Source organism: Psychrobacter sp. CMS30 (assembly GCF_904846565.1).
GTDB lineage: Bacteria > Pseudomonadota > Gammaproteobacteria > Pseudomonadales > Moraxellaceae > Psychrobacter > Psychrobacter maritimus.
On sequence record NZ_CAJHBF010000014.1, the window covers coordinates 1 to 57,671 of the forward strand.

The window sequence follows — 57,671 nt, forward strand, 5'->3', positions numbered from 1 at the left end:
ACATTGCTACCACCAGAAAGCACGAATAACGGCTTGGTAAGCTCTGCATCTTTCCCGTGATTTGCCATAAAGGCATCAAGTTGCGCCTCATCGGTGAGCGTCACGACCATATCCGCCACACATGCCAATGCCATGGTATTGCTATGGGACAAATCGACCGATTTAGTGAGTGGTACATTCACCTTAAGGTTAGTCGATGTCGTAGGTTGAGCGCTGGAATCATGGCGTAAAGCTGAGGTCATAACATAGCCTATCTGGCAAATAAACAAGAAATCATGCGGAGTTTATTATAAAGGATGCACGGCATAAAAGTAGTAGAAATATGGCGCTTTATTGCTAAGCACTATTTATCATTGCTAAGCAGTTTTCCAACTTTCAATCCAAGCTTGGGCACTTGATTCGATACGTTCGATGACTTCTTCAAAAGCGTCGCCATCACCTTGATAAGGGTCTGGTACATCGTCGCCGCCGTAGGTTGGATCTTCTTCACTAAATAGCGCCAGTTTGGCAAGTTTGCCATCTGTGTCGCTGATGCTATCTTTAATGGCTTGCAGGTCAGCTAAGTTTTGCGCATCCATCGCCAAAATCAAATCAAATTTGCGAAAGTCGTCAGCGCTTACTTGACGCGCGACCAGCTTATTAATGTTATAACCATGAGCTTTAGCATGGCGCTGTGCCCGTACATCAGGCGCATGACCAATATGCCAATCTCCAGTCCCTGCCGAATCCACTTTCATCGCTAGCCCTGCAATGGCTGCTTGCTGACGAAAAATTTCTTCGGCGGTCGGTGAACGGCAAATGTTTCCCAAACAAACCAATAGTACAGAGGAGGGAGTAGACGCTTTAATTAGCATATAATGACCTTTTATCACAACAAAAAAACATGCTATCAAGACCAGCATGATTAATGCGGTTTATTAGCATGTTATCGAGTAAATTAATTGGCTATCAGCGTAACGGTTAATACGTTGAATGGCAAGGGTAGAGGTAAAACAATAGGGTCACATTAGGCTATCAATAATAGCAAGCTGCCGACTTTAATAGCTTACATAAATAGTCTGTATGAACCCTCTTTATTTATCATCTTTATTATTAAAATAAGTTAAAGCGATAAATATTGAGTTAGCAATATGGATAACAACCTTAGTCTTGGTTGTGTTTGAAGCGTTGTAAATCACGCCGCTCTTTTTTATTGGGTTTATTATCTGGACGGGCAAGATTGGCAAGTTTGCGCTGCTCGGCATAAAAAGCGCGGCGCTCCTCGCTTTCCTCAGTTTCAGAATATAACGCTTGGGCAGCAATCGCATTACCACGTTGTGCGCTTAGTGCTTCAACCAACACAGTTTTCTCAGTCATGGCGGTTGCTGAGCCTTGGCGAATACTGAGCTCATCCCCGACGGCAATCTCTTTGCTGGTTTTGACGCGGCTCCCTGCATAATGGACGCGTCCGCTTTCGATGGCTTCTTTGGCAAGGGTGCGGGTGCGATAAAATCGGGCGGCCCATAACCATTTATCAAGACGCATACGCACGGCATCTGGTTGGCTATGTGCGGGCTGATTATGGTTTTTATTGTGTTTACTCATCAAAACCTCATGGATATCAATAACGTAAGATAATAATGGTGTTGTTTTTTCTGATTAAAAGAGCGGTGAGCGATTAAAGTATTTCAAAATAGTTTTTTATGGTGAATAAGGACAACTGAAATTAGCCATTGTTCTGATTGGTAACTTTAGCAGCCATTGCTACAGCACTGTTAGTATTTAACTGCTCTAAACCGTTTATCACACCATTAATGTTTTCGACGGTTTTATTCTGGCTCAATTTAAACTGAGCTTGTATCGAATAGATAGGCAATCTAAAGCCAATAATACCGCGACACATGGCCTCGATATAAGCAGCTGGCGCGTCATCTAATGACCAAGGGTTATCGGATATCACCTCTTGCTGCGCGGTCATGGTTGCTAATATCCATTTCAGCGTATCGGTATCTTCGAGCATCTCGATTTTAGATTGAATGTGGACGCTTTGATAGTTCCATGTCGGTACTTCTTTATGGGTTTTTGCTTTGCTCGGATACCAGTTGGGGCTAATGTAATGCCCCGAATCTTGAAAAATAATTAACCATGAACTGTCTGTTAAGGCATCTTGGTAAATAGGGTTTTTACGACCAAAATGACCATAAAGATAGCCGTGTGACTTATTGGAAGCAGAGTCATAACCAACATCTGCATTGAATTTAGGATGGTCGTTATGCCAAAACAGCGGTATATGGCAGGCTTCGATGCCATCTTTAGTTTGAGCAATCAAAGTCGCTAACGGATTGACGGCGATAAATTCAATGACATTATCAAAATTGTCTTCGGCAAAAACAGCAGGGATATGCATAGTACTCTCTATATGAGTAAGCGGCCAATCCTAGTAGAATAAGCCGCTCACAATACGTCATCATCGTTGCTTATAAAAACCTATTTTAAAAACAACTGATAACCAATGTTGTCATTGAGCATAGTGCAGTCATAGCCGATATCAAGAAGCGCATCTTGTAGTTGGCGAGAGTTGCCCTCAGAGGCTTGCAAGCCGACCAACACACGACCTTCAGCGGCACCGTGGTTGCGATAGTGGAACAAGGTAATATTAAAATCGTCACCCAGTTTTTCTAAGAAAGTCAGCAATGCGCCCGGACGTTCAGGGAACACTACCTTTAATAACTGCTCGTTTTCGACATGCGCATGACCACCAATCAGATGACGGATATGGGATTTGGCGATATCATCATCGGTTAAGTCGTGTGCTTCATAGCCATCAGCCGCCAATTGATTGCTAATCGTTTGACGCTCTTTGTCGCCCTCTTTTAGGGCAATACCGACAAAGATTGCTGCAGGTTCCATCGAATCTGGTGATTTTTTGCTATCGGCACGGTAGTTAAACTCGGTGATATTACGGCCATGTAGGCTACGGCAGAAGTTTAAGAAAGCGCCGGTTTGCTCAGGAATGGTCACGCCAAAGATGGCTTCTTTTTTCTCACCAATTTCAGTACGCTCAGCGATGTAACGCAAGCGGTCAAAGTTCATATTGGCACCGCAAATGATACCGACGCAGTTTTTACCTTGTAGGTTATGGGCTTCGATATATTTTTTCATGCCTGCAACGGGTAGAGCGCCCGCAGGTTCAACAATGCTACGATTCTCTTCAAAGATATCTTTCACCGCCGCGCAGACTTCATCGTTGGTACAAGTGACCACTTCAGGCTCGACGACAGGACCTGATTTATCACTTTTTTGCATACGCACGATATCAAAAGGTAGCTCGCCAATTTGAGCGACTGCAACACCATCGACAAACAGACCGACTTGCTTAAGCGTGACCCGCTCATTTGCTTCAAGAGCCGCTTTTAGTGAAGCTGATTGGTCTGCTTCTACAGCGATGACTTTGACGTGCGGCGCAACTTCACCCAAGAATGCTGCAACGCCAGAAATCAAACCGCCACCACCCACAGCAACGAATACATAATCCATGTTACGCCATTGCTGGGTTAATTCCAGACCAATGGTGCCTTGTCCTGCAATCACCAATTCATCATCATAAGGGGGAATAAAGGTTAAACCCTCAGTCTCAGCGCGATTGATTGCATAACGATTGGCTTCATCAAAGCTATCGCCATACAAATCGACATTACCGCCGAGTGCTCTAACGGCATCTACTTTGATGTCAGGGGTGGTGGTTGGCATCACGATGATGTTATTTAGGGCAAGCTTACGCGCTGAATAAGCAACGCCTTGGGCATGGTTGCCCGCTGAGGCACAAATGACGCCGCGCGCTTTTTGCTCATCGCTCAATTGGCTAATACGGTTATAAGCACCGCGCAGTTTAAAAGATTTTACTGGTTGCAGGTCTTCGCGCTTAAATCGAATATCATTAGCAAAACGTTGGGTCAGCTTGGGTGCAGCTTCAAGTGGTGTTTGAATGGCAACGTCATAGACGGTGGCTTGCAAGATGGCTCGTACCCAATGTGACAGCATAATAATTCCTAAACAGAGTGAAGATGAATAAAAGAAGTGCAAATGGCTATAAAGTCAGTGTTTATAAATTAGCCGCTATAAATAACTATAAACCAGTATAGATCAGCACAAAAACGAAATAGATTAGCCTATGCTGATTTTCACTATCTTGCAAGACACAATTGCAAATTTTATAGGGAGTTTTTTTGAAGGTTAAAGGTCAAGCCATCAATACATTAAAGTAAGTATGGGCTCTGAGAAGGGGCAATGAGTATTTAGAATGGGTTTTACGCTAACATCGCCTAAAGCCATCGGTTATAATAAGCGCGCATTTTACCTCTTTTATCATTTTAGCTCTTTTAGAGTGAGACGTTTTTATCATTTTAGCTCTTTTAGAGTGAGACGTTTATTTTTCCAAGGATTTATGATGAGTGATCAGCAAGCACAAAAGCAAGCTGCAGCCAAAGCTGCCCTAAGCTATATTGAAGATGACATGATACTTGGAGTGGGGACGGGCAGTACGGTTAACTGTTTGATTGAGTTGTTGCCGACATTAAGGCTTGCTGGCGCGGTTGCAAGCTCACAGGTCACCGAAGATAAGCTTCGTGCTCTTGGTATCGAAATTGTCGATTTAAACTTTGCCGGTCAGCTTGATGTCTATATCGATGGTGCTGATGAGGTAAATGAGCATTTGCAATTGATTAAAGGTGGCGGCGGCGCGCTCACACGTGAAAAAATTGTCGCTGCAGCATCTAATAAGTTTATCTGCATGGTTGATGAAAGCAAAAGCGTTGAATGGTTGGGACGCGAATTTCCTGTACCGATAGAGGTGTTACCACAAGCGCGCTCGTATGTGGCCAGACAATTAGCCCGTTTGGGCGCTGAGCCAGTATATCGTGAAGATTTCGTTACCGATTATGGCAATGTGATTTTAGATACTTATGACTTAGATGTCAGTAATCCACTAGCGCTTGAGCAGCAATTAAACAATATCGTTGGGGTGGTCTGTAATGGTATCTTTGCTGCCAATCAAGCCGATGTCTTATTAAGAGCGGGCAGTAATGGAGTGACGACTTTAACGCGCTAATGTATTATTGACAGAATTTAATGCTATAACTTATCGCTAAATAAAGCTGTAAACAATAAAAAGGCAGAGCACTATAAATATGCTCTGCCTTTTTTTGTACGTGCTGGTTTATCAATATTTCACGTTATGCTCTTTACCAGCCTGTTTTTAGGCAGGCAGCTTAATTTTGTCTTTTAATAAAAATTCCATCAAAGATTTTTGCGCATGTAAGCGGTTTTCGGCTTCATGCCACACCACAGAGCGCGGATCATCGAGCATATCATGAGAGATTTCTTCGCCGCGATGGGCTGGCAAGCAGTGCATAAATACCACTTCAGGGTCGGCTTTATCGAGTAGTGATGGCGTCACTTGATAAGAAGCAAAGCGGCGCGCACGGGTATTTTGTTCAGACTCTTGCCCCATACTTGCCCAGACATCGGTGACAATTAAGTTTGAATCTTTCGCCGCTTCTTGGACGTTTTCAACGATACTGACGCAATGTGAAAAGCGTTTCATCAGCTCAGGGTCAGGCTCAAAACCATACGGGGCTGCTACACGTAGCTCAAAGCCAAACTGATTGGCCGCTTGCATGTAGGAGGCGCACATATTGTTGCCATCACCAACCCACGTGACGATTTTATTTTCGATACTACCGCGATGCTCATAATACGTCTGCATATCAGCAAGCAGCTGGCAGGGATGGAATTCGTCAGTGAGTGCGTTGATAATCGGCACACTGGAATATTCCGCAAAGGTCTCAACTTTTTCGTGCCCAAAGGTGCGAATCATGATGATATCGACCATGCTCGAGATGACGCGAGCGGAATCTTCTAGCGGCTCACCACGGCCAAGTTGGGTATCATTTGGCGATAAAAAGATAGCATTACCGCCAAACTGACCCATGCCAGTCTCGAACGAGATACGCGTACGGGTGGATGATTTCTCAAATATCATGCCAAGCGTCCGACCAACAAAGGGCTGATATATCTCGCCAGCATGTTGCATCTTACGCAGTTCGCTCGCGCGTTTGATTAAGTTTTCTAGTTCTTGTTTGGTTAAATCAGATAGGGTCAAAAAATGGCGCAAACTCATAGTAATCCTAGCAGTCGATCGCAGTCGATGAAAAATGATACGTTGTCATTTTTTAATAGCATCGCGTCAGTGCGTATACTGGTGTGACAACAAACTTTTAGTATAGCGCAATTGGGCTTAATGTAAATGTCCAATTTGCCGTGATTCAGCAGTGCTGCAGTGATGCATTGCTTCATTCGTCTCTCAAACCATCACTACATTAAACTCTATCAATTATGATTTTGCTATGGTCCGATTTGGGCGAGCGCTTAGGCGGCATAGCAACTCATAGCTAATGGTCTCAGCATGGGCGGCGACTTCATCGACGTGCGGCGCATCACCCCAAAGTATCACTTTACTATCTAAAGCCACGCTTTCTGGAACAGTGCTGACATCAATGACGATCATATCCATCGCCACTCGTCCGACTACCGCGCATGGATAGCTTTGATAGTTGATAGCATCAATAACAGAAACATAAGCGTTGTCACTTACCACCCGTGGATAGCCATCACCATAACCGATACTAACCAAAGCCGTTTTGGTATCTTGCATCGCAGTCCAGCGGCTGCCATAACCAATACCATCACCGGCGTTGACCGTTTGTAGAGCGATAATCTGCGCGCTAAATTCCATCGCTGGCTGCAAGTCCAAATCACGCGCACTTTTATCAATGACTGGCGTACTGCCGTAGAGCATGATGCCCGGACGTACCCAATCGTGATGATGCTCGGGGAAATTGACGATACCCGCTGAGTTGCACAATGAGCCTTTTACATCGCTACTCACCGTTTCTTTTAGGGTCTGCAGCATGTCGTTAAAGCGCTGGATTTGAATGGCGTTTAGAGGATGAGCGCGGTCATCGGCATTGGCAAAGTGAGTGGTCAAAACCAACTGATAACCGGCTTCATGCAGACGTTTGGCTGCTGGAATAAGGGTTTGGTCATTAAACCCTAAGCGGTTCATGCCAGTATTGTATTTAAGCCAAACCACACGGGTGGCGCTGGTAGCCGGTGGGGTGTTTTCTAATGCCCATATTAATTGCGGCTCATGATGAATCACGCAGCTAATATCATGCTCTATCGCCAGCTGCCATTCATCTTTAGTAAATGCGCCTTCGATTAGACCAATGGTTTTATCCCAACCCAATTGACGAGCTTCCAAGGCTTCTATCAAGGTGGCGACGCCGATACCATCGGCCTGTGGTTTAGCTTGTTTTAATGCTGGCAGGATAGCGGCTACGCCATGACCATAGGCATTGGCTTTAACCATAGCAAGGACTTTAGCCGTCGGTGCCAGTTTTTTAACTTGAGCCAAATTATGGGTAATGGCAGCTGGTTTGATTGTGATGGTGCGCATAATTGCCTTCTTTATTAGCAAAGTTATTTTTATTAGTAAAACGGTTTCATTAAACAAATGGTGTTATTAGTAATGTGGTAAAGCAATAAAGCCAGTACGTCATCAACTGAGCTGATGACGCACTGGCTATTTTTTATGGATAATCGCTTATTAAGCGTATCGTTCGTTTTGTTTATTACTCATCAAGCTCATTACTCATCATTTTCAAAGCTGACGTTTTGATAATATTCTGGCGTCAGGTTGATAAAGCGGGTAAATTGCCCTTCAAAGCCCAAGCGTATGGTGCCGATAGGGCCATTACGCTGTTTACCAATGATGATTTCAGCCACGCCATTGTGGTCTGAGTTATCATTATAAACCTCATCGCGATAAATAAACATAATCAAATCGGCATCCTGCTCAATCGCACCCGATTCACGTAAATCCGACATGATAGGGCGCTTATTAGGACGGTTCTCTAGACTGCGGTTAAGCTGCGATAACGCAATAACTGGACATTCAAGCTCACGAGCCAAAGCTTTTAAGCTACGAGAAATCTCGGAGATTTCTCCAACACGGTTGCCATCAAGATTAGGAACTTTCATCAGCTGTAGATAATCGACAATGATAGCGCCAAGTTTGCCATCATGATTTTTGGCGATACGGCGGCAGCGCGAACGTAGCTCAGAGGGCGGCAGGGCAGTACTGTCATCAATGTATAAATGCTTAGATTGCAAATGCTGAATGGCGTTCATCATTTTTGCCCATTCATCTTCGTTCATTTGCCCAGAACGCAGGTGCGTCTGATTAATCGCGCCCCATGATGATAGCAAACGCATGACGATAGATTCGGCTGGCATCTCCATCGAAAACACTACCACGGGTAAATCTTCGTTAAATAAAATACCTTCTGCCAAGTTCATCGCAAAAGTAGTTTTACCCATAGAAGGACGTGCGGCGACGATAATTAAATCGCCTGCCTGCAAGCCTTGAGTCTTATTGTTTAGCTCGACGAATGGGGTTTGTAAGCCAATCATGCCGTCAGGATTGGATTTTAATTCTTGGATTTTATCAATAACATTGGTCAATACCGAGGTAATACCAACGGGGCCACGCTGTTCTGCGCGTTTGTTATGTTGCTCATTAATACTGAATATTTTTGCTTCGACATTGTCTAAGATATCACTTACCGTTTGGTCTTTGGGATTATAGGCAAGGGTCAGCATGTCATTGCCAGTAGTAATCAGCTGGCGTAAGGTCGATAGCTCGCGCACGCGCTGCGCATAAGCGGTGAGGTTAAACAAGGTGGCGGGACTTTGACTTAAAATATCGGCTAAGTAGCTGTCACCACCGGCACCTTTGAGTAGTTTTTGTGCTTCTAACCAGTCATGTACCATGACCGTATCATAAGGCTCGTTGACCGCCGCCAAATGCGCAATAGCATCAAAAATATACTGATGTCGCCCTGCATAAAAGTCGTCTTTGGTGACGATATCTGCAATCTTATCGTATGCCTCTTCGATACTCATCAAAGACGCTAGCAAGGCCTTTTCAATATCGATATTGTGTGGCGGTGTTTGATTGAGTAAGTCGTCGGTTTTTTCGTTGTCTGCCATGGATGCCTAATGTGTCAAAAGTCGGTATAAAATTAAGTATATAAGAGATTATAAATAGCGGTGTGCTATCAGTATTTATTTTAATAGTGATACAGCCAAGCAAGCGCGACATACCTCTACGAGAGAAGTACCAAAAGGTGGTCTCAGCGCTTGCTGGTAAATGCTACAATGAAAGGCGAAAGTTTAACACATTCTACCGTTTTTTCGGCTGCTATAAGTAACTATCTATAAAAATGCCATCTGCTATGACATAAAATTTGCGATGTCTTAGACCATCTTAAACGCTCGTTTTCATAATAATAAATACAATAAAATCATATTCTTAATATCAAACTAGGATATTTTACTATGCAAAAAAGACTACCATTATTAATCACAACCGGTGAGCCTGCTGGTATTGGGATGGATGTTGTGCTGCTATTAGCAGCTGAGGGTAAATTGCAAGATTTTAAACGCCCAATCTGGGTTACTGCCGATAGCACTGCGATGCAAAAGCGCGCTGATATGCTGGTAACAGCAGGCGTGCTCGAGAGCTGTCCATTTTGGCAAACTGTCGATTTAGACATCGCAGCCGATGACTTTTTAGAGCAGATGTCACAGCAAACTATTGATGACAATAATAATGACAATCATGCTTTTATCCTGCTGAATACCCCTTGTGCTGAACCAGTTGTCTGCGGAAAAATTAATACTCGTAATTCGGCCATGGTTGCCAAGCAATTGGACATCGCCCATCAGTTAGCAACCAACAAAACAGTTGCTGCTATCGTCACAGGGCCATTGCAAAAATCTGCACTGATAGATGCTGATATTAAACTGCTCGATGGCACCATGTTTAGTGGTCATACTGAGTTTTTTATGCAGCAAAGTGGCTGTGAGAAAGTCGTGATGATGCTCGCCAATCAAGCCATGAAAGTGGCGCTTGTTACCACACATTTAGCATTAAAAGACATACCTGCTGCTATCACCGCTGATAATGTACGCCAAACGGTGCAAATTGTCATTGACGATATGCGCGAGAAGTTTGGCTTAACGCAGCCGCGTATCTTGGTATGCGGTCTTAATCCGCATGCAGGCGAGGGCGGGCATCTAGGTGTCGAGGAAATTGAGATTATTAACCCCGTGCTACAAGAATTTATCGATGCAGGCGTCGATATATCAGAGGCGATGCCTGCAGATACGCTATTTACCCCAAGACATTTAGCGAATTGTGACGCTGTGATTGCTATGTATCATGACCAAGGTTTACCAGTGCTCAAATCACACGGTTTTGGCGATACGGTCAATCTTACTTTGGGGTTGCCGTATATCCGTACCTCCGTCGACCATGGGACGGCGCTTGATTTAGCAGGGCGCGACGGCGCAAGTGCGACCAGCTTATACCAAGCACTATTGATGGCCAATGAGATGGCGGATAAATCGCTTATTAATAGACCTCTTATATAAAACTGCTACACTCGAAGTGTGTTACGCAGTATTGGGTAACTTTGTTGTGAATGATGGCTATTTATGAATCATCAAACACGGTCTAATATAAGTGGTTCCACTATAGCAGTCTGTTTTAAGTGGTCTATTAATAGGTTTGAAGGGTGAAATAGCTGGTTCCGCTAGGGTATACCCAAAAAATAAACCCTCTAAACAATAACTTATCTGTAAGTAGTCAGGGCGATTCAGAAACCTGACTTTAAATCCATAGGTCGAGTCGTATGGCGTTTTGCCATATATTTGCCCAGTAAGGGTAAGCAAAACATTGGTAATTGAAAAGCACCCAGTAACGGTAGAAACACCGCACCCATAAAGGGTACAGTTATGGTGTAAGAAAGTAATACATTGCGTCCGCCACACACCAGCGCCGCGACAATAGCATTCTCATAGCCAAAACGCCGATATATTATATAAGCGGTAAAATAAAATACCAATGCCAATACCGAACTTAGCACTAGTAATAACAACGCTTGCCAGGGATTATGGTCAAAGGTGGTACGAAATCCTGCCATCAGTCCCAGTGGAAACAACATCAGCAGTAAAATATTAAACTGCCCAATTTTGGGATAATAACGTGACAAAATAGCAGGTGGAACAAACCGACGCACTCCCACAGCTAGCACCATTGGCATAAAAATATAAACTAACAAGCGTTTGACATAAAGACCAACGTCTAAATTTGAACTTTCATCGCCTAATAGCCATAATACGCCTAATAATGTGAATGGCATAATGAGCGTAGCAGCGATAGTTTTTGCCGTCGCCAGTTGTGCATCAAACCCCACCGCATTGACCAACGCACCACTACCAAACAATGGGGCAGTGGCGCCAAGACCTGCAATCGCCAATAGCCAATCGCCACGTACACCGAACGCATAAGCAATTAATACTAAAACTAGACACATGCCCCCGCTTTGTAACAAGGCAAAAACCCACACATAGCTTGTCGCTATACGCTTTAACAGCGCGTATTGGTCGATGCCCAGTAAAGTAAAGAACATCAAGAAGAACAGTATTTGGGGCAAATATACCAATACTGCATTGGATAAGTTTGGAAAAACAAAGCCCACAATTGCGCAAACTGGCATAATTAATGTGCTATGGCGCGCAATAAAACTAAGAAGCATGGCTTTTCCTAATAAAAAATGTTTTTTTTGATACATATGTTGAACCACGCTGGGATTGATTGATATTCAACAATCTTAGAGAGTATGAAAATTCCTAGGTGTCTCATATATCTACCACATCGATGCCTGTATAGGGAACCAAACCAGTGAAGGTACCTGAGTGGTTCGCCATAGGTATAACCTAAAAAAGGACGCTTCAAAAACTGTGAAGCGTCCTTTTTTTAAGTATCTAGACTACTATGAAGGTCTGTAATCAAAAGCAATTAGATAGCTCTAATGATTGAAAACGTTATTGACAACTTGCTTTGCCCGTACGATGATTAACCACACCTTTTGACGCAAGTAATTTTGTCATCTCTGCATGACCGCGAGTACAAGCATAGGAGTAAGCACTTTGATTATACGATGCCTGAGTTTCATCTTGAGTAGTCGCCACAAGGTTGGGATTAGCACCTTGAGCCAGTAAATATTTGACCGTCTCAATACGATTATTACTAGCGGCAACCATAATAAATGTTTCACCATCATCTTCTATTTCTTGGTCGTTTAAATCGACAGGCGCTTTGTCATTTAATAACTTATGTACTTTTTTAACAATAACGGTATTTCCCCCTAGTACAGCAGATTTCATGACGTTATAAACGTCACCATCATCTTTAGCATATATATCAGCGCCTTTATCAACTAAGTAATCTACAATATCTTCATAGCCAATAAATGCTGCCCAGCCGAGAGCGGTTTGATTAAGGCTACCTGTATCTTTAGCTTCTAAGTCTTGACCATTATTTACCATATATTTAACCGTTGCTAGGTCACCACGTTTTACCGCATCAAACCACTTAGCATCTGTTCCTGTAGAGGGTTTGTCATAAAATATACGCCAAGAAAGCTTGTCTTCATTAGCGAGATCAAAGTTTTCAGCATCACTATAGCGAAACCCTACTTGTGGAATAGGCGCAACTTGAGATGATTTTACGACCTCAGTTTTATCTACCGTATTATGAGTACTAAGACTTGAACAGCCAGTTAATAGCATCGTGCTCATTAAAACTGATGCGCTCATTTTGTAAAAAACATTCATAGCAAAACCTCAAATAAGTAACTTTTTATGTAAACCACATATAGTTTGAAGTAGTCTCTATAACAAGACAATAGTCACACAGCTTAAATTCATCTTCGAAAAACTCACTGCATGTACACAACGAAGTACACTGGAACTATCTCAGGGAGAAAACCCGTTGGTATCATGAGCCTAGAGCCAAAGGTTCAAGTCCTCACTAGGGTACCATGTTCATTCTCATAATCGTTGTTATAATAAATGATTTTAGAACAAAAATAAGGCACTGTGTCGGTTGTACTAAGGTATGGGTAGTTTGCTAATAAAATATCTCAAAAAGACAGTGCATTTATGAGCTGTGTTATAATTCATTGATATATAATCAGCATATTGCTGCCATAGCGCTATAGCCCATTTATCTTTTATCTTTTATCGATTAAGACCTTTTTATGTCCAAAACTACGTTTGATGCTCAATCTATTTCTAACAGCCTACGCGCTGCCAAACACCAACCGCGTAAGCGTTTTGGTCAAAACTTCTTGCACGATGGCAGTGTCATCCGCCAAATTGTTGACAGCATTCGCCTAGAGCGTGATGACAATTTAATCGAAATTGGGCCGGGCATGGGCGCTCTGACTGAGCCGCTATTGGCAGAAGTCGATGCGATGACCGTGGTAGAGCTGGATCGCGATTTGGCAGATAGTTTACGTATTCGTATCGGTGCCAATAGCCATCCGAATTTTACGATTATCAAAGACAATGCCATGCATGTCGATTATCGTGAACTGTATAGCCCTGAGCGCGGTAAGCTCCGCGTAGTCGGCAATCTACCTTATAATATTTCTACGCCGATACTCTTTCATTTGCTCAGTTATGCCGATGTGATTCAAGACATGCATTTTATGCTGCAAAAAGAAGTGGTCGAGCGTATCACTGCCGATGTCGGCAGTAAAACCTATGGTCGTCTATCGGTCATCATGCAATATCACTGTGATACCGATTATCTACTGACCGTACCGCGCGGTGCATTTAATCCGCCGCCAAAAGTCACCAGTGCCGTTTTTCGCCTGACGCCACATATCAACAAACCAATCGTGGCAGAAGACGAAGCGTACTTTGCGATTGTGGTGCGCGAAACCTTTAACCATCGCCGTAAGACGCTACGCGCTATTTTTAAGAAATCTACATTACTCCCAACGCTAAGCGAAGACGACTTTGCGGCTTGCGCCATCGACCCGCAAGCGCGCCCTGAAGTCTTAAGTGTGAAAGATTTTGTCAATCTGAGCAATCAGGCACGCAAAATAGAGGTCTAAATGAATCTACTGCCGCTTTATCATCAAAAGTTTTCGCATGATAAACATCACATAAAAGTATAGAGGGTTTATGATTTTTCGCCATCAGTATGTTATCGGTGACTTGCAAGGTTGCTATGCGGCATACCTGCATTTACTGGAAACCTTGGATTTTGATCCTGCGCAAGACAAGCTATGGTTTGCAGGTGACTTGGTGGCACGCGGTGAAGACTCGTTAAGTACCTTACGTCATGTGAAAGCGCTATGTGAACAAGGGGCTGCGGCAACGGTATTGGGCAATCACGATATCAATTTAATTGCGGTTTGGCGCGGTACGACGTCGATTAAGAAAAAAGACAAGACGGCAGCTATTTTTGCTGCCGATGATTGTGATGAATTGCTTGAATGGCTACGTCATCAGCCAATATTGGCTTTTCCTGATGAACAGACGGTATTGGTACATGCTGGCATTCCACCGCATTGGACGATTGAAGCGGCAGAAAACTATGCGCAGCAGTTAGAGGCGCAGCTACAAGGCAGTTTAAAACAGCTGGATCGTTTATTGCCAAATCTATATAGCAAAACAGCCGATGAGTGGCATGCGGGTATTAATGGTTTTACCAAAATGCGCGCAATTACCAATTATTTCACGCGTATGCGCTTATGCAAACAAGATGGCACGCTTGAATTTAGTTTTGCAGCAGGGTTGGAAGAGCCGATGCCAAAAGGGTTTTTACCTTGGTTTGAATGGCAAGTACCGCGCACGCGCAAGATTTTGTTTGGTCATTGGGCTGCGCTTAAAGCTGAGGTTGATTTGCCGTATGCGCGTGCACTTGATGGTGGCTGTGTTTGGGGCAATCATCTATTGGCTTATCGCTTGGGCGATGGCAAAACCATCACCTCAAGCGCGCATTGCTTACTGCCAGAATCATAATCTTAGTTATATAGCTTATATATAGGGTGTTCTTTTTAGATAGTTATCTCAAAAAAATACTCAGTTAACAATTCAAGTTTTCATTTAAAAGATTGTCTAAACCACCAAAACCGTCCCATTAACTGGGTAGGTTTGGTGGTTTTTTTGGTTTAGGCAGTGGCGTTTTGGCATCGCCCGCAGCTTTACTTTCAGGATTGCTATCATCGTTGGTATGCTGAGTGCTTGCCTGATGCTCTTCATTCAAGGCATTGTGCGCTTTATCGTATTGAATATCATTGCTATAAGGAACGCTATTAAGCTCCGCATCTAGCAGTCCATCATCGAGGTCAATGGTTTTTTTAGTGCTGATATGATTGGTGGTGCTGTGAGCTTCACGACTTGTGATCGCTGCGTCAAGGTCACCATTTGATATATTATTATCGTAATCTATATCGGTGACAGCCTGTTCATTTTGCATGCTTTTTTGCTTAGATTTAGGCAAGATTTTGACATCAGACAAACGGCGCACAACATAATTGTTATGGATGGGCTGTCCGCCTTTATGGGCACTGGTATCATCAAAAATCATATGTCCTTGACTGTCAATTCGAGCGTATTTCATAGGCTTATCGCGCGGCCAGATAAAGTCAGAAGGATGGGTAAGCAGGTGACTAAAGAGTTGCTTGGTTAAACGGCTCCACTCCATAAATTTGACTTCTTTAGAGCGTAGTGCCACAAAAATAAAGCCAGTGAAAAGCTTACCATTAAGTTGACCATACCGATAAGGGCAACGCCCAAGATGGAAATAAATACAATCTGCCAATCCCATTGGTTGGCGGATATATTAAACAATCCATGTGCTAGATTTGCCGAGGCAAAGGCAATATGGCGAATATCAATCGGTAAGCCAAATAAGAAGCCGATGGTTGCCGTACTGCCTAAGAATACCCCAAATAAGAAGTTACCCATAATAGCGCCGAGGTTGGCTTCTATAAAGCCGCCTAAACGCTGTAACCAAGCTTTCGGTAATAAGTATTGCAGTAGCCGATGGCGTTGAATACGGGCGCCAATTTGATTGTAGACCGCCAGATTATCATAGTATCCAGCGATTAGACCGGATAAAAATAAATACACGCCAGCGATAGCTGCATGGGGTAGTGCCAGTGAATGAAACGGGTCAAGATCATGCAATAAGTGCGCAGCCTTATCGGTATTGATCATCGGTGCGCCGGTATAATGTAACCAAGCAAAAGAGATAATCAGGGCAACGGGTATTGCTACCATGACGTTACCCATAATCGCGACAAACTGGGTACGTAAAATATCGACCACCAATTCTGATAACTTATTTAACTGGTGCGATTTTTTGCCAGAACCATCCGATATGGTAGAGGCGATTGCTGCTGCCGTCATAGCGGGCTGCTTGGTCGCGACCGTACCATGGACGATATGAATAAAAACAAAACCCAAACCATAAATCATGCTATTGATAAAGGCGCGTCCCATCGGTGCAAGCGCCAGATGGTACGCCAATATCTTAGTGGTCGCCATAAAAGCAATGATAAAGCCACCGATAGAGGCCTTTTTAAACATCTTCTGATAACCGGATTTATCGGTACTAATATAATGCTCACCAACGCGGCTCGCGTTTTCGGTGACTTTACGCGACAGCAGCTTGGTATTATTATCAATCAGATAGCCAATACTATAGCGGCGGCTGGCGGTGGTAATCAGCGCTTGAATCAGCTCAATGATGGCCTGATCGCGCTTATCATAATTGTCTGCTACCAGCTCAGTTAAGATGCGCATGCGCTGCAAACTTTGATCCAAACGGAGCATCATATTGGTTAGGCGGATAGAGATACCGGTTTTATAAATGCGCTTACGTATGGTGGCAACGATATCTTCGCATTGCTCAATCATGACCAATAGCGGCGCTGGATCCACGGCTTTTTCAGGAATGATATCGGTTAGGGTGTCAAGCTCATGCGCTTCGCGGTACTGATTGACATACAAGACCGCTTCTTGATTTTGTGCCACAAATGACGCTGAATAATTCAGCATTTGCGGATAAAACTCCATCAAATCTGGATGCAAGCCAATGCCGCTGATACGATACGATAAAATGATAATCGCGTTTAAGATGCTGTTTTTTGCCGTCGCGACTAAGTTTAAATGCTGCTCATTGACTTTGAGTAGCCCGACCAGCTCATCCCATTTGTCCTTGTCGATATGGGCAAGCCAGCGCTCATCAGAGCGTCTATCGAATAAATAACCAACCAATTCTACGACGGAGTCTTCTTGTGGCAACAGTGGTAAGAAACGATGACCGACAAGGCGGCGCAGACTATTAAAAAATCCCTGATCTGACATGATGCCAGTATCGGTATATAAAGCAATTTGACGATATTCAATAATAAGCTTTAAGACAAAACTTGATAGCCCGTCGCCATATTCTGGATGTTGACGTATGACCTCAATCAACTCTTGAATATTCTGATTGGCCAAAGCTGGCTCTTTATCACTCACTCGTAGCTCATCGATTAAGCGCTTGAGTACCGCAGGATCTGGCACATCACTTAAGGCAGTAATCTGTTGTAAAATGTGTTTTATCTCTGACACATCGCATCCCTTATGGTGGTTATTTCAATCATTGTTATTATTCAGTCTGTGCAACGATATATTTTATTTGAAACCTTTTCTTCTCATGCTTGTCGGAATTATCACTGTTGCGATATAGGCCTCTATGAATTGACCGCTTGTTAATTTGCAGGGTATAAAATTAGAGTGTATCGATTTTCAGATGTTGCTTTATAGGCATTGCTTTATAGGTATCAGGAATATTCTTATTAAGCGCAATACGTTTGGCGTTGCGTTATTTTAATCGTAACGACACGTGGGCGGTTAATTATTTTGTTAGCAGTTATTGTGCTGCAGATTGTGCCGCTCATGCTGTCGATTGTTGTGTAAGTGGCAGCTTCGATTATTACTTTGATTATTGCTTCGATGCTTTTGCTTACTGGGACGATATTTTTGGCAAAAAAAGGGACAGTAGCGTGACTGTCCCTTTTATCATAGTGCGGTAGGCTTACTTTATTATAAAAGTAAAAAATTAGCTAGCAGGTACATCAAAGTAATTTAGATCAAAGTTCATCATTGGATCACTACCGGCTTTAACCATCTGTGCATGAGCATCGATACGTGGCAAGATACGACCAACGAAATAATCGGCAAGCTTGGCTTTATTGGTGTAGAAATCACCTTCTTTACCGTTAGCGGCTTCGACCATCAAGGCAAACATATACGAGTAGGCAAGATAACCAAAGGCATGCATATAGTCAACCGCACAGCCGTTGATTTCGCTCTTGCGCTCACCGATGTTGTTTAACACAGTGGTGGTCAGCTCTTCGATGGTATCAGCAGCATTTAGCGTCGCTTGCTTAATACCATGATCCGCTTGCATATTATTGACAAAATCACGAATCTCACCTAAGAAATGAGTGACGTATTTGCCATTATTTTTCGCCACTTTACGACCTAATAGGTCAAGCGCTTGAATACCATTGGTGCCTTCATAAATCTGCGCGATACGCGTATCACGAACGATTTGCTCCATACCCCATTCGCGGATATAGCCGTGACCGCCAAATACTTGCTGGCAATCAATAGTCGCTTCTAGTGCTTTGTCGGTCAAGAACGCTTTAGCAACTGGCGTCAGTAGGGCAACGCGCGCTGCTGCTGCTTGAGCGGCTTCAGGATCGGTACTAAATTTCTCTTGATCAAGGTTTTTGGCAACATACATCGCAAAACAACGTGACGCTTCAGTATTGGCTTTAGCATTTAACAGCATGCGACGTACATCGGCATGATGAATGATGGCATCGGCTGGTTTTTCTGGGCTTTGAATTTGCGTGTCGCTACGGCCTTGACCTCGGTCATTAGCATATAAAGCAGCGTTTTGATAAGCAAGCTCAGAACCACCTAGGCCCTGTAGACCCATAGTCACACGCTCATAATTCATCATAATGAACATTGAAGACAGACCGGTATTTTCTGCACCAACCATCCAGCCTTTGGCGTTGTCAAAGTTCATCACACAAGTGGCTGAGGCTTTGATGCCCATTTTGTGCTCAATAGAGCCAACTGCTAAAGTGTTGCGCTCACCTAAGCTACCATCTTCATTAACCAAGAATTTTGGCACAACAAATAACGAGATGCCTTTTGAGCCTTCTGGCGCATTTGGGGTTTTTGCCAATACCAAATGAATGATGTTTTCGGTTAGGTCATGCTCACCGCCAGTGATAAAGATTTTGGTACCAGAGATATCATAGCTACCGTCATCGTTAGGCACCGCTTTGGTTTTGATGATACCCAAGTCAGTACCAGCATGCGGCTCGGTCAAGCACATGGTACCTGCCCATTCACCGTTGTACATTTTCTCTAAGTAAGTTTGCTTTTGCTCTTCAGACGCTGCCGCATTTAGGCAAAGTGTTGCGCCAACGGTAAGGTTTGGATAGAGGGCAAATGACTGGTTGGCCGTGAAGACCATCTCTTCAGTCAGCATGGTGACCATTTTTGGGAAACCTTGGCCGCCGTATTCAGAGTTACCGCTTAAGCCAACCCAACCTGATTCTGCATACTGCTTATACGCCTCTTTGAAACCAGTCGGGGTGGTCACAACACCATTACCTTCAAAGGTTGCGCCTTCTTCATCACCGCTACGGTTGATAGGCAATAACACGTTTTTTGACAGCTTTGCCATTTCTTCCAAAATCATATCGACGGTTTCCATGTCAACATGAGCAAGGTTTTCGTTATTTTGCCAAAATTCATGGGCTCTAAAAACGTCAGTTAAAATAAAGCGCATGTCGTTAAGAGGGGCATTATAAACAGCCATAAACATTCCTTTGGTTCAAATGAATAAAAGTAAGTGGGTCGAAAATATCGCGTTGTTCTTTTGGGTGGCACATAAGCATAGATAGCTAAAGTTTAGCAAATTAGCGTATCGAGAGGGGGTTTTCTTCGTGAATTGTGCGTACACCAAAAATAGTTTAATGGGCAGAGTCGCTGTTTTGTCTGCGTCAATTTTTAGTCAAAAAATCAGTTTGGTAGATTAGCTAAGAAAATCGGCAAAACACCTAAGTATGTTGCCGATAGGACCTACATATTAACATCTACATCAACGACGCTTTATTGTATAACACCTAAGCAATAAAAATAGCTTTAATCTATTTATTACTCATACAAGCATTATTAATTACAGCGTCGTCAATTTCCGCAAAAACTAGCCGTATTGATTACTAGCCGTTTTCATTAAAAAGCAAATTGATCAACATCCATCGTCATGTACGGCTCAACACCAGTGCTGATGCGCTGTACGTGTGTGGTGGTACGTGGCAACAACTTCGCAAAGTAGAATTGTGCGGTTTTTACTTTGGCATCGTAGAATGCTTGCTCGCTGCTACCATTAGCGATTTCAGTTTGTGCAACTAATGCCATACGAGCCCATAAGTAAGCTAGGGTCACATAACCGCTGAAGTATAAGTAATCAACAGCCGCGCCGCCAACTGCATCAGGGTTTTCAGTCGCTTGCATGCCGATACGGGCAGTCAAATCGCTCCACTCTTTAAGATGCTTGGCAAGTGGGCGGATAAACTGACCCATCGCGTCATTTTCTTTATTTTCTTCGCAGAATGTTTGGATAATTTTGATAAAGTTGGCAAGCAGTTTACCTTGTGAACCCAATACTTTACGACCTAGTAGGTCGAGCGCTTGGATTTCAGTGGTACCTTCGTATAAGCAAGCGATACGCGTATCACGGACGTTTTGTTCCATGCCCCATTCGCTGATAAAGCCATGACCACCATAAACTTGCACGCCATGGTTGGCGGCTTCTAGACCAGTCTCAGTCAAGAATGCTTTAGCAATCGGCGTCAATAGTGACAGCATTTGGTCAGCAAACTTCAGGTTATCGCCTTCGCCCTTTGCCACGGTATCCGCAAAATGTGAGAGATAATAAACCAAGGCGCGACCGCCTTCTGCAAAGGCTTTTTCGGTCAATAGCATGTTACGAACGGCTGGATGCACAATGATAGGGTCAGCGACTTTTTCTGGCGCTTTAGCACCTGATAGTGAGCGCATCGCTAGACGGTCTTTGGCATAAGTTAGCGAGCCTTGGAACGCATACTCTGCAGCCGTTAAGCCTTGAACTGCTGTACCAATACGGGCCACGTTCATAAAGGTAAACATGCACTGTAGACCACGGTTTTCTGGGCCAATGAGGTAACCTTTGGCGCCGTCGAAGTTCATTACACAAGTCGCTGAGGCCTTGATACCCATTTTGTGCTCGATAGAACCACAAACCACGCTATTCTTTTCGCCTAGGCTGTTGTCTTCGTTGACCAATATCTTAGGAACGATAAACAACGAGATGCCTTTGGTGCCAGCTGGTGCGCCTGGTAAGCGAGCCAAACAGATATGAATAATGTTGTCAGTTAAATCATGCTCACCGGCTGAGATAAAGATTTTCTGACCGGTAATGCTATAACTGCCATCATCGTTAGGTACGGCTTTGGTGCGGATAATACCCAAATCAGAACCTGCATGTGCTTCAGTCAAGCACATGGTACCTGACCATTCACCGGTGACCATTTTTTCTAGGTAGGTTTGTTTTTGCTCATCCGTACCATGGTGTTCGATAGTTTGGATAGCGCCATGCGATAGGCCGGGGTACATAGAGAATGACCAGTTCGCGGTACCAACCATCTCATTGATGACCGTTGATAATGAGAACGGCATGTTTTGACCACCGAATTCTTCTTCGGCAGACAAGGCTGGGAAGCCAAGCTCACAATAGGCTTTATACGCTTCTTTAAAACCTTTTGGCGTGGTAACAGTGCCGTTGTCAAATTTACAGCCTTCAGCATCACCGCTTTGGTTCAATGGTGACAGCTCATTTTCAGCAAAGCTTGCCGCCATCTCAAACAGACTGTCCATCAACTCACGATCCGCTTCTTGGAACGCCGGCAAGGTTTTATAGTGACTTTCGCTGTCAAGTAACTCATGCATCACGAATTGGATATCACGTAGGGGCGCTTTATATTGCATAACTTCCTGTCCTTTTTTAAGGTGCGACCGGCAGTAAGGCGGCGACTATCATTGACTGTGATTAGTTAAGTCTGAGTCGCCAGCCAATTACTGGTATGAAATCTGTCTGTATAAATAACAAACAATGACACCGATCATATGAAATAGATTGAGAAGAGTAAAAAGAATTATGACTGTATTCGTAAATTCTTGGTAAAAGATAGGCGTTCAGTGGCAAATATACAAGTTTGGTGACAATACTGATAAGTCATCAACCTGTCTTGCATCCTATATATCATCGACCTTACAGAATAAAACGACTCGCAATAACTCTATGAAAATGTTATCAATCTACTTTTATGGGACAGTATTAAGAAGGATTGTTTTTGGACAAATGTTGCTGCGTTAATAGCACGGTTGCTTGCTCAGCCGTCATAGGTTTACCAAACCAATAGCCTTGCCCGTACTGGCAACCCATGTCTAAGAGTAAATCACGCTGCTGCTCGGTTTCGATGCCTTCGGCGATAACCTGCATATCAAGCGCCTCCGCTAAATCCAAAATCGCTTTGACAATCGCGCGCTGTGTACGGTCATCTGTGATTTTGGAGATAAAGCTTTTATCAATTTTAATAAAGTCAAAAGGGTACTCTTGCAAGTAACTCAATGAGGCATAACCGGTGCCAAAGTCATCAAGCGCCAGACAGATGCCGAGCTCCTTGAGTAAGTTAAGCTGCTTTTTGACATTGGCATGGCGCTGTATTAAAGAAGATTCTGTCACTTCAATATGCAGTTGGTGGGCGGCAATATCATGCTCTACTAGTAAGTTACTGACCATGTCAAAAAAATCAGGATGGCTAAATTCAGCGGCATCAGCATTGATACAGATGTGTTGATCAAAGCCCAAACCTTGCCAAATTGTTAGCTGCTCGGCGATTTGAACCGCCATTTGCGAAAATAACTCAAGCGATAGTTTATGAGAAATGATGGCATCGATAAAATCAATGGGTTTTAATAAACCGCGGCTAGGGTGTTGCCAGCGTACTAACGCCTCAAAACCGGTAATCATGCCTGTGTCTAAGGCAAATTTAGGTTGATAGTAGGGTACAAATTGCCCTGCATTGGTGGCAGCTCTCAGCTCAGATTCTAGCTGTATATTATGCGCATTGACCTCATTTATGGCTTTATGATACCAACAGACATCATCGCCACCCTGCCGTTTGACATAATTCAAAGCTTTTTCGGCTTTGGTCAATAGGCCGATAAATTCATTACCATTTTCAGGAAAATAGCTTACCCCGACAGAGATATGGCAATAGACCTCGGTGCCTTTTGCCGTGTTGCCATTTAAGAAGAAAGGGTGCTCGCACATTTGCATTAAGCTGTCTAACTGATGGCGCACCATATTGGCATCATTACATTCAAACAATAAGGCAAAGTCATCACCGCCGAAATGAGAAAAACAGCGTAAATTATCAAGCTCCAGCTCAGTAATACGTAGGACGAAATTTTCTACTAGGGTATTGATTGCATCTGGTCCTAATAGACTGGCAAGGTCGCGATAACGGTCAATGTTAAAACGCACGACCACCACTTCTTGATAGCTGTCTAACAACAATTCACTGGTTTGACTTAAAAACACTTTACGGTTCGGTAGTCCGGTCAGCTGGTCATAATTCAGCAGGTGCACCACCTTTTTTCTGTTTTTAGCAAGCGTCGCCATATCACGAATGGTACCGACGTAATAAGGGGTATCTTCTAGATAAATTTTGCGATAGGTGATATGGCAGTCGATGACTTGCCCGTAGCGGTTTGCCATTGAAAAGTCAATTTCACAAAATCCTGTACTGTCCAAGCTGTTAATCAGATTTTTGAGCACTGCCTGTTCATCTTCTGACAAAAACTCAGCAGCATATATCCCAAGTGGACGCCCAAGCAAAAAATTTTCTGTATAGCCAAGCATCAGCTCATAGTTAGCATTGACGGATAAATAGCGTAATTTTTCGTCCAATATGAATATGGCGTCTTCAAATTGCTCGCACAATTTGACCAATAGTTGCTGTTTATCTGATATTGGCATAGGGGTGAATGCGCTCATAATGGACTCATAACATCGAAATTAAATAATAAATGGGCTTGGTAATGGTGAACAGTTTGTCCACTATTGATTTAAAGCATGCATAGTTGCCAATGCCGACAATGTCGCCAGTGCAACCACGGGCGCGGTTTCAGTGCGCAGAACCCGTGGGCCAATTTGCCAAGGTGCAAAACCCACATCCGCAGCTTTGGCGCATTCATCAGCGCTAAGCCCGCCTTCAGGTCCGATTAATAATTCGATATAAGGCGCATGTTTTTTTAAAACGACAGGCAGGGCTTCAGGCATCAGGGGTTGTCCTGCTGCTGGCACACTCAGTTGCAGGCGCAAATCTGCTGGCTGCTGTAATACTTTATAATAAGTATCTTTACTCAGCTCAGCCACCATAGGGCTGACGACCATTTCTTTTTCGCTAGCTGCTACATTTAATAGCCAGTCATCAATCGATAATGGCGCGATAATAAGCGGTGGACGGTTAAGACCGCATTGCTCACAGGCGGCGATGGCGACTTGCTGCCACTGTGCCAGTTTTTTCTCTACTTGGGCAGGTTTTAGATTGACCTCGCCATGATGGCTGCTCAGCAATTGAATGGCAGTCACACCAAGCTCAGTGGATTTTTGAATGGCGTAATCCATTCGCTCACCGCGACTTATGACCAGACCGATTTTCGTCAATACAGCGGCATTGCGGTCAGTATTTACATGAGCCAATAACGTTGCAGTGGCGTGCTTTTTGCTGATGGTTTGTAGCTGTACCTGATATTCACCGCCGAAACCGTCAAACAAAATCCCTTTATCGCCAATATTAGCGCGTAATACACGGCACCAATGATGGACGATGCTTTCGGTTAATTCGACGCTGGCACCGATAGGCAAGGTGCTAAGCTGAGGGTAGGTTGCAGCCTTTTCATTTTCATTGGTAACGTCATTACTAATGTTGCTATCGGTGGCATAAAAGAAACGTCGCAAAATACTTATTCCTATAATAGGTGTTATGATATTTTTCAATATCTTAGCAGAATATCATTTGAGTGGGTAAAGGGATTGTCACTAATGGAACTCGCATAACTGCAATTCCCATACCAAAAAAGACTGGCGCTCCTAGGAACGCCAGTCATTAAGCAATACATTCGATAAATATTTAAGCAATCAGGCCTAAGGCTTCGACTAAGCGCTTGTTTGGCTCAACCTTATTCATGCTATAAAAATGCATGGCAGGTACGCCCTCGCTAATTAATCGCTCGCATAAACGGTAGACGACATCAAAGCCGAACTCACGAATAGCAGTACGGTCATCACCGAAGTCAGCCAAGCGCTTACGTACATAACGTGGAATATCAGCGCCACAGCTATCGGCAAAGCGCACTAGATTACTAGAGTTAGTAATCGGCATAATACCAGCTACCAATGGCTGTGCAACCGTATCAATACCGCGTTTTTCTAAGGTATCACGCAGATACAAGTAGCTATCAGCATTATAGAAAAACTGGGTAATTGACGCATTGGCACCCGCTTGGTATTTATTCACCAAGTTGTCAACATCAAACTCAAAGCTACGCGCTTGTGGATGCATCTCAGGATAGGCTGCGACTTCGATACGGAAGTGATCGCCTGAGTATTCGCGGATAAACTTAACCAAGTCTAACGCAAATGGCAGCTCGCCCATACCAACCTGACCGGATGGCAAATCACCACGCAGGGCGACCAAGCGTGTGATGCCCAAACTCTTATAAAGATCGAGCAACTCAGCGATTTCCGCTTTGTCATCACCAATACAAGACATATGCGGCGCAATATCAGTCTCACCGCGCGCGCACAAAGCTTGAACGATATCTAAAGTACGGCTACGGGTTGAACCGCCCGCACCGTAAGTCACTGAAAAGTAAGCAGGTGATAGCTTATTTAACTCATCATAAGTGCTGAGGAGCTTTTCGTGTCCTTGCTCGGTTTTAGCTGGAAAAAACTCAAAGGAGAAAGCAGGCTTAGTCACAGTCTGGCTCCTATTAGTATTTATAAGCGTCAGGCTTAAATGGACCTTCGACAGGTACGCCTAAATACTCCGCTTGTTTTTCAGTCAGCTTAGTTAGCGTACCGTTAAAACCAGCAACCATCGCCGCAGCCACTTCTTCGTCTAGCTTTTTCGGTAAGACTTTGACGTATAAGTTATCAGTACGTGTGTCAGCTGGCAAGTCGGCGAATTTTTCTTCAAACAGATACATTTGCGCCAATACTTGGTTGGCAAATGAGCCGTCCATTACACGCGATGGGTGACCGGTTGCATTACCCAAGTTCACTAGACGACCTTCAGCAAGCAGAATCAAATAATCGTTTTCATCGTCTGAGCGGAAGATTTGATGCACTTGTGGCTTAATCTCAACCCAGCGCCAGTTATCACGCACAAACTGCGTGTCGATTTCGGTGTCAAAGTGACCGATATTACAAACGACAGCACCTGGTTTAAGAGCCGCTAGCATATGTCTGTCACAAACATGGTAGTTACCGGTAGTGGTGACAATCATGTCGGTATCTTCAAGCAGACGGGTGTTGATGTTTTCTGCGCCGCCAGTGTTATCGCCGTTGATGTAAGGAGATAATACTTCAAAGCCATCCATACAAGCCTGCATAGCACAGATAGGATCGACTTCTGAGACACGGACGATCATGCCTTCTTGACGTAAGCTTTGCGTAGAACCTTTACCAACATCGCCATAACCGATAACTAAGGCGCGGCGACCAGCAAGGAACATGTCAGTTGCACGCTTGATAGCGTCGTTTAAGCTATGACGGCAACCGTATTTGTTGTCATTTTTAGACTTAGTAACCGCGTCATTGACGTTGATCGCTGGTACTTTTAGCGTGCCTTTATTGAGCATCTCAACCAAGCGATGTACGCCTGTAGTAGTCTCTTCTGAGATACCATGGATGTTATCAAGCAGCTCTGCATAATCATTATGAATCAACGCGGTCAAATCACCGCCGTCATCTAAAATTAAGTTTGCATCCCAAAGCTGACCTGATTCTTCACCGCCAACGTGGATTTGTTGACGCAAGCACCATTCGTACTCTTCTTCAGTTTCGCCTTTCCAAGCATAAACAGAGATACCAGCAGCAGCAATCGCCGCAGCAGCATGGTCTTGGGTTGAGAAAATGTTACATGAAGTCCAGCGTACTTCAGCACCTAACGCGACTAATGTCTCGATAAGGACAGCAGTCTGAATGGTCATGTGGATACAGCCAGCGATTTTCGCGCCTTTAAGCGGTTGATCGGCTTCGTAGCGACGACGCAACCCCATTAGGGCAGGCATTTCGGCTTCAGCAAGTGAGATTTCACGGCGACCATAGTCAGCAAGGCTGATGTCGGCGACTTTATAGTCGGTGAAAGAGGGATCGATCGTATGGGCAGATGGGGTGTTAGACACTGCGTCCATAATATGCTCCTATCAGTTAATAGATAAAAAGAATAAAAACGCAGGTGCCGTTATTTGCGCTGTCAATAACCAAAAATTGGCAATCGACAGTTAACCGAGCCTAACATAACAAATAATTTGCAAAGCGATAAAGCTTCAATGCAATAAGCATTCATTATGGCGCAACACCTCTCGGAGGTCGTTATTGTAATAGATGAATCTGCGATTGTCACCTATTGGATAACATAAATATTAGGCAGCATCGGCATAAGTGATTTTGCCTTTTTGGCAGGCACAAAAAAAGGCCATCGTTGGATGACCTTTTATAATTAGACAAACACTAAATTTTACGCTATTAAAATCAGCTTAGAACCAGTTATAAGTTAAAGAGCCGAAATAGCTGGTGCCTTCTGTGGCGTACTCATTGCCGAATTGACTGGCAAGGGTATATTCCTCATCAGTAATATTATCTATACGCAAGTTAGCGCGAAGTTTAGGCGTAATATAGGCGCTGCCACTTAAATTAAGCAAGGTGTAGCTATCCAGTTTATTATTTTCGGCAGTACTTCTATCATCCGTATGTTTGGCTTCAAGACGAACATCGAAAGTAGGTTGTTGATAACCAACATAAATCATACCGCTATTTTTAGGACGGTAGGCAAGCTGTTGGTCATAGCTGGTGCTATTGGCAGTTTTGTCCTTTGCATCTAAGTAGTCGTAACCAAGACCAAATATAAAGGCATCCATATTCCAGTCTGAGGTTAAGCTTAAGCCTTTGATTTTCGCTTCACTGATGTTTGTAGCATTAGCAATGAGGTCCTCTGCATCTGTATGATAGCCTGTCAATCGAGACGTCTGCATGTCATTAGCATATTCAACGAATACTTCTGTGTTCTCTGTTCTTTCAGGTTTTAGGTTGGGGTTGCTGAAACCAGGCCAGTATAAGTCGTTAAACGTAGGGGCACGAAAACCTGTGGCATAATTTGCGCCAATGCGCATACCTGCCATTGGATGTATGGCAGCCCCTAGATTGTAAGTGCTCTCATTACCGTATTGAGAGTTGTCATCTACACGATAATTGGCTTGTAGGTCGTAATAAGACTCTGACAATTGATAGCCAACAAAAGCACTTTTAACGGTTCTGTCGTCAGGGTCATAAGCGGTTTGAACAGGAGGAGTGGTGTCAGGGTAAGGTGGATAGACTAAAACATCTGAGGCGTCTAATTTTTGTGATAACCATTCTGCGCCAACGATAATAGTACCAGGCTGCGCGTTAATACTGGTCTCTAAGCGTGCTTGCTCTTGCGTGTTATCGAACTGACTACCTTGTTGATAGTTAATAGAGTTGGCATCATGAGAAGTGGCTTTATCAACACTTTGTCCATAGCTAAGTTTGCTGACCGTTAAAGGCGTTTTGTATTGAAGATAAGCATTTGCACTGCCATTTTTTTGATCTGAATAGGCATTTGGAAACGCGTTTCCTGCTGAGTCAATGTCAGTAGTGGAGTCGGTATACAAGGCACTTATTCCCGCGCTTAGCGAGTCTGATAGCTTGTGCTGCAATGCCAAACTGGCATTGGTCGATTTGAAACCATCATCGTCCGCATTGTAATCGTAAGAATTGGCATTAGCAATCGCGTTAAAACCGTCTGTTTCATTGCGACTGACACCTAAGCTCAATGATGAGGTTTCATTTTTAAGCTGACCTGTTACGCCAACTTGGTAGTGATCATTACTGCCATAACCAACAGTCGTAAAAACATTGGATTGTTCTACATTATTGCCCTTGGTGAAAATTTGAATAACACCGCCCATAGCATCAGAACCGTAAATACTAGAACCTGAGGCACCATATAAAATTTCGATGCGATCAATTTGGTCGGCGGATAATAAGTTCAGAGATGGGCTGCCCAAAGAGATAGAACCATATCGTATACCATCGATAATCACTAATACTTGCTTACTATCAAAGCCGCGCATATAAAAATTACTGGCTGTACCCATGCCGCCACTTTGAATAATGTTTATACCAGGCTGATTCTTCAATATATCAGTAACTGTCTGACCCTGATAACGTTGTAGCTCTTCTTTATCAATCACCCGAGTCTGAGCAATGACATTGCTGGTCTTAGTCGGTGTACGTGTGGCCGTGACGACGATTTTATCAAGCTCAACTTGTGGCAGCTCGCTATCATCAATAGCGCTACTGTCAGCAGTCGCGGCTGTAGCACTCATGGCAAATACGCCTAAAGCACTTAAAATACACAACCGAAGATAGGTGGTCGAAGACGAACGGGATAAAGCCATATTTAATTCCAAATTGATCATGTCAGAAAGTTACAGATGCGAAAGCTGAGACGCTAATATTTACAAAAAGTATTACCTATATTACACGCGCTTATTATCTATAAAGTTCTCTTACTTATAAACCACTTTAACCTAATGTTTATTCATTATAAGCTGAGCAGCTTTCATGATAGATGGTTGTTTATGCACTTAAATGACTTAATTAAATAAAATACACTACAGTGGGTATATTCCTAAATTACATAGGTAGAGCGGCGATAAGAAGTGAATGCCTAAATATAAGAAGTTAAAATATAATTGCCTAATAAAGACTGCGATAAAAACACGCAATCAAAAGCATTGCCGTCATAAATAATTGCTATCATAGGGCAGGTTTTATCTATTTTTCTGTTGTGCCATTCATCAAGCTAAGAGGTTTGTTTTGTCTATTCAGCGTTATCTGAGTGCTCGTACCGCGCCATCTCTATCAATCTCATCTCCGAAAACGCCGCTTATGATGACGGCGTTTCTGTTTGCGATGATATTGAGCGTATTAAGCCTATTAAGCATCGTCTTTTCGCATAGTGCGACTGCCGCCGAAGCCAGCATACTCGGTGTGGGTGGTCAGAGTGAGGAGACGACCAAAACCTCGATACCAGATTCGTTTGGTCGCGATACGCCGCGCCATACAGTACAAGGGTTTATCGGAGCGTTAGGGGAAAACGACTATCTGCTGGCAAGCAATTATTTAAATTTGTCCAAATCTGATAATCCAACCACCATTGTGCGCCAGTTTAAGCAAGCGCTCGATGCCGGTGGACGTTTTCAGCCTGACTTACAGATTAACAATACCCCTGAGGGCAATTTAACCGATCAGCTACCACCTAGCCAAGAAAGCGTGGGCGTGATTAATGTTGGCGATAAAAGCGTGCCGCTGCTGCTCGAAAGGGTTGTGTCTAAGGAAGGGGAGCAGTATTGGCAGTTTTCGAGTGACACGCTTGATGCTGTACCAGAGGTGATAGAGAACTATGAGCCGACGTTGGTTTCTCGCTATACCATTGATTCATTAGAAGGCAAAAAGCTGTTTGGTTACCAGATGGCGGATTTATTTGCTGCCCTCACCATGATTGTCAGTAGCTTTATACTGACTTATATTTTGGTTTGGCTGCTCTATCACTTATTAAAACTGGCTTATCCGCGTATTCGTGGCGAGGCATTACCCTTACCTGATAATGTGATATTGCCACTGGCAGTAGTGGTTATGGCGCTGATATTGTCCGAGGTGATGGTTTATGCGGGTGTCTCAGTGACATTGCGTGAGCCGGTCAATCGCTTTACTGATATTGCCTCTTGGGTGGCGACCACTTGGTTGTTATTACGCGTTATCGATTCGATATTTACCCGCGCGGTCAATTTAAGCTATAAGAAAAACTATACCGAACGTGTTTCTATCTTGGGGCTGCTGCGTAAAGTGGTCAAAGCCCTATTATTGATATTTGCCGTTATCGTCATCTTTGGTAATTTGGGCTTTGACTTGACCACAGGTATTGCGGCATTGGGGGTCGGTGGTTTGGCCTTAGCCCTTGGTGCGCAAAAGACGATTGAGAACTTGGTTGGTAGTGTGGTGGTGGTAGCGGATTCGCCCGTGCGTATCGGTGATTATTGTAAATTTGGTACCTATGAAGGCACGGTTGTCGATATTGGCATTCGTTCATCACGGGTACGTACCTTGTCGCGCACCATCGTCACTGTGCCAAACGGTGATTTTTCATCGATGCAAATTGAAAATTTTACCTCGCGTGATATGTTCCGTTTTTTGCACCAGTTATATCTCAAGCGTACCGCTGATATTGAGGTGGTATTTAAAATGGTCAAAGACTTGGATGCGTTTTTAGATGAGCACTATCTAACCAACCAAGAATGGAATCAGGTCAATATTTTAGAGCTACGCCAAGATTGCTACGTTATCCAATTACAGGCTTACGTCAATGCCAATGGAATTACCGAGTTTTATGACAAACAAAACGTGTTATTTGTCGACATCTTAAACCAAGTAGCGAAATACAAGATCGAGCATGCCTTGCCAACCCAGCAGCTGATTGTCAATCAAGCTGAGCTTGAGCATCAAATGTTAAATGATATCGAGGATAATGGTAGTGAAGCGGTAGAAGACAATTTAAGCACTGATGAGAATAAGACTGAGGTTAATCATGACGTCAATCATGACGTTAATGACATCAGCAACAGTGATGATATAGACGGTGAGCAGAATGGGGTTGATTTAAGCAAAGAGGTGGACAAAACCAAGGATAATAAAGCAGCTGAAATCCAAGCAAACAAAGAAGCCAAGCATAAAAAAATTAACTTAGATAAAGAGCGTCAACAAAAAAGAAAGGCATTGGTAAAAAATAAATTTAAGCGTGCCAAAAGAAAATTTGGTTTTTCTATTTGGAATCAGCCTTAGGGTGTCATGTGATAGTTTTGCTTAATAACTTACGCCACGTTTTGTTCGTCAGAGAGCTATTTAGTTAGATGGCTATAAATGTACGTCTTATAAAAGTGCCGCTTATAAAGGTACGGCATTTTTTTGACGTAAGAAACCATAGTATTGCCATAGCAATAAGCTGGCAGCGCTACGATGCGGCGACCAATCTTGAGTCAGATTTTTTAATTGTTTTGGCGTTGGGCGTTCTGCTAGCCCTAACAAGTCCATTGCCGCCACTTTAATCGCCAAATCATCGACTGCCAGCACATCGGCTCGTTGTAATGAAAACAGCAGATACATCTCAGCCGTCCCGCGCCCAATACCGATAACGGCGGTCAAGGTTTTGATAACTTCGTCATCGGGCAGGGCTTCTAAGGCGGCAAAATCTATATTGTGCTCGACTAAAGAGCGCGTATAACGAATTTTTTGCTTGGATAGCCCCTGTGCTCGTAAGTCCTCATCTGTCGCTGCATGAATCGCTGACGGTGTCGTCAATCCTGTATCTACTAAGCGTTGCCAAATGCTTGCTGCCGCTGCTACAGACAGCTGTTGCCCAACCATTGCTCTCATTATTTGTGTAAAGCCGCCAGCATTATGGCGTAAATCAGGCACGCTAACTTGCTTATAAACAGGCGCAAATCTTGGTTCGATAGCAATCAAAGCGCTGATATGCGCTTTTAATTCTTTAATATCTTGGATAGTTTGTATGGTCATAATAATTCTGATTTCACTGTTTTTTAAACGGAAAAATAGAGATATAAAAATAATGGCGTATATAGTTAAAGCTTATGATTAAAAAATTTTATGATTTTCTTTATAAAAAAGGACTGCCAATTGCAGTCCTTTTTATTGCGATACTAAGCTAAAACTAAAAACTACTCGCCATCATTTTTAGGCTTTTTAAGTAAGACTAATACTGCGCCATTACCACCATCTTTAGGCGGGGCAGAGCAAAATGCCAATACTTCTGGTAGTTGACGCAACCAACCATTAACGCATGTTTTTAAAATCGCTTCAGAACCTTTACCATGGACAATTTTTACCATGGTTTCATTGTTTTGCTTTGCTTGGCTTAGTAGTTGGGTCATTGCCACGCGTGCTTCTTCGATGGTGCAGCCATGAATATCTACCGCATCATACCAACGTAGCTTGCCTTTTTTGAGTTGATCAAAGATTTTGTTTTGCAAGGTAGGCTGCTTATAAGACAAGTACGCTTCAGCAGCGACCGGATTGAGTAATGCTTGCATATCTGACAAGCCTGCGCCCAAATCACTTGCTTCACTACCTTGAGCTGCGGCACGTTTGGATAACGTTGCGGCGTCAAGCTTGCCGGCTTTTGAGGCATTGGCAGGCGAGCGTACATTTTTATCTTCTAATTGATTGACGCCATGCATCGCTTGCATAAATAGCACTTTATCGTCGTCGATATGTTCGCTATCTAATTGCTTGACCGTTTTTTTAACTTGTTTTTGCGTCAACAGTGACACAGGTTCGGTTGGCTTTTCATTGTCGCCATCCGCTGAGTTGGTATCACGACCTTTACTCAGTTGCCCTTTGAGCTCTTTTAATTGGTCTTGCATTTCTTTTGAAAACAGAGAGTTTGACATAATAGTTAACGTATCGTTGGTGAGTGAATGAGTGGCTTAATGGTTTATATAGTACATAAAAAATCGATTTAGCTTACTTTACGCCTGTGCTGCAACGCTCGCAAGTAAGGATTGTAACGCTTGCCCTGGATGATCGGTTTTCATAAATTGTTCACCGATTAAAAAGTGCTGAATATCGTTATTGAGCATCAAACGAATATCGTCGCTGCTATGGATACCGCTTTCGGTGACAATCAGTGGCGACGTCTTTGGTAACAGCATGCTGCTATCAACATCAGCTGCTAAGGCTTCGATTAATATATTTTTTAGCTCGAGCGTGGTTTGTAAGTCGACATCAAAGGTATTTAAGTCACGATTATTAATACCATAGATATTGTGCGCTGAGCGTGGCAGTTGTAGGGCGCGCTCAAGCTCAGCCTTGGTATGTACTTCAATCAATACATCCATACCAAGCTCGATGCTTAGCGCGTGCAATTCTTGTACTTGGGTATCGTCAAGGCAGGCCATAATTAGCAAGATGCAATCTGCACCCATCAAGTAAGATTGATAAATCTGATATACATCTACCATAAAATCTTTGCGCAATATCGGTAAGCTGCAAGATTCGCGTGCTTGGATTAAGTAGCTATCATCACCTTGGAAATAATCACGGTCGGTGAGTACTGATAAACAACTGGCACCGGCTTGCTCATATTGCTTAGCAAACAGCGCGGGCTCAAAGTTATGATTGATAATACCTTTAGATGGCGAGGCTTTTTTAATCTCAGCAATGATACCAATATCAGCGCCGCGTAAAGCACTGGCAAAACCGCGACGGGGCTGTGTATCAGCAGCAACTTGTGCTTTTAATGCCTCAAGCGATACTGCTGCACGAGCAGCAGCAACTTCCTCATGTTTGGTGGCGACGATACGCTGCAACACTGAAGGAATAGCGGTGTCTGATTTTAGATTGGCGGTCATGGCTATACTCCGTTATTTGGTAAAAAAATTAGGGTAACAATTAGGCAAATAAATTAAGGCTGCATAAATAGTTGCGATTAACAAGGTTATGAGTAACGTACTTTTTTATTAATGCTAAGCATTTAGCTTATTAAGCTTGGTCAGCTAATTGCTGCGTATATTTGGCTAGGTCATCAAGCTTAATTAAAGCATCACCATTTTGAATGACTTTTTGTGCGCGGCTCACGCCATTCGGATAGTTACTGGCAAGTCCTGCGGTATATATCGCGGCACCGGCATTTAAGGCAATCATATCACGAGCTTTTAGGACAGCGCGGTCGGTAGTATCTACTCCTGATAAAGCGGCACGAATCAGCTCAAGACTTTGTGCTGGAGAATCTACATCAAGGCCAATTAAGGTTTGTGATTCGACGCCGGCATCTTCTGGCATCATCTCATAAACAGATATTTCACCATCTTTTAACTCAGCCACCGTGGTCGAGGTCGCGAGACTGATTTCGTCCAAACCATCTTTTGCACCGACCACCATCACATGGCGCGCGCCCAAGTTTTTCATCACTTTTGCTAAAGGCTCACATAGCTGCGCGGTAAAGACGCCGATAACGAGATTTGGCGTGCCAGCAGGGTTGGTCAGTGGACCTAAGATATTAAAAATCGTCCGCGCTTTTAGCTCACGGCGTACCGGATTGGCGTAGCGCATCGCACTATGATGATTGGGCGCAAATAAGAAACCAATGCCTTGATTTTCAATACATTGCTGCGCTTGTTCGGGGGTCAGCGTAAGGCTAATACCTGCTTGTTCAAGTAAGTCTGAGCTACCAGATTTGGTCGAAACGCCGCGGTTGCCATGCTTAGCGACTTGCGCCCCCGCTGCGGCTGCTACCAAGGCTGCGGCTGTTGACACGTTAAATAAGTTAGCCCCATCACCACCTGTACCGACGATATCGACCATATAACGACAGTCTTTTGGGCTGATATTGGCGGCTAAAGCACGCATGGCGCTTGCTGACGCTGTAATCTCGTCAATTGACTCACCTTTCATACGTAAACCAGTCAAAATCGCGCCCATCATAGCATCGCTACATCTGCCTTGCATGATAATGAGCATGACTTGATACATCTCATCAAAGGTCAGATCAATATGCTGAAAAATCCTGCCTAAAGCGGTGGTTAGGAGTTTATGAATATTCTCATCTGAGAGCTGATTGATGTCTTCAACCGCTTTCTGCGTTTGGTTAATTTGATTGCTCTTATTAATCTGTTCCATCATTGATTTTTCATCCTGCATAGCGGCAGAGGTCATAATATTCTCACTTATTATTATCTTTTATAATTGTCGTATAAATACATTCATTGGGTTAAATAGAGTTTTTCTTTTAAAACAGCTAGCCTACTTGCGGTAGCTCATCTGACGATATTACGGCTAGATTGTGCGTTTGTAAAAAGTTATTCAGCAGCTGATAACCGGCTTCGCTTAAAATCGACTCAGGATGAAACTGAACGCCCTCAATTGCAAACTCGCGGTGGCGAATGCCCATGATTTCCTCAATATCGCCATTAGCATTTTGAGTCCAAGCGCTAACCTCAAAGCATTCTGGTAAGCTTGCTTGCTCAATCACTAGCGAGTGATAACGGGTAAACTTTGCTGGATTGGGCAAGTTGACAAACGCCCCTTGTCCATTATGATAAATAGCCGATAAACGCCCATGCATGACCTCGCTTGCTTTGACGATTTTGCCGCCAAACGCTTGGCCAATGGCCTGATGACCCAAGCAAATACCTAATATCGGGATAATGCCTTTAAACGTCTCAATGACCTCTAACGAGATACCGGCGCGGTCAGGGTCACAGGGGCCAGGACCAATAACAATGGCATCTGGCGCAAGCGCTTTAATCTCATCAATACTGATGTCATCGTTATGCCAAACCCTGATGTCCTGCTGCAATTCACCGAAGTACTGTACAATATTGTAGGTAAAGCTGTCGTAATTATCGATCATCAAAATCATTATGTTTTCAACTTAGAATCTTTAACTTAGTATTTCTAACTTTAGAATCTTAGACGTATTGCTATGCAGGTACTTTACGGTTTTATGCTTGGTCATGATAGTTTTTATGCTCATTTATAAAGCGCAGCCATTTTTATAATGCGAAAGGCTTGTTAAGCTTGCGATATTAAACGTCGTTATCTTAACACTATTTTGCCATCTATCAAATGTAGCCCAGCCGCCCTCTAATAGATAACGGATGCACTATAAAAGTGCGACAATTATTAATAAAGTGCTATTTATGCGCTTCTATAGTGCGTTTATCGTTATGTTATACTTTCATGGTTAAGGATTACAAACTACCGTTGTCATGCAAATCATTTTTTAGTATGCCAATATTTCTGACATAACTATCTGTATTTACTATTAATAATTATGATTTACGGCTTTGTATTATATTAAAATTTTTATAGTGGTACTCAGAATTGGCATAGCAGTTGCACCCATAATCAGTATTAGTAACTAACGTTACGAAACAATGTGCTACGAAACAATGCGCTACGAAGTAATGCGCTACGAAGGAATGCAGCGTTATTTATTAATATGCATTTGAACAGTTCAGCATTATGAGCCAGATGTTGCTAAAATAGCTGCTGCTTGTAGTCGGTTAAGAAAATTACCGTTAAGAGTAAAGAGACATACTGAGTAAATAACGCTGATAATACCGATTTTCTAGAATCTAATATTTTTAATCCTAAGTTTTAATTTCAGTACCATGATAACCATAAGGGAAACTATCCATGTCGAATAAACTACTTGATCTTATCAAATCATCCAATGCCAAATGGGTCGATTTTCGTTTCACCGATACGCGCGGCAAAGAGCATCACATGAGCTTTCCAGCGCACCGCGTTGACGAAGAAGTGATGGAAGATGGCAAAATGTTTGATGGCTCATCGATTGCTGGTTGGAAGGGTATTGAAGCCTCAGATATGATTTTACGTCCTGATCCAGAGACCGCCTTTATCGACCCGTTCTTTGATGCGGTTACGGTGGTTGTGACTTGTGATATCATCGAGCCATCAACGCTACAAGGCTATGACCGTGACCCACGCTCTATCGCCCGCCGCGCTGAAGAATACTTAAAGTCTACCGGTATTGGTGATACGGCTTTTTTTGGTCCTGAGCCTGAGTTTTTTGTATTTGACGAAGTAAAATGGTCGATTAACATGTCTGGCGTCAGCCATGAAATCGTTGCTGAAGAAGCGGCTTGGTCAACCAATAAAGACTATGAGTGGGGCAATATGGGGCATCGCCCACGCGTCAAAGGCGGCTATGTACCAGTACCACCCGTTGATAGCTCACAAGACATGCGTGCAGTGATGTGCGAGCGTATCGAAGATATGGTTGGTGAAGGTTGTATCGAAGTCCATCATCATGAAGTTGCCCCTTGTCAGTTAGAGATTGGCGTTGCCTTTAATACGCTCGTTCGTAAAGCGGATGAAGTGCAAAAGCTAAAATATGCGGTCCATAACGTTGCCCATCAGTTTGGCAAAACCGCAACCTTTATGCCAAAACCAGTGGTCGGTGATAATGGTTCAGGCATGCACGTGCATATTTCTATCTCAAAAGACGGTGTCAATACCTTCTCAGGTGATGAATATGCTGGTCTTTCAGAAACCGCGCTATACTTTATTGGCGGTGTTATCAAGCATGCGCGTGCCTTGAATGCGATTACCAACCCATCGACCAACAGCTATAAGCGCCTTGTGCCTCATTATGAAGCGCCTATCAAGCTTGCGTACTCAGCGTCTAACCGCTCAGCATCTATCCGTATTCCACACGTTAGTAGCCCAAAAGCGGTGCGTGTTGAAGCTCGATTCCCTGACCCAGCAGCCAACCCATACCTAGCGTTTGCGGCGTTATTGATGGCAGGTCTTGATGGTATTCAAAACAAGATGCATCCAGGCGAAGCCGCTGATAAAAACTTGTATGACTTACCACCAGAAGAAGAAGCACTCATTCCAACGGTTGCTGAAAACTTAGAAGTGGCGCTACAAGCGTTGAAAGAAGATCACGAGTTCTTATTAAAAGGTGATGTATTCACTAAAGAGATGCTAGAAGCCTATATTGCGCTTAAACAAGAAGAAGTACAGCGCGTCAACATTACTGTTCATCCAGTTGAGTTTGACTTGTACTATAGCTGCTAATCTATAGTTAAAACGCCAAATTCTCGATAAAAAAACCAGTTAAGTAATTCTTAGCTGGTTTTTTTGTTCAATCAAAGTGCGTGTTTAATTGGTCGATTTAGTGTGAAGTCATTGCTGATTTAATGTTAAAAATATCGCATAATGGTTTCATCTATATATTAATAATAAATATCTACTAGGCTAACTGACTATGATTTCATCATTAAAAAGTACTGTTTTCAATAAAAGGTTGTCGCTAAGCCTACTAACAGGTTTGATTATCAGCACAGCCAGTCTCTACGCACCTGTGGCAAATGCCGCTGCTATTTATAAAGTTGTTGATGAGAAGACCGGTCAAGTCACCTTTACCGACCGTCCGCAGAACTATGAACAGCAAGCAGGCAAGCAAATTAGCCAAACCAGCGTCATGACTAGCAGCGGCAGTGTGGGTGTGGGTGCAAATAGTTCTAGTCAAACAAGTAATGCCAACAATCAGCCTGTCAATACCGCCCAAGCGCCTGCTGCTGCTAATACCACTGGCACCACTGCCAACAGTGACTCAACCGCTAATAAAGCGCCCATTAACTATCAGCTGACCATGACAGAGCCTAGCGAAGAACGGGCGTATCGTCGTCCCGTACAAACTATTGAGGTAAAGGTGCAAGTAAAACCGGCACTACAAGCAGGCGATAGTGTCAGCATTTACTTAGATGGTAACGAAGTGGCGCAGGGTTTGAGCGCCTCGATTGCAACTGTCGATATTCTGCCGGGTACGCATAACGTTAAAGCCGTGATAAAAAATAAGAAAGGGCAGATAGCAAAACAGGTCGAGCGTACCGTCTATGTCATCCAAAATACGCAAACCTTGCAAAAAAATAAGAAATTAGCAGAGCAGTTTTTGGCGTATCAGCGTCTGCCTTGGTATCAAAAAGTGTTACTAAAAATGCGTCAAGATGGCAAACAGCCTAATATGTTGTCATTTACTAAGCCAATAGTTGATAAACCCATAGTTGATACACCCATGACGCTTGAAGAACCGGTAAAAAAATAACTCTGAATCACTGTGTTAAATGTTAATAATAAAAAGTTAGCGGTAATATATTAATAATAATTGATAGACATAAAATAAGGGCAATCACTGAAAGCAGTGATTGCCCTTATTGGTAGGAGTTAGTAATAATATCTATTGCTTAACTCATTACCTCTGCATTTATTTCGTTAACTCAATCGTGCCATTCGCAGTCACTGAAATGGTACTGTTGCCCGATTCAAAGCTTTGGCTTGGTACTGAGGCATCCGCCGCTTCAGCTTTCATATTCATCGCGCTATACATAGGGCGAGGGTAGTTGCTGCCGGCATTTAGATTGACAGTGACGACGCGATAGCCACGCGCATCCCATGCACGAGTCAGGTTTTTAGCCTGCTGCTGAAAAGCACGAGAAGCATCGGTCATAAGCTTTTGCTCTAGCGCATCTTTTTTAGCGTCTGAAACCCCAAAGTTTAGGTTTTCCATCACTAAGGTCTCTTGCAAGTCTGCAATCAGCTGACTGGTCGCGGCAAAGTCAGTGCTCTTTAAGTCGATGCTGGCTTGTCCTGTCCAACCAATGATTTTGTCATTTTTATCATAGCGCGGATAAGTGCGCTGCTGACCGGTACTGACCGTCACACTAGGGTAGCGTTTGGCGATTTTCATCGCGTTATTGATCGAAGTATTAAGCGTTGTAGCTAGCGTCTTAGCATCTGTAGCCTGTGCTTTTTTATACATACTGGCGCGAACTTCATCGTTTTGGACTTCTTCTTTGACTTCTGTTTGAAAAGTCAGCTGATCGTAGCCTGTGGGTTCTGCATGGGCGCTACCCATCATCGCGGTCAGTAAGGCGGCCGTACCCGTAGCAAGTGCGGCTTTGTTCATCCAAGTGTTTTTCATAATTATCTCCTAATGAGTGCTAGTAATGGTAATCTCAATTATCTGAGTCACATTGATTTACGTTGTTATAATGCGCATTGTTATATCCGCTGTTGTTTGTATTCATTTTTTATTCAACAGACCTTAGGTAAAATAGCAAAAAATACACGGGTTGCTGTGAGAATTTTGTCACTTAAGTTACAGGCTCATTGAGTCTCTAAAGCAAACAGTTTGACGATAGGGGTTGTAATAATAAAAAATTCTTGTATAATCTGCAACTGGTGGCTCCATTGGTAGCCTCGCAACATTGTTCTATGAATCCCGCCGGGACCGGAAGGTAGCAACGGTAATAGTTATAATGTGTGCCGAGGATGTGCTGATGGGGTCGCTTTTTTGCCTAAAATTTGCTGATACTCCTGCTATATCGTTTTAAAGAGTCAAACCTAATAATAAGTCCTTCATTGTAAAGGGCTTTTTTTCGCCTGCATTTCGTCCGATTTTGGACTTTGAGCAATATATATGGGGTAAAATACATTGTAGTAACCTTTATTAACAATAGTATAAATACAAAACCTTTTGGAGTCTGATAATGAAAATGTTTGTTTGGTTATTCATTGCAGTGGTCATATTGATTGTGGTTTTTGGGGTGTCAGTATTTAATAAGCTGGTACGTGCCCGTAACCAAGCAAAAAATGGCTTTGCGCAAATCGATGTACAGCTAAAGCGCCGTCATGATTTGATTCCAAATTTGGTCGAAACCGCCAAACGTTATCTGACCCATGAAGAAGAGACGCTGACTCGCGTGATTGGCGCGCGTAATCATGCTCAGAGTCTGCAAGATTCTACTAAGCATCAGCCAGACTCCCTTGAACACATGGCGTTGTTTGCCAAAGCAGAGAGTATGTTGTCGAAAGCCTTGGGGCAATTCTCAGCGGTTGTGGAGGCTTACCCTGAGCTAAAAGCGGATAGCATGATTAAAGAGCTGATGGATGAGCTGACCAATACCGAAAACCGGATTGGCTTTGCCCGTCAGCATTATAATGACAGCGTAATGTTTTATAACAATGACCGTGAAATGTTCCCAAACAATCTTGTCAGTAGCACCTTTGGCTTTCGTCCACTTAGCCCGTTGGTGTTTGAAGACAGAAAGGCAATTGCTCAAGCACCTGTTGTCGATATGGGCTGATATTTACATAATGTCAAATGCACTTAGTTATGGTTAGGTAAGAGTAATAGATGGATTTTTTTGGTGCACAGCGAACCCGTACTCAGCGCAGCTTATTGCTCTATGGGCTATTTTTTCTGATTGTCTTTGCCCATATTGCGGTGGCACTTGGTGTTATGGCGCTGCTGCTGACGCTATTTACCGGTGGCATTTATCATTGGGTATTAATACTGGTGGTCGTATGGACAATCGGTAGCTTTGTTGCGGGCAGTTTTTTAGAGTATAGACGCTTAAAAGCAGGTGGTCGTGCGATTGCTCAGCGCGTGGGAGCGGTGCGATTGTTTATCGACCACAGCCAAGATGCTTGGGAGCATAGCCAAGGGGTTGCTCATCAGCATGAGCCTGCAGCAAAGGTTCGCTTTAGTGCCCGGCATATTGCGGTGCGTGATGAGCGTGATTTCCCGCCTGTCTATCGGCGTTATTATGAGATTGCCCAGCAGCTAGCCATTGCTTCCGGTTTGCGTATGCCAATTCTCTATGTGCTGCCTGATGAGCAAGGTATCAATGGCTTTGTCGCGGGTCGCCATAGTCAGGATATGGTGCTCGTCGTCACTCAAGGCGCGCTAGATAAGCTATCTGATGAGGCGCTATACGGGCTGATAGGGCATGAGTATGGTCATATCTTACATGGCGATGCGACGTTTAATTTACAGCTAATGGTGGTGTTAGCAGGCTTGCAATTACTCTATGACTGGAGTGATTCTATTAATAATTTTGGTTCTAGTTATAAAGTCAGTCATAAAAACAGTCAGCAAAACTATTTTGATGGCTCTTTTATTAATAGTGCGGTCAATCAAAGCAACCCTTTACCGCAAAGAGCGATTGATAGCCATGCGCGTAGCACTGAAGCGCAGACAGCCAACTTTACCACTCATAGTGAATGGGTCGCCTACTGGCAAAGCCAATCACAAGGCCAGCAATCATCAGCTAAGAGCCAGTCACGATGGCTACAAAATAATAATAGGTTTGATAGTCAAGTACCGCGCAATATTTGGACATTATTAATACATGGATTGAGCTTTTCCAGTATGGCTAGTGCGCAGCTGATTAAGCACAGCTTTAACCGTGAGCGCGAGTTGCTTGCTGATGCGACCAGTGTGCAGCTGACACGTTCGCCGGCGATTATAGAAACCCTAAAAGCCATTCATCAAGATGCGCTTGGTTCGCGCTTAACTGGCATCGCCGATATCAATGGATTAAGTCATTTCTTTTTTGCCAGTAGTGGTGCCGATTTGGGTGACGTATCGTGGTTTGCCACCCATCCAAGTTTGGCTGAGCGCATGAGTGCCATCAATGCCAATGCTTATCATGATTTTGCGATGCAGGTTGCTAAAGAAAAACGCATCAATCAACAAAAGATTAAAGAGATATATGAGCAGCGCCGCTTAGGTGATTGGGGCGTGATAGTAGCAAATAGCCTAAGCAATAATAAGCAAGAGAAAAATGCATATCAATCGCGAGTATCTGCAGTTCAATCAGCGTCAGATATTCATAAAAGCGCGACCGATAAAAACCGATATTCGGCTGATAAAAGACTTAATAGTAACTTCAATGATGTTATTGAAAAAGATGCTATCGAAAAAGAAATCGCTGCCTTTTCTACTAGTGAGATAAATAATGAATTGCAGGACGATAACGGGCTTGAATTTGTTATAGAGCAAGATGTTGTTATTGATGGGCGTTTGCAGGTGCAAGCAGAAGATGTCGGTACTCATCAGTTGCTTAAGCCATGGCAAGCCAAACCTGATAGTGATTTGCCGTCTGATACATTGGTTGGTATTGATGACATACAAAAAGTCTCGCTACCGCAGTATGTGCTCAATCACAGTTATCACCCGCTAGGGGCGCAAGCTTTGATTGAAGCCATGCTATTTTGTCATCAGGGTTGTGTGCTTTCAACAACAGCAACTTATGATTTAACTGATATCTGGCTTGGGCTTGATGAGGATAAGAAGTTTTCTGCTGAAACTGATTCTAACTCTAAAACTGATACAAGCGGCAACACACAAATTTTACCGCATACACTCGATCATAAATTATTAGCGGCAGTGGCAAATCTTGATCGGCGTCTAGACAGCGCTTTGATTGCGTTAGCGCTAAAGCAACTACGCCAACATAATCTATCAGAAAACGCTATCGATGAATTGCGCTTAAAATATGAAGACAGTCATAGCAATCAAGATCATCAACATTATATGCAGCAAAAAAAGTGTCGGACGATGTTAATTCGTTATCAGCAAGGTATCATTCAGCTGTTTAAAAACTCCCTTACGGCTGATTTAAGCCAAAAATTTGCTGATACTATAGATAATGATGCTTCTATTGATAAGTCTCAATCATTATTAAATCCTTTAGAGAATACGCGCTCTCGGTTGTCTCGGTCGCCTTCGATTTTAGCGTTATGGCAGGCGCTACAGCTGCAGCAATTATTACCCGTATTGTCTGCCGTATTAAATGATACACAGGTTCAGTCGCATCTTCACCCTCAATATCCATACTATCAATGGCAGCAAGTATTGCACGCTGGCACGGATGATATTTATGCTCAGCTTGACCCGTCAGGACAGGTGTTTGATGGTCTTGATGTTGCCGCGAAAACAATGCTTACTTTATTGGCTTATCGCTTATCAAAGGATGCTAAAGGGCAGATAATATCTGCACTAGATAGCTCAGCACCTATCTCAACACCTATTTCAGTGCTCAGCTATAATAGTGCTAGCGTTGCTCATTATCTTGTAGATTTACGCCGTCATGCACGTTTGATTGATATTGATTTAGCAGCCGTTAGTGAGGCAAATTTGCAATGGTTGTTATTGACTGCGCAAAGTTTAAATAGTGTTCAATTACTGGCATTGATAGAAACGGTACCTATTTTTATAGCATCTGCCAGTCAATCGTCTAGTTCTCAAGCCAAAGGTGATGATAATTATCGACAGAGGCAACAGGGCGGCGCTCAAATAGATTATAATGCTCATATACAGGACGGCAATGCAGATAGTGTAGATAAGGCGGGCAATGATAGTACGCGCCATTTTTATGCTTATCATACGTACCGGCAATGGCTGAGTACGTTGCATACAGTGATGTTACACGATACGATAGTCAGTCAAGATGAGTATGATTGCTTGACCGAGTTTGCCAATCATTGGCTAGGCGTTCGGCAGCTTTTTTAAGCAATGTCATTAATTGCATTTGAGTATTCTTTTGATAGTAAAAGCCTGTAAATCCATTTTAGATAAGTAGGATAGTAAATAAGCATGAGTGATATTCAAGACCCGCTAATTGTATTGCAGCATCGTATGCAGCAGCGCCAGATTTTAGCGATGATGGGTATCAATCAGTGGGTGCAGCCAAGCTCTGAAACCATGAATATCGCCGATATTTCTGCGCCTGCCTTGCCTGAGCAGACTACCGCTAACTCAACTTTAGCTAATGCCGGCACTCTATCTAATGCTACAGCTTCTTTTACAACGAGCACTGAACAGCCAAGCATTGAATCTTCTAATATTGAATCCCCAAATATTAATGCCATATCAGATATGGTAGATGATGAGTCTAATCATTCTTATGATGACGCTAATGAGACAGGTTTAAGTCATTCTGACCAACAAAGCCCCGTTACCTATAGTTTTGACTCGACTGCCCCTGACATCTCTAAGCCCGCCGTTACCTCACTTGTAAATACTGTCGTTCAGCAAGCTGCGATTGATAATGTAAATAATGCTCCAAGCTTTGAAGATAGCAGTTTTAAAGAGAATAACTTTAAAGACGATAGCTTTAAAAAGGTAGTACCATTTGATTTACAAGGTGGTCGCTATGGCGATTGGGTAATTTTGGTTGATATCCAAGCCCTTAATAATGACAGCCAAAAGCTTTGGCAAAATATCACCCAAGCGCTATCCATCAGTTGTGAGACAACCTCATTTCCTATTTGTGAAGGTATGGATACCGCTGAGCTTGCCAATGCCAGCCTTGCAGGATATGTCTTTAAGATTGGTCGTCGCGAAGAGATAAAAGTGGCGGCATTGACCGTATTACCTGACGGTCTTGAGCATCCGAACTTTACTACTGTGCCCACACTTGATGACATGCTTGCTGATAGTAGCCTTAAACGTCAGCTGTGGGAGCAGTTATCAAAGCAGAATTAAAGGGTTGCCACTTACTATTATTACGACTACTACGACAGAGATTAAAAAATAACGATAACATTCACCTTTAACCTTTAACCTTTAACCTTTAATAACCACGATGATTTCATCATATTTAGGATAATGATTATGACCACTAAAGCCGCTCCTAACCGTGTACCCAATTTTTCAGCGGGACCTGCCACCATACCGACCGCCGTCTTATCACGCGCTCAAGAAGAGTTGCTTGATTGGCAGGGACGCGGTATGTCGGTCATGGAAGTGAGTCACCGTAGTAAAGAATACATCGCGATTACCGAAAAAGCTGAAGCCAAATTGCGCTCGCTAATGGACATTCCAGATAACTATAAAGTGCTGTTTTTACAAGGCGGTGCCAGCTTACAGTTTTCAGCGATTCCATTAAACCTGTTAAATGGTGGCCGCGCAGACTATCTAACGACAGGTACATGGTCTGGTAAAGCAGTCAAAGAAGCACAGCGCTATGCCAAACTGGGTTTGGGCGAGGTTAATGTGGTGGCAACGGGTAAGGACAGTAATTTTACCAACGTGCCAGCCCAAAGCGATTGGAACTTAAGCGAAGATGCGGCGTATTTCCACTACTGCGCCAATGAAACCATTCATGGTGTACAAATATTTGAGCCGCCACAAGTCGATGCGCCGATTATCGCCGATATGTCTTCTTGCATTTTGTCACAGCCTATTGACGTCTCTAAATTTGGCATGATTTACGCGGGTGCACAAAAAAATATTGGGCCAGCAGGTCTGATTATCGTGATTATTCGTGAAGATTTATTGGGGCAAGCAAGTGAATGGTGTCCGCTGCTGATGAACTATGAACATCAGGCTGAAAAAGAGTCAATGTCAAACACGCCAGCGACGTATTCTTGGTATTTAGCAGGGTTAGTATTTGATTGGTTAGAGGAGCAGGGCGGCGTTGCTGCTATTGGTAAAATCAACCAGCAAAAAGCTGATTTGCTCTATAAAACGATTGATGACAGCAGCTTTTATAGCAATCCAGTTGACCCCAAATATCGCTCTATCATGAACGTGCCGTTTACGTTAGCAGACAGCAGCCTTGACAAAGTATTCTTAGAAGAGTCAGCGGCAGCAGGTTTGATGAATCTAAAAGGTCACCGCGATGTTGGCGGAATGCGTGCCAGTATTTATAATGCAGTGTCGCTAGACTGGGTACAGCAGTTGGTTGATTTTATGATCACCTTTGAAAAAAAGCACGCTTAAGTTAGTACAGGTTTTAAAACAAAAGACGCAACTTTTATGAGCTGCGTCTTTTTTTATGCGTATTAGTGTTTTTTAAGCTGCATAATCCGTCATGTAGCAACCTTAACGCTGCAAAATATTAGGTTAAAAAACCTAAGTTTGTTATGATAAAATTTTGCAGCACTTACGATACGTCAGATACATCACATTTTTCTCAGCTTTTATTTCATAAGCGGTCAGTGGCTTTCAGTCACTGGTTAAATGCTCAATATATTCATTCGGTCTGGCAAAAGGGTTTGTTATAACTTTATGATGCTAAAAAATACCATGCTAAAAGCCGTCTTGCTCGCCATTACTATCAGCTGGATACCTGCTAGTATCGCGGCGCCAATCACTACGACTGCGCTTGGGCATAATAGTACCACTGAATATATTGACGTGCCGTTTATGCCTTATGCCAATCCCAATGCGCCCAAGGGTGGCACATTATCGCTTGAGGCACGTGGCACCTTTAATGCGGCCAATAAATGGATGACCACAGGCGTGGCGATGGTCGGTACTGACTACCTGTATGATACCTTGATGACAGGCTCACTCAATGAAGCCTTTACAATGTATCCGCAGCTGGCAAATAAAGTCACGTATGACCCTGATGACACCAGTTGGATTATTTACCATGTTAATCCTGCTGCGCGCTTTTGGGACGGGTCGCCAGTGACCAGTAGTGACGTCAAAGCCACTTATGATGCGATACTGACTAAAGGCCCAATGTATATTCGCAGTTATTTAGGCGATATTAAAGACATTGAAATTATCGATAAGCAGCGGGTAAAGTTTGTTTTTAAGTCTGATGAAAATAAAGAGATTTTATTAACGGTTGGGCAATTCCCTATTTTTGCTAAGTCATCGATTGATACAGATTTTGAGAAAATCACGCTCACGCCATTGATGGGTAGTGGTCCTTATAAACTTGGCCGCGTCGATGCGGGGCGTGCGGTCAGCTATGTGCGTGATCCCAATTATTGGGGCCGTGATTTGATGGTCAATCGTGGTCGCTATAACTTTGATAAGATTAAGTTTGTCTATTATCAAAGTGATGAGATTGCTTTTGAGGGTTTTAAATCTGGGCAATATCGCTTTCGTCCTGAAAACAAAGCTTCTAATTGGGCAACAGGTTATAATTTCCCAGCTGTCAAAGCTGGTCTGATTAATAAAGAAACCATCAGCAGCGAAAATCCAGTACCGATGCAGGGTCTGGTGATGAATATGCGTAGGCCAATTTTTCAAGATATTCGCGTTCGCCAAGCATTGACGGCAGCTTATGATTTTGAGTGGATGAATAAAACTTTATTCCATGGGCAGTATGAACGCTTGCAAAGCTTCTTTCATGGCTCAGAGCTTGCTGCTACTGGTACGCCATCTGCGGCTGAGATGCAGGTGCTCAGTCCATTGCTAGCCAAGCTTGAACCGATTCAGCGACAAGCGGTATTGACGGAATGGCGATTGCCAACCAGTGATGGTAGCGGCTTTAATCGTAAAGCCTTATTAGAGGCGCGCCAGCTGTTGCTAGATGCTGGCTTTTATTATGATGATATGAAGTTATATCAGCCAAATGGCAAGCTTGCTCAGATTGAAATTTTGATGACAGGCGAGACCATGGGGCGCGTGCTGTTGCCTTATATCCGTAATTTAAAGCGTTTGGGGTTTGATGCGACCTTACGCCAAGTCGATGGGCCACAATATTACGAGCGTATGCGCCGTTTTGACTATGATATGGTGGTCGACGTCTTTGCACAGAGCTTATCACCTGGTGCTGAGCAAGCGGCGTTTTGGGGCAGTGCAGCCGCTGATGAAGCGGGCAACGCCAATACCATCGGTATTAAAAATATAGTGATAGATGAGGTCACAACCGCACTTGCAAATGCTGAGAGCCGTGATGAGATTGTTTTATATACCAAGGTGCTCGATCGCCTGCTACGGGCAGGACATTATTTAGTACCTTTATACGGCAAGTCTGCCACCAATGTTGCCTACTGGAATCAATATCGTCATACTGAAAAACTGCCGACCAACGCCGTCGCTATCGATTATTGGTGGACAGATAAAGAAGCTGAAGCACGTGTTAATCAATATTTAAAGCAGTAGTTTAAAACAATGGCTCTAAAAGATAGTTTAAAGCAATAATTTAAGTTAATAAATGCAATGACGCTGCATAACGTTTTATTTGGCTTGAGAATTTAATAAAAGACATTCGTAATAAAGATAATCACTGCTAAGGACTTCATATGAGTATTCGTATTCACCCGATTAAAGCATTTAATGACAATTATATCTGGACATTAATTAATGAGAATAATAAGCAGGCGATTGTCATTGATCCGGGTCAAGCTGAGCCAGTGATTGCTTATTTAGAGGAGCATGAGCTGGAGCTGACGTCTATTTGGACCACGCATCATCACCATGATCATATCGGCGGCGTTGCCGAGCTACAAGAGTCTTATCCGATGACCCATCTGGTAGCGCACACAGAACACAACGTTGATGAAGACCAGACTATTAAAGACGGCAGTACGGTAAGTGCTTGGGGCTGCGCTGCGCAAGTATGGGATGTCTCAGGTCATACAGCAAGCCACGTGGCGTATATTTTGGATATCGATGGGCAGAAGCATTGTTTCTGCGGTGATACTTTATTTAGTGCCGGTTGTGGTCGCGTCTTTACCGGCACGATTGAGCAATTGCATGAGAGCTTTAAGCGTTTAAATGGCTTGCCAGCCGAGACATTGCTGTATCCAGCACATGAATATACTGCCAGCAACTTACGCTTTGGCTTATCTATTGAACCGGCTAATGAAGCGATGCAGCAAGCGCTTGCGCAAGCAGAAGAAAAAACCGCCCAAGGTGTCCCGACGCTGCCCGTTACTTTAGAACATGAGCGCGCAATCAATGTGTTTTTGCGTACGCAAGAGCCGAGTGTGATAGCAGGGGTGAAGCCTAAAGTCACTATAGACGATGATAAGTCTTTGACGGTGTTCGCCGCGTTACGTGAGCTTAAAAATAACTTCTAAATGCTAAGTTGTCATATCTCTTTATTTTAGGAAGCCGCCATTATGGGTCGTTATATCTTAAAAAGGTTATTACTGATATTACCGACGCTATTTTTGATATTGCTGGCGAACTTTGTCATTGTGCAAGCAGCGCCGGGCGGTCCTGTTGAGCAGCAACTGGCGCTTATCGAGCAAAGCGCAAAAGACAGTGCGCTCGGTGGTAATCTTGGTGCGGGTAGTGCCGGTAATACTAGTACTTACCAAGGTACACGCGGTCTATCGGAGGAGATGGTAGCGGCAATCAATGCGCAATACGGCTTTGATAAATCAGCACCTGAGCGCTTTTGGCTAATGCTAAAAAATTACGCCAAGCTTGATTTTGGTGAGTCGTTTTTTAAAGGTCAGTCAGTAACCGACCTCATTATAGAAAAGTTGCCTGTATCCATCTCACTTGGGCTTTGGAGCACGTTGCTGATTTATATGATAGCCATTCCACTGGGTGTTTATAAAGCCATGCATCATGGCTCGGGGATTGATAAAGCCACGGCGATGCTGCTTGCTATCGGCCATGCGATTCCCGTTTTTGTATTTGCCGTCATACTATTGGTGTTTTTCGCTGGTGGCAGCTACTGGAATATTTTCCCATTGCAAGGATTAACCTCTGAGAATTTCGATCAATTAAGCACGCTTGGTAAAGTGAAAGATTACTTTTGGCATCTGGCGCTACCGCTCCTAGCAAGTACCGTTGGCGGTTTTGCCGGCTTGACTTATTTGACCAAGTTTAGCTTTTTAGAAGAGCTTGGTAAGCAATATGTCCTCACCGCTCGAGCAAAAGGCTTGGGTGAGCGTCAAGTGTTATATGGTCATGTGTTTCGTAATGCCATGCTGATTATTATTGCTGGTATTCCAGCGGCCATCGTTGGGATCTTCTTTGCTGGAAACTTTCTCATTGAGATTATTTTTAAACTTGATGGTTTGGGGCTGTTAGGTTTCGAAGCCATTCAGCAGCGTGATTATCCGGTGATATTTGGTACGCTGTTTATTTTTACCTTGGTGGGACTGTTATTACAATTAATCAGTGATTTGAGTTATCACTTGATTGATCCTCGTATTGATTTTGAGGGGCGCTAATGTCAAGTCATCCATTATCTTCAACGCCCTCAACTGTCTCTTCTATTGCCCTAGAAAAAAAACGCCGCCTAAATCCTATCTGGCAGGCGCGTCTAAACCGTTTTCGTCATAATCGCCTTGGCGTCATATCGCTATTTATTTTTGCGCTGATATTCGTCATTTGTATGGCAGCCAATGTCATTGCCAATGACAAGCCGCTACTGGTGCAGTATCAAGACAATTATTATTTCCCCGTACTAAAAGCCTATCCTGAAACGACTTTTGGCGGGGTGTTTGAGACCGAAACCAACTATAAAGACCCTGCGGTGCAAACGCTGATTGATGAGCAGGGCTTTTATATTATGCCGCCCATTCCATTTGCCGATCAGACCCCAAACGTTGAGCTAGGTATTCCGTATCCGGCCGCGCCAAATAGCCAGAACTGGCTTGGTACCGATGACTTAGGTCGCGATGTGCTGGCACGGATACTTTATGGGTTGCGGGTATCGTTATTGTTTGGACTGGCACTGACGCTCGCGGGCGCTTTGATTGGTATTATCGTCGGTGCGATACAAGGTTATTACGGTGGCTGGGTAGATTTAGCCGGGCAGCGCTTTATGGAAGTATGGGGCGGTATGCCGCAGCTGTTTATGATTATTATTTTGGTGAGCTTATTTAGCCCTAGTATCTTTATGCTATTTGCCATGATGTTGTTATTCGGCTGGATGGGGTTAGTCGGTTTGGTACGGGCGGAGTTTTTGCGGGCGCGTAACTTTGATTATGTCCGTGCTGCTCGTAACCTTGGGGTGTCAGACAGTCAAATCATGCTCAGACATATCTTGCCTAATGCCTTAGCATCAAGCTTGTCACAACTGCCGTTTATTTTAACGGCTAATATTATTGCTTTAACAGCGTTAGACTTTTTAGGCTATGGTTTGCCGCCTGGTTCACCGTCGCTTGGTGAGCTGATGGTACAAGGGAAAAACAACCTCGATGCCCCATGGCTTGCGCTATCTGGATTCTTTAGCTTAACCTTTATCTTATCATTGCTAATCTTCGTTGGCGAAGCGCTACGTGATGCCTTTGATCCGAGGCGCTCCTGATATGACAACTGAGAATATGATAACCGCTAATATGATAACTGCTACTAAGCAAAAAAATTGTTTAAATGACAATCATAGCAATGCACAAAACAAGCTTATGCTGACAGTAGATAAGCTTAGTATTGCCAACACTCTTGGCGTGCCTTTAGTCGATAAGCTAACGTATGAGCTGCGGCAAGGACAAACACTTGCCATAGTTGGTGAGTCGGGCTCTGGTAAGTCGATTGCCAGTCTTGCACTATTGGGTTTGCTACCGGACAGTTTGACCGTTACTGGCGATGTACAATTAGCAGATGTAACAGGAATGGTGACATTACCGGTAGCTAATAATAAGGCACGTAATGCGGCGCTGCGCTCTATTCGTGGTCAGCGTATCGGTATGGTGTTTCAAGAGCCGATGACGGCGCTTAATCCACTACATACGGTCGGCAAACAAATTGCTGAATCTTTGCATCTCAGCGGCGTAGCCAAAAAGCAATGGCGCGAAAAAAGTATCGCCTTGTTAGACGATGTCAATATCAACGACCCTGCTGATAAACTGAATCGCTATCCGCATGAGCTATCAGGTGGCCAACGTCAGCGGGTGATGATTGCCATGGCATTGGCACAGCAGCCTGATATCTTAATCGCTGATGAACCGACTACCGCGCTTGATGTGACCTTGCAACATGAGATTCTTGAGCTGTTAGATACCCTTAAGCGTCAGCATAATATGGCAATGATATTAATCAGCCATGATCTCAATTTGGTCAGGCGCTATAGCGATGAAGTCATCGTCATGCGCCAAGGACACACGATTGAGCAAGGGCAAACGGCAGCAGTATTTAGCCAGCCTAAAGCGGAATATACCCGCTCACTTATCAAGCAAGACTTTGGTCAGGCGCTAAGCTTATTCGCTGATAGCAGCGAGCAACCAACCGTATTGCAAGTCAGTAACTTACAAGTACAGTTTCCTATTGAAAAAAGTTTGTTTGGTGGTACCAAACGCTGGTTTGATGCGGTAAAAGATGTCGATATGACCCTACAGAAAGGGCAGGCACTCGGTATCGTTGGTGAGTCAGGTTCTGGGAAAACCACGATTGCCCTTGCGCTAAGCCAATTACTCAGCAATCAAGCGCGTGTCAGTGGTCAGATAATGGTCAATGGACAGCACATGACGGCATTGTCCAAACGTGATTTGCGCACCTTCCGTTCACAAATTCAAATGGTATTTCAAGACCCCTTTGCCAGTATCAATCCGCGCATGACAGTTATGCAGATAGTCGAAGAAGGATTATTGGTACAAGGCGTCGATAAAGCAGCACGCCAACAAGCGGTGATGGATAGTTTGGTGACTGTGCATCTACCAGCTGATTTTGCGCAGCGTTATCCGCATGAGCTATCAGGTGGACAGCGTCAGCGCGTGGCGCTTGCCCGTGCACTCATTATGCGACCAAGTCTATTGATATTGGATGAGCCAACGTCTGCACTTGATAGCACCACGCAAGTCACTGTGGTCAGCTTGCTACGAGAGATTCAAGAAAAATTGCAAGTCAGCTATGTGTTTATCAGCCACGATTTAAAAGTAGTCCGTGCCTTATGTCAGCATATGATGGTGATAAAAGACGGCGTGTGTATTGAGTCGGGTCGTAGCGAAGATGTGTTTAATAACCCAAAGCACCCGTATGCGCAGCAATTATTGCAGGCGAGTGTGATATAGACTAAGTAGGTTAGACTGAATAACTATACGAATTTAAAGAAATCGGAACTCACTACATGATAAGTAGGCTCAAAATAAAACCCATCTATGCTCGAGATACCAGCGAGCCAAACAGGCCGTCAACCACGCTTGAGCTGTTGTTTGATCTAGTCTATGTGATTGCTGTCGCAGCCGCGGCACATGGGTTTTATAGTCGTTTAAGTGAGCATGACCTGTCAGGGTTTTTGACTTTTATTGTGGCGTTTTTTATCCTGTGGAATGCATGGACCAGCTTTACTTGGTTTGCATCAGGATATGACCCTGATGATTGGTTCTATCGTATCTCAGTGATGTTTCAGATGTTTGGTTCCCTGATGATAGCGGCCAATATCCATCAGTTTTATGAGCAAGGGCTGACATGGATTGGGGTGACTGGCTATGCGATTATGCGGCTGGCGAGTTGTAGTCAGTGGTGGCGCGTCTATCGACAAGTACCGGGTCACCAAAAAGTCGCTGGCCGCAGTATGGTCGGCCTGTTGACCCTGCAGGCCCTTTGGATAAGTTGGTTGTTTTTACCCGCATCATTACAAACGCCCGCTTTGTTTCTGTTTATCGCAGCAGAGCTACTCATGCCAGTATGGGCACGCTCAGAGCAGTTTGACAATTGGCATCCGGCACATATTGCCGAGCGTTACGGGCTATTGACCATCATTGTATTGGGCGAGGGCGTGGTAGGGGTTAGCAATACGATTCAATATTTTTTGACCAACTCATCCTCTGCTGCCAGCTCTATTATGTTTTTAGGCTCAAGCTTAGTCGCCTTAGTGTTCTCTTTATGGTGGCTATATTTCATCGTCCCTTTCGATACCATTTTAAATAAAGAGCGCCGACGCCATGATTTATTCTTATTTGGCTATGGTCATTTTTTTATCTTTGCCTCAATCGCAGGGTTAGGCAGTATGCTGAACTTGGTCACTGAGTCTGTCGCCGCGGATACTAGCGCGGCTGGCTATCAAGTTATCTCCCAGCCATACGCAATGGGCATGTTGATGGGTATGTTAAGTGTATTCTTATTAACGCTCACGATACTGCGCGAATTAATGTGCCGTAAATCGAGTCATAACGTCATTGCCATGCTTATTGCTTTAGTAATCATTGGGCTGAGCTATATGGCGGTCGTACAAGGACTGCCAATTACTTATGGTATTTGGCTGAGCATCTTGGCACCTGTGGTGATGATTTGGTATTTTAATCAAGATAATAAGCAGTGGCTGGTCAAAGAAGCGGATTAATAGGACATAGCTAAGCTTATAGTGATTATCAATTGGCTGCTTAATAAGTAACAGTATAAGCAACAACATAAGCAACAACATAAGTAAGGACGAAGCGCTAATTAATCAGAACATCGCAGTTCATAATAATCGTAACATCCTAAAAATGGCGGTGGTACAATAAGTTTAAACAGTAGTTTGCTTTATGTAGACACTGATGCAGTATCTTTATTCACAGTGCTTTTATTTTGACAGCATCTTTTTATTCTGACAGCGGTGATGATTCGGTGATTCAAGTTGTCGTTATTGCTAGTATTAGCATCATTAAAAAGGATTTTTATACCCATGAAAAAACAAAATACTATTTCTAAATTGGTAAACAGTACTGGCTTACAACACGCCGGTTATTTGGCGGTTGCCAAGACGCGTGCCAAAGTGCTAAAAGCTTTTGCGTACGTTGTCCCTATCAGAAGACCGATGTTGTTTGTCGGTGAAACCTCGTGTGAAGATTTGTGCGACATGCTCATCAATGAAGGCAATACCAATGTTTTTATCGTTACTGATGCGGTATTAAACAAGCTTGGTATCCCCGCTAAAGTCACTGACTACCTAGATAGCAAAAATATCAGCTATAAAGTCTACGATGGCATTACCCCAGATCCTACTTTTAAGGTTGTCGAAGAAGGACTACGTAAGTCTGTCGATGCTAAGTGCGACTCAATTATTGCCATCGGTGGCGGCTCGGTCATTGATGCTGCTAAAATGATTGCCATGTCACAAGGCAATAACTGCAAGCCAAAACAGCTTATCGGTATCCTAAAAGCTAGAAAGCCTTCGGTTCCGCTTTATTGTATTCCGACCACAGCTGGTACGGGTTCAGAAGCAACTTTGGGTGCGGTAGTATCAGATGATAAAACCCATCAAAAAGCTCTGTCTATCGACCCAAGAATGGTGCCATTAGCCGCGGCTATTGACCCAGTTATTATGAAAGGTATGCCGGCGCATATCACAGCCGATACGGGTATTGATGTCTTAACGCATGCCTTAGAAGCTTGGATGAGTGCCAATGCCAGCGTCGAGACCGACTACTATGCAGCTTCTGCGGTTAAATCTGTGATGCAAAACTTACCCCTAGTTTATAAAGATGGCGGCAATCTGAAAGCCCGTGAAGAGATGGGTATTGCCGCTCATTACGGCGGTATCGCCTTTAATAAAGCTGGTCTTGGTTATGTCCATGCTATCGCTCACCAGTTAGGAGCGCATTATAGTATTCCTCATGGTCGCGCCAATGCCATCGTGCTGCCGTATGTGCTTGACGTCAATCGTAAAGGCAGCAAGAAAAGACTGGCAGAGTTGGCTCGTAAAACCGGTATGGTAAAATCGGGTCAAGCTAACAAGAGCGATAGCGACATTGCCGACCATCTCATCGCGCAAGTACGCGAATTGATTGCCACTTTACATATCGATCCAACCGTTAAAGGCATGCAAAGCAGTGATTTTGATAATATTGCCAAAGCCGCGGCTAAAGAAGTCAGTGATACTTATGCGGTACCGACTTATCTGTCTGCAGCTGAAATCAAGGCTATTTTAACTAAGATTCAGCAAGCCAGTGATGAGCACGCAAGTCGTGACTCAAAAAATGATAAAGTAGCTTAATAGCTCTCATTAACAATCTCTAATTAACAACCTTTATAAATAAAAAAGAGCATATTGCTAATATGGCAATATGCTCTTTTTTTAACTTTTATTTCTGTCGCTGGTTTTTATCTTGATTGATATTTAAAAAGCAGGTTTACGCTTTGGTACCGCATCTAAGAACTCGTTACGTGCTTGATTGTCGTGTACGTATTCGCCTAGCATCGCTGTACTGCGCGTGGTTGAATGCTGTTTATTCACGCCGCGCA

At 43.6% G+C, this 57,671-nt stretch carries 41 protein-coding genes, 1 other RNA gene and 2 pseudogenes (1 of these 44 running past the window's edge); 19 read left to right on the forward strand and 25 right to left on the reverse strand.

Annotated features, from left to right (window positions below; genetic code table 11):
* The 5 genes and pseudogenes from JMX94_RS08550 to ilvA all read right to left on the reverse strand — a co-directional run.
* Window positions 1-242: pseudogene (locus JMX94_RS08550) on the reverse strand (UDP-N-acetylenolpyruvoylglucosamine reductase); the annotation flags it as partial.
* 114 nt (window positions 243-356) lie between these two features.
* The gene (locus tag JMX94_RS08555; RefSeq protein WP_201564958.1) at window positions 357-854 is read right to left on the reverse strand and encodes a low molecular weight protein-tyrosine-phosphatase; all 498 of its coding nucleotides are present in this window, start codon (window positions 852-854) and stop codon (window positions 357-359) included.
* A 289-nt stretch (window positions 855-1,143) separates the two neighbouring features.
* Window positions 1,144-1,584, reverse strand: coding sequence for an RNA-binding S4 domain-containing protein (locus JMX94_RS08560; protein WP_201564959.1), 441 nt, complete (start codon window positions 1,582-1,584; stop codon window positions 1,144-1,146).
* A gap of 121 nt (window positions 1,585-1,705) precedes the next feature.
* Window positions 1,706-2,386 carry an FMN-binding negative transcriptional regulator gene (locus JMX94_RS08565; protein ID WP_201564960.1) on the reverse strand — a complete coding sequence of 227 codons (681 nt, stop codon included), beginning with the start codon at window positions 2,384-2,386 and terminating at the stop codon, window positions 1,706-1,708.
* Window positions 2,387-2,466: 80 nt separating this feature from the next.
* Window positions 2,467-4,020 (reverse strand): threonine ammonia-lyase, biosynthetic, encoded by a 1,554-nt coding sequence (gene ilvA, locus JMX94_RS08570; protein WP_201564961.1) that lies wholly within the window; start codon window positions 4,018-4,020, stop codon window positions 2,467-2,469.
* Between the two features lie 406 nt (window positions 4,021-4,426).
* On the opposite strand from ilvA, the gene rpiA reads away from it, so the two are divergent.
* Complete coding sequence (gene rpiA, locus JMX94_RS08575; protein WP_201565015.1) at window positions 4,427-5,086, forward strand: ribose-5-phosphate isomerase RpiA; 660 nt, start codon at window positions 4,427-4,429, stop codon at window positions 5,084-5,086.
* Window positions 5,087-5,233: 147 nt separating this feature from the next.
* On the opposite strand, the gene argF is transcribed toward rpiA, so the two are convergent.
* From argF to dnaB, 3 genes are all read right to left on the reverse strand, one after another.
* Window positions 5,234-6,157 carry an ornithine carbamoyltransferase gene (argF, locus tag JMX94_RS08580; protein WP_201564962.1) on the reverse strand — a complete coding sequence of 308 codons (924 nt, stop codon included), beginning with the start codon at window positions 6,155-6,157 and terminating at the stop codon, window positions 5,234-5,236.
* Window positions 6,158-6,370: 213 nt separating this feature from the next.
* Window positions 6,371-7,495 (reverse strand): alanine racemase, encoded by a 1,125-nt coding sequence (gene alr, locus JMX94_RS08585; RefSeq protein WP_201564963.1) that lies wholly within the window; start codon window positions 7,493-7,495, stop codon window positions 6,371-6,373.
* A 191-nt stretch (window positions 7,496-7,686) separates the two neighbouring features.
* Window positions 7,687-9,090 carry a replicative DNA helicase gene (gene dnaB / locus JMX94_RS08590; protein WP_201564964.1) on the reverse strand — a complete coding sequence of 468 codons (1,404 nt, stop codon included), beginning with the start codon at window positions 9,088-9,090 and terminating at the stop codon, window positions 7,687-7,689.
* Between the two features lie 348 nt (window positions 9,091-9,438).
* Here dnaB and pdxA point away from each other — a divergent pair, with 348 nt between their 5' ends.
* On the forward strand, window positions 9,439-10,536 hold the full coding sequence (gene pdxA / locus JMX94_RS08595) for a 4-hydroxythreonine-4-phosphate dehydrogenase PdxA (RefSeq protein ID WP_201564965.1): 1,098 nt from the start codon (window positions 9,439-9,441) through the stop codon (window positions 10,534-10,536).
* Between the two features lie 224 nt (window positions 10,537-10,760).
* Here the strand turns inward: pdxA and JMX94_RS08600 are convergent, their stop codons facing one another.
* Window positions 10,761-11,702, reverse strand: a complete 942-nt coding sequence (locus JMX94_RS08600; RefSeq protein WP_131401071.1) for a lantibiotic ABC transporter permease — start codon at window positions 11,700-11,702, stop codon at window positions 10,761-10,763.
* 289 nt (window positions 11,703-11,991) lie between these two features.
* On the reverse strand, window positions 11,992-12,783 hold the full coding sequence (locus tag JMX94_RS08605; protein WP_227671197.1) for an ankyrin repeat domain-containing protein: 792 nt from the start codon (window positions 12,781-12,783) through the stop codon (window positions 11,992-11,994).
* 425 nt (window positions 12,784-13,208) lie between these two features.
* On the opposite strand from JMX94_RS08605, the gene rsmA reads away from it, so the two are divergent.
* Window positions 13,209-14,072, forward strand: coding sequence for a 16S rRNA (adenine(1518)-N(6)/adenine(1519)-N(6))-dimethyltransferase RsmA (gene rsmA, locus JMX94_RS08610; RefSeq protein ID WP_201564966.1), 864 nt, complete (start codon window positions 13,209-13,211; stop codon window positions 14,070-14,072).
* A gap of 70 nt (window positions 14,073-14,142) precedes the next feature.
* A complete protein-coding gene (locus tag JMX94_RS08615) occupies window positions 14,143-14,985 on the forward strand; it encodes a symmetrical bis(5'-nucleosyl)-tetraphosphatase (RefSeq protein ID WP_201564967.1) in 843 nt (280 codons plus the stop codon).
* Window positions 14,986-15,103: 118 nt separating this feature from the next.
* Here JMX94_RS08615 and JMX94_RS08620 read toward each other — a convergent pair.
* The 8 genes and pseudogenes from JMX94_RS08620 to JMX94_RS08655 form a co-directional block, all read right to left on the reverse strand.
* Window positions 15,104-17,586 (reverse strand): annotated as a pseudogene (locus JMX94_RS08620) (site-specific recombinase).
* Window positions 17,587-18,076: 490 nt separating this feature from the next.
* The gene (locus tag JMX94_RS08625) at window positions 18,077-19,861 is read right to left on the reverse strand and encodes an acyl-CoA dehydrogenase C-terminal domain-containing protein (protein WP_201564968.1); all 1,785 of its coding nucleotides are present in this window, start codon (window positions 19,859-19,861) and stop codon (window positions 18,077-18,079) included.
* Window positions 19,862-20,277: 416 nt separating this feature from the next.
* Window positions 20,278-22,071, reverse strand: coding sequence for an acyl-CoA dehydrogenase C-terminal domain-containing protein (locus JMX94_RS08630; protein ID WP_201564969.1), 1,794 nt, complete (start codon window positions 22,069-22,071; stop codon window positions 20,278-20,280).
* A 349-nt stretch (window positions 22,072-22,420) separates the two neighbouring features.
* On the reverse strand, window positions 22,421-24,145 hold the full coding sequence (locus JMX94_RS08635) for a sensor domain-containing phosphodiesterase (RefSeq protein ID WP_201564970.1): 1,725 nt from the start codon (window positions 24,143-24,145) through the stop codon (window positions 22,421-22,423).
* Between the two features lie 63 nt (window positions 24,146-24,208).
* Window positions 24,209-25,111 (reverse strand): 16S rRNA (uracil(1498)-N(3))-methyltransferase, encoded by a 903-nt coding sequence (locus JMX94_RS08640; protein ID WP_201564971.1) that lies wholly within the window; start codon window positions 25,109-25,111, stop codon window positions 24,209-24,211.
* 172 nt (window positions 25,112-25,283) lie between these two features.
* Window positions 25,284-26,132 carry a methylenetetrahydrofolate reductase gene (locus JMX94_RS08645; RefSeq protein ID WP_201564972.1) on the reverse strand — a complete coding sequence of 283 codons (849 nt, stop codon included), beginning with the start codon at window positions 26,130-26,132 and terminating at the stop codon, window positions 25,284-25,286.
* A gap of 13 nt (window positions 26,133-26,145) precedes the next feature.
* Window positions 26,146-27,570 (reverse strand): adenosylhomocysteinase, encoded by a 1,425-nt coding sequence (gene ahcY, locus JMX94_RS08650; protein ID WP_201564973.1) that lies wholly within the window; start codon window positions 27,568-27,570, stop codon window positions 26,146-26,148.
* A 345-nt stretch (window positions 27,571-27,915) separates the two neighbouring features.
* Entirely contained in the window at window positions 27,916-29,784 is a 1,869-nt protein-coding gene (locus tag JMX94_RS08655) for a TonB-dependent receptor (protein WP_227673577.1), read from the reverse strand.
* 565 nt (window positions 29,785-30,349) lie between these two features.
* Between JMX94_RS08655 and JMX94_RS08660 the strand changes: the two genes are divergently transcribed.
* A complete protein-coding gene (locus JMX94_RS08660; protein WP_374220410.1) occupies window positions 30,350-32,299 on the forward strand; it encodes a mechanosensitive ion channel family protein in 1,950 nt (649 codons plus the stop codon).
* 102 nt (window positions 32,300-32,401) lie between these two features.
* Here JMX94_RS08660 and JMX94_RS08665 read toward each other — a convergent pair whose 3' ends face one another.
* The 5 genes from JMX94_RS08665 to JMX94_RS08685 form a co-directional block, all read right to left on the reverse strand.
* Window positions 32,402-33,034 carry a DNA-3-methyladenine glycosylase gene (locus JMX94_RS08665; RefSeq protein WP_201564976.1) on the reverse strand — a complete coding sequence of 211 codons (633 nt, stop codon included), beginning with the start codon at window positions 33,032-33,034 and terminating at the stop codon, window positions 32,402-32,404.
* Between the two features lie 161 nt (window positions 33,035-33,195).
* Entirely contained in the window at window positions 33,196-33,927 is a 732-nt protein-coding gene (locus JMX94_RS08670) for a Smr/MutS family protein (RefSeq protein ID WP_201564977.1), read from the reverse strand.
* Between the two features lie 78 nt (window positions 33,928-34,005).
* On the reverse strand, window positions 34,006-34,887 hold the full coding sequence (gene trpC, locus JMX94_RS08675) for an indole-3-glycerol phosphate synthase TrpC (protein ID WP_201564978.1): 882 nt from the start codon (window positions 34,885-34,887) through the stop codon (window positions 34,006-34,008).
* A 130-nt stretch (window positions 34,888-35,017) separates the two neighbouring features.
* On the reverse strand, window positions 35,018-36,154 hold the full coding sequence (gene trpD / locus JMX94_RS08680; protein ID WP_201565016.1) for an anthranilate phosphoribosyltransferase: 1,137 nt from the start codon (window positions 36,152-36,154) through the stop codon (window positions 35,018-35,020).
* A 118-nt stretch (window positions 36,155-36,272) separates the two neighbouring features.
* Window positions 36,273-36,896, reverse strand: a complete 624-nt coding sequence (locus JMX94_RS08685; protein WP_201564979.1) for an aminodeoxychorismate/anthranilate synthase component II — start codon at window positions 36,894-36,896, stop codon at window positions 36,273-36,275.
* Between the two features lie 779 nt (window positions 36,897-37,675).
* Here JMX94_RS08685 and glnA point away from each other — a divergent pair.
* Both glnA and JMX94_RS08695 read left to right on the forward strand, forming a co-directional pair.
* Window positions 37,676-39,085 carry a type I glutamate--ammonia ligase gene (gene glnA / locus JMX94_RS08690; RefSeq protein ID WP_201564980.1) on the forward strand — a complete coding sequence of 470 codons (1,410 nt, stop codon included), beginning with the start codon at window positions 37,676-37,678 and terminating at the stop codon, window positions 39,083-39,085.
* Window positions 39,086-39,275: 190 nt separating this feature from the next.
* Window positions 39,276-40,115, forward strand: a complete 840-nt coding sequence (locus tag JMX94_RS08695) for a DUF4124 domain-containing protein (protein WP_227673578.1) — start codon at window positions 39,276-39,278, stop codon at window positions 40,113-40,115.
* Between the two features lie 159 nt (window positions 40,116-40,274).
* On the opposite strand, the gene JMX94_RS08700 is transcribed toward JMX94_RS08695, so the two are convergent.
* Complete coding sequence (locus JMX94_RS08700; protein ID WP_201564981.1) at window positions 40,275-40,991, reverse strand: SIMPL domain-containing protein; 717 nt, start codon at window positions 40,989-40,991, stop codon at window positions 40,275-40,277.
* Between the two features lie 267 nt (window positions 40,992-41,258).
* Here JMX94_RS08700 and ffs point away from each other — a divergent pair.
* The 12 genes from ffs (at window position 41,259) to JMX94_RS08760 (ending at window position 57,423) form a co-directional block, all read left to right on the forward strand.
* An RNA gene (gene ffs / locus JMX94_RS08705) (signal recognition particle sRNA small type) lies at window positions 41,259-41,355 on the forward strand.
* 204 nt (window positions 41,356-41,559) lie between these two features.
* Window positions 41,560-42,156, forward strand: coding sequence for a LemA family protein (locus tag JMX94_RS08710; protein ID WP_201564982.1), 597 nt, complete (start codon window positions 41,560-41,562; stop codon window positions 42,154-42,156).
* Window positions 42,157-42,206: 50 nt separating this feature from the next.
* Window positions 42,207-45,368, forward strand: a complete 3,162-nt coding sequence (locus JMX94_RS08715) for a M48 family metalloprotease (RefSeq protein WP_201564983.1) — start codon at window positions 42,207-42,209, stop codon at window positions 45,366-45,368.
* A gap of 84 nt (window positions 45,369-45,452) precedes the next feature.
* Window positions 45,453-46,343, forward strand: coding sequence for a hypothetical protein (locus JMX94_RS08720; protein WP_201564984.1), 891 nt, complete (start codon window positions 45,453-45,455; stop codon window positions 46,341-46,343).
* Window positions 46,344-46,472: 129 nt separating this feature from the next.
* On the forward strand, window positions 46,473-47,582 hold the full coding sequence (gene serC, locus JMX94_RS08725; RefSeq protein ID WP_201564985.1) for a 3-phosphoserine/phosphohydroxythreonine transaminase: 1,110 nt from the start codon (window positions 46,473-46,475) through the stop codon (window positions 47,580-47,582).
* 291 nt (window positions 47,583-47,873) lie between these two features.
* Window positions 47,874-49,706 carry an extracellular solute-binding protein gene (locus JMX94_RS08730; RefSeq protein WP_201565018.1) on the forward strand — a complete coding sequence of 611 codons (1,833 nt, stop codon included), beginning with the start codon at window positions 47,874-47,876 and terminating at the stop codon, window positions 49,704-49,706.
* A gap of 140 nt (window positions 49,707-49,846) precedes the next feature.
* The gene (gene gloB, locus JMX94_RS08735) at window positions 49,847-50,626 is read left to right on the forward strand and encodes a hydroxyacylglutathione hydrolase (protein ID WP_201564986.1); all 780 of its coding nucleotides are present in this window, start codon (window positions 49,847-49,849) and stop codon (window positions 50,624-50,626) included.
* Window positions 50,627-50,668: 42 nt separating this feature from the next.
* Window positions 50,669-51,736: a microcin C ABC transporter permease YejB gene (gene yejB, locus JMX94_RS08740; RefSeq protein WP_201564987.1), complete on the forward strand. Its 1,068-nt coding sequence runs from the start codon at window positions 50,669-50,671 to the stop codon at window positions 51,734-51,736.
* On the forward strand, window positions 51,736-52,818 hold the full coding sequence (locus JMX94_RS08745) for an ABC transporter permease (protein ID WP_201564988.1): 1,083 nt from the start codon (window positions 51,736-51,738) through the stop codon (window positions 52,816-52,818). The genes yejB and JMX94_RS08745 overlap by 1 nt, the downstream gene beginning before the upstream one ends.
* 16 nt (window positions 52,819-52,834) lie before the next feature.
* Window positions 52,835-54,517, forward strand: a complete 1,683-nt coding sequence (locus JMX94_RS08750) for a dipeptide ABC transporter ATP-binding protein (RefSeq protein ID WP_201565019.1) — start codon at window positions 52,835-52,837, stop codon at window positions 54,515-54,517.
* 56 nt (window positions 54,518-54,573) lie between these two features.
* Complete coding sequence (locus JMX94_RS08755; RefSeq protein ID WP_227673580.1) at window positions 54,574-55,788, forward strand: low temperature requirement protein A; 1,215 nt, start codon at window positions 54,574-54,576, stop codon at window positions 55,786-55,788.
* A 324-nt stretch (window positions 55,789-56,112) separates the two neighbouring features.
* Entirely contained in the window at window positions 56,113-57,423 is a 1,311-nt protein-coding gene (locus tag JMX94_RS08760) for an iron-containing alcohol dehydrogenase (RefSeq protein ID WP_201564989.1), read from the forward strand.
* A 123-nt stretch (window positions 57,424-57,546) separates the two neighbouring features.
* On the opposite strand, the gene folE is transcribed toward JMX94_RS08760, so the two are convergent.
* Window positions 57,547-57,671, reverse strand: partial view of a GTP cyclohydrolase I FolE gene (gene folE, locus JMX94_RS08765; RefSeq protein ID WP_183618337.1) — the 3' portion only. Its footprint extends 472 nt past the window's final position; 125 of the gene's 597 nt are visible here — the last part of the coding sequence; the start codon falls outside the window, past its right edge — the gene reads right to left on this strand; its stop codon occupies window positions 57,547-57,549.

Excerpts from the sequence above, each read along its gene's own strand:
- JMX94_RS08555 (WP_201564958.1), bottom strand. The coding sequence starts at position 854 with ATGCTAATTAAAGCGTCTACTCCCTCCTCTGTACTATTGGTTTGTTTG.
- JMX94_RS08560 (WP_201564959.1), bottom strand. The coding sequence starts at position 1,584 with ATGAGTAAACACAATAAAAACCATAATCAGCCCGCACATAGCCAACCA.
- JMX94_RS08565 (WP_201564960.1), bottom strand. The coding sequence starts at position 2,386 with ATGCATATCCCTGCTGTTTTTGCCGAAGACAATTTTGATAATGTCATT.
- ilvA (WP_201564961.1), bottom strand. The coding sequence starts at position 4,020 with ATGCTGTCACATTGGGTACGAGCCATCTTGCAAGCCACCGTCTATGAC.
- rpiA (WP_201565015.1), top strand. The coding sequence starts at position 4,427 with ATGAGTGATCAGCAAGCACAAAAGCAAGCTGCAGCCAAAGCTGCCCTA.
- argF (WP_201564962.1), bottom strand. The coding sequence starts at position 6,157 with ATGAGTTTGCGCCATTTTTTGACCCTATCTGATTTAACCAAACAAGAA.
- alr (WP_201564963.1), bottom strand. The coding sequence starts at position 7,495 with ATGCGCACCATCACAATCAAACCAGCTGCCATTACCCATAATTTGGCT.
- dnaB (WP_201564964.1), bottom strand. The coding sequence starts at position 9,090 with ATGGCAGACAACGAAAAAACCGACGACTTACTCAATCAAACACCGCCA.
- pdxA (WP_201564965.1), top strand. The coding sequence starts at position 9,439 with ATGCAAAAAAGACTACCATTATTAATCACAACCGGTGAGCCTGCTGGT.
- JMX94_RS08600 (WP_131401071.1), bottom strand. The coding sequence starts at position 11,702 with ATGCTTCTTAGTTTTATTGCGCGCCATAGCACATTAATTATGCCAGTT.
- JMX94_RS08605 (WP_227671197.1), bottom strand. The coding sequence starts at position 12,783 with ATGAATGTTTTTTACAAAATGAGCGCATCAGTTTTAATGAGCACGATG.
- rsmA (WP_201564966.1), top strand. The coding sequence starts at position 13,209 with ATGTCCAAAACTACGTTTGATGCTCAATCTATTTCTAACAGCCTACGC.
- JMX94_RS08615 (WP_201564967.1), top strand. The coding sequence starts at position 14,143 with ATGATTTTTCGCCATCAGTATGTTATCGGTGACTTGCAAGGTTGCTAT.
- JMX94_RS08625 (WP_201564968.1), bottom strand. The coding sequence starts at position 19,861 with ATGGCTGTTTATAATGCCCCTCTTAACGACATGCGCTTTATTTTAACT.
- JMX94_RS08630 (WP_201564969.1), bottom strand. The coding sequence starts at position 22,071 with ATGCAATATAAAGCGCCCCTACGTGATATCCAATTCGTGATGCATGAG.
- JMX94_RS08635 (WP_201564970.1), bottom strand. The coding sequence starts at position 24,145 with ATGAGCGCATTCACCCCTATGCCAATATCAGATAAACAGCAACTATTG.
- ahcY (WP_201564973.1), bottom strand. The coding sequence starts at position 27,570 with ATGGACGCAGTGTCTAACACCCCATCTGCCCATACGATCGATCCCTCT.
- JMX94_RS08655 (WP_227673577.1), bottom strand. The coding sequence starts at position 29,784 with ATGAGTGCTACAGCCGCGACTGCTGACAGTAGCGCTATTGATGATAGC.
- JMX94_RS08660 (WP_374220410.1), top strand. The coding sequence starts at position 30,350 with ATGATGACGGCGTTTCTGTTTGCGATGATATTGAGCGTATTAAGCCTA.
- JMX94_RS08665 (WP_201564976.1), bottom strand. The coding sequence starts at position 33,034 with ATGACCATACAAACTATCCAAGATATTAAAGAATTAAAAGCGCATATC.
- JMX94_RS08670 (WP_201564977.1), bottom strand. The coding sequence starts at position 33,927 with ATGTCAAACTCTCTGTTTTCAAAAGAAATGCAAGACCAATTAAAAGAG.
- trpC (WP_201564978.1), bottom strand. The coding sequence starts at position 34,887 with ATGACCGCCAATCTAAAATCAGACACCGCTATTCCTTCAGTGTTGCAG.
- trpD (WP_201565016.1), bottom strand. The coding sequence starts at position 36,154 with ATGGAACAGATTAATAAGAGCAATCAAATTAACCAAACGCAGAAAGCG.
- JMX94_RS08685 (WP_201564979.1), bottom strand. The coding sequence starts at position 36,896 with ATGATTTTGATGATCGATAATTACGACAGCTTTACCTACAATATTGTA.
- glnA (WP_201564980.1), top strand. The coding sequence starts at position 37,676 with ATGTCGAATAAACTACTTGATCTTATCAAATCATCCAATGCCAAATGG.
- JMX94_RS08695 (WP_227673578.1), top strand. The coding sequence starts at position 39,276 with ATGATTTCATCATTAAAAAGTACTGTTTTCAATAAAAGGTTGTCGCTA.
- JMX94_RS08700 (WP_201564981.1), bottom strand. The coding sequence starts at position 40,991 with ATGAAAAACACTTGGATGAACAAAGCCGCACTTGCTACGGGTACGGCC.
- JMX94_RS08710 (WP_201564982.1), top strand. The coding sequence starts at position 41,560 with ATGAAAATGTTTGTTTGGTTATTCATTGCAGTGGTCATATTGATTGTG.
- JMX94_RS08715 (WP_201564983.1), top strand. The coding sequence starts at position 42,207 with ATGGATTTTTTTGGTGCACAGCGAACCCGTACTCAGCGCAGCTTATTG.
- JMX94_RS08720 (WP_201564984.1), top strand. The coding sequence starts at position 45,453 with ATGAGTGATATTCAAGACCCGCTAATTGTATTGCAGCATCGTATGCAG.
- serC (WP_201564985.1), top strand. The coding sequence starts at position 46,473 with ATGACCACTAAAGCCGCTCCTAACCGTGTACCCAATTTTTCAGCGGGA.
- JMX94_RS08730 (WP_201565018.1), top strand. The coding sequence starts at position 47,874 with ATGCTAAAAAATACCATGCTAAAAGCCGTCTTGCTCGCCATTACTATC.
- gloB (WP_201564986.1), top strand. The coding sequence starts at position 49,847 with ATGAGTATTCGTATTCACCCGATTAAAGCATTTAATGACAATTATATC.
- yejB (WP_201564987.1), top strand. The coding sequence starts at position 50,669 with ATGGGTCGTTATATCTTAAAAAGGTTATTACTGATATTACCGACGCTA.
- JMX94_RS08745 (WP_201564988.1), top strand. The coding sequence starts at position 51,736 with ATGTCAAGTCATCCATTATCTTCAACGCCCTCAACTGTCTCTTCTATT.
- JMX94_RS08750 (WP_201565019.1), top strand. The coding sequence starts at position 52,835 with ATGATAACCGCTAATATGATAACTGCTACTAAGCAAAAAAATTGTTTA.
- JMX94_RS08755 (WP_227673580.1), top strand. The coding sequence starts at position 54,574 with ATGATAAGTAGGCTCAAAATAAAACCCATCTATGCTCGAGATACCAGC.
- JMX94_RS08760 (WP_201564989.1), top strand. The coding sequence starts at position 56,113 with ATGAAAAAACAAAATACTATTTCTAAATTGGTAAACAGTACTGGCTTA.